Genomic DNA, 56,418 nt, shown 5'->3' on the forward strand with positions numbered 1-56,418 from the left:
CGACCCGAGAGCACATCGAGAGCATGAACGTCCTTCAATAATAAGCACGGACCTCGGCAGCCCGCAGGAAACGGGCGAAGCCGGACATTTGCCGGTCAACAAAAAAACCTGACGCGCCTTTACGCAGGCCGCTCAGGTTTTTTATCTTTTATATGATTGCAAGAATCAGCTTACATGCTCTTTCGAATCGTTTGTCTCGAACCAGTAATCCAATACTTTGCTGGACATGACCCTTTTCTTGATATACTCCACTTGCTGGTTGGAAAACTGCTGCTGCCACTCTACCCCGAGCTCTTCGCAAAGCTTGACGATCGTCAGCAATTCGGACCAAGCCACGTACCGTTTATACCAAAAAAATTGAGGATGTTCAATCATATAGGGATACAGGTCGTCAAACTCTGTATGTTTACAATCGAGGGCACGTTCGAAGTGAAGCTTGGCTTCGTTCAACTTGGTAACAAAAAAATCCGCCGGAATCTCATTCCCCATAGCAATGCCTCCTCTCTTTCGCTTGAGTCCATTATAAAGGAAAACGACTTGGGAGGGAAGAATAAATGATTTTGAAAATAATTCTTGAAAAGGTTCTATTCGAATTCGATCCTGCCTTGGTGAAGCGACGCGATCTTAGCCAGCGATTCCACGCGCACTCCCATCTCGCGGATCGTTCTTCCTCCGGCCTGAAACGATTTCTCCACGGCGATGCCGACGCCTACGAGCTCGGCTCCCGAACGGCGGATAATCCGGATCAATCCTCTGGCAGCGTCGCCGTTGGCGATGAAATCGTCGATCAGGACGACGCGGTCATTCGCGTCCAGACACTCCCTTGACACCATGATGTCGGTCACAAAGCCTTTGGTAAACGACGGAACCCGCTCGCTGTACATCTCAGTGCTATCCGTATTCAGCGATTTCTTCCGGCGCGCAAAAACCATCGGCACGTTCAGCTCCTGTGCGGTTGCAAACGCGATCGGAATGCCCGATGATTCGATCGTCAGCACCTTGGTCACATTCTCCTCGCGGAACAATCTGGCGAATTCCTTCCCCATCGCCGTCGTCAGCGCCGGGTCCACCGCATGATTCAATATCGCATCGAGCTTGATAATATCGTCGGAGAGAACGACTCCCACTTCTCTAATGCGCTGTTTTAACAAATCCATAAACATGCCTCCATCCGAAAACCTTTTCCGTTAACTTATCATAACGTGAATCTGGGTTTCAAGTCCTAACTTTATAATCTTTTCTAAACTTTCTGCAACTTTTATGCCGAAAATTACGTCTATATTATATAAGAATACATGAAACAATGACAGCGGACGAGAAAAGAGCTTCTTGAAAATAAGAATTGCTCGTTTTCATAAAAAACGCCTGTTATTTGTTGAAAAATGATCTTTGTGGATTCAAAGCGCACGGAGTATGATTAATAAAGTTATAGGAACTATACCCAAGGAAAGGAAGACTGGGATGTTGAACTCATCTACATACATTGCACGATGGCTTGTTCCGTTCATCCTCATTATGCTGATAACCGGTTGTAAAAATACATCTGGCGCAATGCAAAATCCGTCCCCTGCACCGGAGACGCCGACTCCCCCGACGCTTGCCGTTACGGGGCAAACCGTTACCGAGGTTCCCGGAGACCAGGCAACGCCGACTCCCGCTGCGCATAACCCTAACGATAAGGTTTCTTTGGCCAGCGCCGAGTCGGGCGGCAAGGAAGAAGAGCAGGAGCCTGCCAAGCCCCCTGCCTCCAAGCCGAAAATCGACATTCAGGACCCTTACAATCAGGCCAAGCCTACGCTGCTCGGCCTTACCTTGAAGAGCTCTCCTGAAACCGTCACGGACAAATACGGCGATCCGAAGCAGCAGTTTCAAATGGAAGACGATACCGATCCGATCACCGTGTATGATTACACCGATTTTTTGGTCGGCTTCAACAAAAACAACGAGCTGCAGTTCATCGATATCCGCAGCAGCGAAATTAACCCGGGCTTGAACGGGCTGAAGCTGGGAGAAACGACGAGCGACGTATTCAAGGCGCTGGGCAAGCCCGATTCGAACACAAGCTACGTCATGACCTACAAATCGAAAGGCGCCATACTGAAGCTCGATATCGACCCCAAATCCGACAAGATCAATTCCATCAAGCTGTTCGCCGAGTAATGTACAGCCGCTAACATATCCGACGCATACAAATAGCCTAAGCCAGAGGATGACGAATCCCGGCTTAGGCTTTTCCTTATTTCTTTGTCCGTCAACCTGTACGTTTCTGATGCGGCGCGCCGCGCTTGCGATAGCGCCAGTAAATGAACAGCCCTACGGCAACCGCAACGACCAACACCGCTGCGCTGATTCCCATATAACGATGCACCAGATGCATGATCAGCGGAGCGTTCACCCCGATAAAATGCCCCAGCGTCAGAAACGACGCGCACCAGATGAAAGCCCCCGTGCCGGCATACAGCAGATACCTCCACAGCGATACGGCGCTGACCCCCGCCAAATAACAAGTAAAATGCCTGACGCCGGGCACATAGTATCCGAATGCGACAGTCCATAACCCGTATTTCTTAAACCATCCTTCAGCCAGATCAAGCCGTTGCGGGGTCAGCTTGACCCATTTGCCGTAACGGTAAAGAAACGGCTTGCCGACCGTTTTCCCCAAATAATAACTGACGAGCATCCCTGTCATCGTTCCCGCGTAGCTGACGAATAACGATTTGCAAAATGACAAAGGCCCACCGTGCGAAGTAAGCGAGCCCACCGTCGTCATCAAAATCTCGTCGGGAACGGGCAGGCCGACAATCCCTACAGCCAACAAGCCGAACAGGGCGATATATCCGTAATGTTCAATCAGCAGCAAAATATCATCCAGCACACAGACACGCTCCTGCAAAAAATGATGTGGATTTTTTATTTATTAAGGAAAAAGTCTCTCCTATTTTAACAGAAACATAAGCTTTTCCCAAGTTCATGTCATGTGTTTCGCCGGATGTTCATACCTTGTACTATATGGAACAAGCCGTACGAAAGGTGGACCGGAAGATGTTGAGAAAGTTCGGCAGCATTATGCAAGTGAGCTTCACCTATGTCGGCACCGTTGTCGGCGCCGGGTTCGCCACCGGTCAAGAAATATTGCAATTTTTTACGCGATACGGCTGGATGGCCACCGTCACGATCGGCATTGCCAGCCTCCTTTTTGTGTGGCTAGGGATTAAGTTAATGTTTCTTGCGCATGAAGTCAAGGCACAATCTTATGAAGATTTGAACAAGGTGCTGTTCGGCGCCAAAATAGGCGAATGGATCAGCTTGTTTACTCTGGTTACCTTATTCGGAGTAACTACGGTGATGCTCGCTGGCGCGGGGTCCGTGTTCGAGGAACAGTTTCGTCTCCCCTTTCAAGCCGGCCTGCTCATTACGCTTCTGCTCTCCTACTTCGTGCTGAATAAAGGAATGGGAGCCATCGTCGCAGTCAACTCGATCGTCGTTCCGCTCATGCTCTGCTTCAGCTCCGTCGTCGTCTGGTATTCCTGGGACTTGCCCGGATCGGGCAATTGGCTCCAGCTCGGTTCCGACTACCCTCTGGAGAAAATATGGTTCGCTCCGTTCCTCTATGCCGCCTTTAATTTGACGATGGCACAGGGGGTGCTTGTCCCGCTCGGCGCGCAAGTGAAAGACCGCTCCGTGCTGTTCTGGGGCGGTATATGGGGAGGGGTCGCGATAGGCGTCATGCTGCTGGCCGGACATTTCGCCCTATCGGCGCAAATGCCGGGCATCTCGCAATTCGATATTCCGATGGGGCATTTGATCCGGAAAGTCGGACCGATGATTCAGTTCATGTTCGTCATGGTTATTTACGGCGAAATCTTCACGACGTTCATCGCCGACGTATACGGCCTTACGCTTCAGCTGGAGCAGCGCACCCGCTTTTCGCGCAAGCGGATACTATGGGCCGTTCTTACGCTCAGCTATCTTGTCAGTCTCGCCGGCTTCAAAACGCTGCTCTCCACGCTGTACCCGCTATTCGGTCTGATCAGCATCGCCTGGATGACGATGATGATCTGGCGCAAGACCCGCCCGGCCGGTACGAATTAACGACAAGACGACGCCGAGGCGCAAAATCATGAACAGCATCCCGAGCAGAGTGAACACAAATCCGCACAGCAAATAGCCGTAATGATAGAGCGGATAGCTTGCGGCGTCGCGGATGACGGCCACCGCATCGGTGAACAAAAACAAGCTGCCGATCGCAAACACCGCGATGAGCGCGTAATCGAAATAAGTCCATTGAAGCAGCATCGAGGATAAGCCCGCCAGCGGGCTTTCCTGCGTTTCTTCCCCGCTCCGGTTTCTCTGCTTCCGCTGCATGAAAAGCCATATCAGCATGACGGCCGAGGCGGTTACCAAGAGACCGACCGCGCCGCCGAGAATGGCCAACATTAATTTCAAATCGAGTCACCCCATTATCTCTTTATACACAACGATCAGTAAGGCTGAATGGACAGTTCATATACGAGCCATACCGATAAGGCGAAGGCAAGCAGCGGGAATACGGCGAGCAGCACTGTCAGCGCGGGGGCCGGGAGCGCTCCGGCTCTGCGCCATACGTACGCCCGGTTCCATCGAAGAAGGCCGGGCTCCGCGCTCTCCTCTTCCTCCGCAGCATGCGTGTGCGCCTGCTCCGGCTCCGAAGACTGGCTCTGGTTCAGCTTGATCTTCCCCCGCTTCCAGCCGACATGATACGTAATTTCCCGCTGCGTTCGCTGCTCTTGTTCCATGATTTGCTCCCCCGTTCGTTATACTATATACTATAGTATTTATATACTCTAGAAAAAGCAATGGGTTTCACAAAAAGGAGGTTGCGGAATGAACAAAGTTGCAGCGGTTACCGGCGGCGCGCAGGGCATCGGCAAAGCCGTCTCCCTCGCCTTTGCCAAGGCGGGCTACGAAGTGTCGATAGCGGACATCGACAAGGAAGCCGGCCTCGAGCTCGTCAAGGAAATTCGCGAAGCCGGCGGCAAGTCGCTGTTCATGTGCGTCAATGTCGCCAAGGAGCAGGAGGTCGCCCGCTGGATGCAGGTCACGCTCTCGGAGCTCGGGCGAATCGACGTGCTCGTGAACAACGCGGGGATCGGCCGCAGCGGTTCGATGCTGGAGCTTCCCGTGGAGCTGTTCGACGAAGTGATCGGCGTGAACCTCCGCGGCGCCTTCCTCTGCTCGCAGCAGGCTGCCGCTGCAATGAAACGCCAGGGCGGCGGCTGCATCGTGAATATGGCCTCGACGCGGGCGCTGATGTCGGAGGCGGATACGGAAGCCTATTCAGCCTCCAAGGGCGGTCTGCTGGCGCTGACCCATGCGATGGCCGTCAGCCTGGGCCGCTACGGCATCCGCGTCAACGCCGTCAGTCCGGGCTGGATCGAAACGGCCGATTGGCAGAAGCTGTCCCGCCGCAAGCAGCCCGTACACAGCGAACGCGACCGGCTGCAGCATCCGGTCGGGAGAGTCGGCACGCCGGAGGATATCGCCGCGGCGTGCTTGTATTTGACCGGCGAGCATGCCGGCTTCATTACCGGGCAAAATCTCGTCATCGACGGCGGTATGACCGTCAAGATGATCTACGAGGAATAATACTTCAGCAAGGAGCTTGTTCATCCATGTGGTTTGTGTTTGCAGCCGCTTCGGCCGTTTGCTTCGGCCTAAGAGGCATATTGTATCAATGGACGTCGCAGCGGCCGATCGACCGTAATCTGCTGCTGCTCGGCGTCTACTTATCCGGCACGATCATAGCGTTTGCCGTGAACGCGTTCGTCCGGCAGCCGTGGAGTTCTGGCTGCTGGGTCGGCGTATGGATGGGACTGTTCTCGTTCATCTCCAACGCGTCGATGTACCGGGGCTTTGCCGTCGGCAGAGCGTCGGTCATCGCCATGTTTACCGGCCTCCCCCCTGTCGTCGTCGTGACTCTGGCTTATTTGCTCTGGGGAGAGCGACTGAATATGTGGCAAACCTGCTCGTTTGCCGTCATCGTGCTCGGCATTTTGATGATCCGCTACTCGAACGACATCTCGCTGCGCAACCTGCAAGGAGCGGGCTGGGGAGCACTGACGATGATCGCTTTCGGCATCACCGATTTGTCTTCGAAGAAGGCGACCATGCTGGGAGCGGAGACGCTCCCTACGCTGATGCTGATGTACGTGACCGGAACGGTGCTGTTCGGCGCCGCTTGGTATGCGGGCAGGCGCAAGCTTGCCGCCGCCCGGGCGATTGCCGCGGCCTCCTCCGAGGTTCGGCAGTCCGTCGCCGAAGCGGCAGCCGGCAAGGCGTCTCCGGCCGCATGGACGGCTCCCCGGACGCTGCTGTGGGGCATGGTCGTCGGCCTGACCAATATCTCCGGCATGATGCTCGTCATGCCTGCGTTCAAGCTCGGCGTCACCGGCCTCGTATCCGTCGTCATCGCCATGAACGTCGTCTTCGTCCTGCTGTATGCCCGTTTCGTCCTGAAGGAACGATTCACCAAGCTGGAAGCCGGCGGCCTTACCTGCGCACTGATCGGCATTATTATACTGCGCTTAGCGGCCTAATGCGCACGAAAAAAAACTTCAACTTCCCGGCAGCGGAGTTGAAGTTTTTTGCGTGTTACGGGCCGGCGAAGACGGGCGGCGGGACGGAGGCGGAGCGGATTCGCCGCAATCGGATAACGTCGGCTTCCCGCTCTCCCGCCTCTTGCCTGACTATTCCGTCCGCCGATAGGGCCGGTAGACGTTCTTCAGCTGCTGCACGACCCGCGTCATCGAATACGATTTTCGCGCTTTATCCCAGGCAACGCGCCCCAGGTTATACCGGTAAATGCGATCGCTGCTCACCTTCTCCAAGGCGCTTGTCAACGAAGCCACATCCCCTACGGGCACTAGAAGCCCGTTATGCCCATGCTCGATTTGCTCGGGAATGCCGCCCACATTCGTGCCGATCAGCGCCAAGCCGCACAGCGCGGCTTCGGCGAATACCGAACCGAATGCCTCGGCCCGGGACGGCAGCACAAACACGTCGAAGAACGGCATGAAATCCTCCGGATGCAGCATATACCCGTAAAAAATGATTTCCTCGTAAATATTCAATTCGATCGCCATTTGCTCCAGCTCCGGGCGAATCGGGCCGTCGCCGATCAGATGCAGAACGAAAGGAATGCCCTTCTTCTTCAGCTCGGCGCAGGCGAGCAGCAGCGTATCGAGCCCTTTGGCCGGCACGAGACGGCATACCGTAATCAGCTGCGGTATTTTGTTCTCGTGAGCCACCGGCCGAAACCGCTTCTCATCGAAGCCGTTCGGAATCACCCCGATCCTCTCCGGTTCTTGCACATATTCCGCCAAGTATTGCTTGAAGGAATTGGAGACGGTTAAAAGCTGATCCATCCGTGCTTCAAGCTCTCTATAGATCGAGGTCAAAAATTTGTGCTCGGGGCCGCTCTCCTTGATTTTGCCGTTCAATATAAGCTCGCGCTCATAACTGGAGTGAACGGTCATCAGCACCGGCTTATCCGGGTACAGCTGCTTCATCACAAGTGCGGCAATCGGATGGTGGGCATGGATCAGATCGAACGATTTGTTCATCCTCAGCTTCGTCCACCAAACATAATCTTTATACGTTTGAATGTATTTATCCACGACAGGATGTCCCGCATAGCGTTCCCAATCAAAAGTTGTGAATTGTACCGGCTCCGTTCCTTTGCCTCTTACACGCTTCGGCAGGGAGAACAGCTCCATTTCCCAGCCCCGTTTGTTGAAGCGCTCCAGCATAAAGGGAATCATCGAAGATACGCCGCCCGGCTGCTCGGGAGGAAAAAACAATGCTTGTAAAATGTTCATGATAGCCTCCGTGATGGACCCGTTAATTTTTCCAACCATTCACAGGAAATGTCCAGTCGATAGGTCGTTTTTTCAAACGATCCTATCTACATCGTATCAGCATTGAAAAGCCACTACAAGGGTATCCGCCAAAAGAAGCGCATGAAAAAAACGGTTGAAAATAAAGTGAAACGCAACGATAGCGGACCTTTTAGCGTATACATAAGGGATTTTATTACATTTTACGGAGGAAATGCTTCTTAATGAAAAAGATAATTTTAGGATTGATACTGGGGAATAAGGTGAAATATGTACCGGCCTCATCTTCGGTCGATTTGCTTGACGAGTATGTCAACTCCTTAAAATAAAACAACCCGTTATCGAAGAGATGCTCCAGGGCATCTCTTTACTGCGTTGACTCCGAATTGCGCGAAACCATGTACGGAAGCTCTCAACATTTATACTCTTGCAGCCGATAAATGAAGAAGTCCGCTGCAAATGAAGTCAAAGCGCATGTATTTTTATATAAAATCGAATGTATGTTTGGTATAATGAATGGTAATCTTCCTTATTGAATGCGAGGGTCCCTGCCGACTATGAATGCCTTTTCCCTGTCCGACTTATGGAACGGTCCCTTGGGAGCCGTCCTCTCTTATACGATTATTTTATCGATATTGCTGGTGAACCTGCTCGTCTCCATCCGCCTGCTCCTGACCCGCCGAAAAATCGGATACTTCTCCCTGATGCTGTCGCTGCTCATTCTAATGACGCAGTACGTGCAGCTGACCGTTTTTGAGTTTACGCAAGATCAAAGCGATGTGTCGAACTTCGTGGCGATGCTGCTCAAGCTGCTGTCGTTTCTGCTGATCAACACCGGCATGTATCAGCTCTACAACCCGACAAAGTGGAAGGATTCCGTCGTGTTCCTGCTCTGCCTTGGCGTCACGATTGCGGTCTCGGCTACATATTGGTTTATACCGGACTGGCTGCAGGGCGGCGGCGAACAAATTCCGATGCTGAAGCCGCTCGGTATGGATCTGTATTTATTTTTGCTCATTTTCGTCAGCTTCCTTCTCGTCAATCCGCGAATCGGGCAGAACGGCAAATATCAGGTCATGCTGACCTTATACTTTTGCTCGCATATGATTCATATGGCGAATATGTATTTGTTCGGCAATAGCCAGACCGTGCTTACCAAATTCGAGCAGCTGATTCCGATGGCGTTTCATCTTGTCTTGTTCCTGTTCATCTTCGAGAGGATCATCGAAATTATGCAGGCGATTTATCATTCTTCCATTACGGACGGCTTAACGAAGCTGTATAACCGCAAATACTTCTATAACCGTGTGGCGCAGCATATCGCGCAAAAAATTAACGTTTCCGTCATTTTCAGCGACATCGACAATTTCAAAAAGCTAAATGACACGAAGGGACATCATATGGGCGATCTGGTGCTGAAACAGGTGGCGCAAATCGTGAAGGAAGAGGCGGAGGAAGTCGGCATATGCGGCAGATACGGAGGCGAGGAGATGGTCGTTCTCGTGACGGACAGCGAAGTGAATGCGAATGAGCTAGCCGAGCGCATACGGACGCGGGTGGAGGCCGAAACCATCGTAACCGTAAGCATGGGCTTCAGCCGCTACAGCAAAAACATCTCGGCGGACGAGCTGATCAAGCAAGCGGACGAAGCGATGTACAAAGCCAAAACGAGCGGCAAAAACAAGGTGGTCGCCTTTTGACGGTTGCCGTAATTAGAAGAGAGTCCCCTTCACCCTGCCGCACGATAAATAGTCTGATGAATACAGGCCCGGACAAGTATGATCGGTTCGGGCTCTATCTATCTTCTATTCTATAACGAATAAAGTGTCCAAGGGCTGTTCGAGCAGATCGCTCAGCCGTTTGGCGGTTGCCGGCCCGACCGATTTAACCGATCGTTCAAGCAAACTGATATACGAAGGACTCAGGCCCGACTGCTTGGCCAGCTCTCTTTGCGACATCCCCTTAATAATTCTCGCCCTCACGAAAGCGTTCGAATTGGTCTTTATCTTCATCCATGAGCTCCCCCTTTCTCCATTGATTTCATTATACTCACTTAATTTTACTTTTGCAATAATAAATGTTTACTTTTGTATCTATATGTAAAACGTTGAAATTACAGATGTTTACTGTTATTATAATAAAGCTAATCATTTGTTTACTTTTGGTAAAATGCGGGTGTTGCGGATGAACTTTTACGAGCAGTTGCGCGATATGCGCAAATTGAAAGGCTTTACCATCAGGGAATTGGCCGATCGTTCAGGCGTTTCCGCAGCGTATATTTCTCAGCTGGAGAACGGCAATCGCGGCGTCCCTTCGCCGGACGTGCTGATGAAACTGTCTGAAGGGCTGAACACTCCCTATTCGGAATTGATGGAAATTGCGGGCTATCTCGAAGCCAACGTCCCGCGAAGCGATAACGTTTCCAAACCGTTGGTCAATCTACGCCGCTTATTGCGCGAGAACGAGCTGATCTTCGACGGCATTCATTTGAGCGAACAGGACAAGGAATGGATTGAACGGATGCTTACCGCGCTGTTCTGGCGGGATAAGAAGCGGCTTGAAGAAGCAGCGGGCGAATCCGGCGATAACGGCGAACCGGGGCCGGAATGACGGCATCCCCCGGGCTGCAAGGAGCCATTCCGCGGCAAGTTCTTCCGAGCGATAACGAACCGAACGGCACAAAAAAATCCCGCTTTTCCCGGTACTCCATCAAGGAGCGGCCCGGAATGCGGGATTTTCTTTTAACTTTCCAGATGAACCTGGTTTAAACCTGCTTGTATGCAATAGGGTCCGTCTCTCCGGCTTCCGCAAAGCCTTTGAGGCGCAGCCTGCAGCTGTCGCAAACCCCGCATGCTTCCGCCTCGCCGTTATAGCAGGACGTCGTCAAATGATAAGGCACGTTCAGGCGCATGCCCTGACGAATAATCTCCGCTTTGCTCCACTGACCGAGCGGCGTTGCGATGCGCAGCGGCTTTCCTTCGACGCCGACACGGGTGGCGAGCTCCATCACTTCCTGCACCTTCTGAATAAACTCCGGACGGCAGTCGGGATAGCCGCTGTAATCCAGCGCGTTCACGCCGATGTACACGGCCTCCGCCCCCGTTACTTCCGCATAAGAAGTGGCGATGGACAGAAACAGCAGGTTGCGTCCCGGCACGTACGTCACCGGAATTTCGGAGTCCGCCTCCTCCTGAGGCTTGGTCATATCCGGCACCGCTATCGTCTCGTCGGTGAGCGCGCTGCCCCCGAAATCCTTCAGGAAACCGAGCGAGATCACTTTGTGGCGATCCGCCACGCCGTAATATGCGGCGACCTGGCGGGCATTCTCCAGCTCTACCTTATGCCGTTGGCCGTAGTCGAACGTGATCGGGAACAGCTCGTAGCCCTGCTCCTTCGCGAGCCCCATACATGTCGTACTGTCCAATCCCCCGCTTAAAATGATGACCGCTCGTTTCGTTTGCTCTGTTGTCATTTCCGTTTCACACCTTTATTTTAACTTTCATTCATCTCTTGAAATTCGAACTATACCCCGCGCATCGCCGGGTCCCATATGATTTTGTGCAGCTGCATATTCAGCTTCACCTGTGACAATCCGTGATCCAGCATCAACTGCACCAGCTTGGCCGGCGGCATCGTCTCCCAGACCGGACTGAACAGCGGCAGCGCACGGGTCGGATAACGTTCCAGCACCCGCACGGACTCGGCGAAGTCGCGGTCGCTGCCGATGACGAATTTCAGCTCGTCCTGTTCGCGCAGCAGCGCGAAATTGGAAGTGATCATCGCCTCCGATTCCCCGGAATCCGGGAGCTTGTAATCCATGATGTAGCGTACTTTGGGCGAATCGATCCGCTCCATGAACATTGCCAGATCGACGGCTCCGTTCGTCTCGACATGCAGGTCGGTCAAGGTTTCGATCTCTAGCAGCGCCTCGATCAGCGCAGCTGATTTCTCTCCGTACAGCAACGGTTCTCCCCCGGTCAGACATAGATGGGTAGAGCGGTAAGTCCGCACCTGCCGCATGATATCGCCGATTGTCATCACGCTGCCCGCTTCCTCCGGAGGATAGCTGTATTTCGTATCGCACCAACTGCAGCGCAGGTTGCAGCCGAACAGCCGCACGAAGATCGTCGGAAATCCGGCGCGGGTTCCTTCTCCCTCGACCGTTTCGAAAATTTCGACCATCGGTATTTTGATTTCACTCACCTTGCCGCATCTCCCATCATCTCCGAAGTGACGGCCGCATAGCTCGTCGGCGTCTCCCACAGTCTCACTTCCGCCAGTCTGACCGCCGGATACAGTCCTTCGGATCGAAGCCCGTCCGCCAACTGCTCGTACATCCAGACGACCATATTCTCCGCCGTCGTATTCATCGGAGGCAGCGCTTCATTCAAATACCGGTGGTCCAGCCGGTCGATAATCCGTTCCTTGGCAATCCGCTTCATGTCGCCAAAATCTATCGTGATGCCGCGATGATCCGTTTTGCCGCGCATGATCACCTGCAGCTTGTACGTATGCCCGTGAAGACTTTTGCATTTGCCTTCGTAGCAATGCAAATGATGGGCGCTGTCAAACGTAAACTCCTTGGAAACAAGGACTTCCCTGTCGTGATATTTCAGCTGATGCTCCTGAATATCCTCTCCAAACACTTGAACTTTCGCAGGAATTTCATATTCCATTCATGATTCCACCTTCCTGAACAATCCCCTAAAGGAAATAAATCCCCCAAAAGCGACGCCGGTTCTATGAAGCCTATTCCTTATACTTTCGGGTTGCCCCCGGTTATTCCCAGGAAATTGATTACATCCTTCTCCAAAAACCACCGACAATTATATCACGGCGGGTTCACTTCTCACAATACGGAGAAACTTGTATAATAAATGAATGACGACAAAGGAACCGAGAAGGAGCAATGAAAGCAAGATGATTCAACTTCCCGACGCCTATATACGGCAAATGAAAGAACAGCTCGGCGGGGAAGCCGAAGCTTTCCTCGACAGTTACGGCGAGCGACGAACCCAAGGATTGCGAATCCGCCCGGATAAAATAACCCCGGATAGCTTAAGCGAGCTGACGAAGCGATTCGGCCTGACGCCGGTGCCCTGGTGCGAAACCGGCTACTATTACGATGAAGCGTCCAAGCCCGGCAAGCATCCGTACCATGCGGCCGGATTGTATTATATTCAGGAGCCTTCGGCAATGTCCGCCGCAGCGCTGCTTGCGCCCCGGCCCGGCGATGTCGTGCTCGATCTGGCCGCCGCTCCCGGCGGCAAATCGACGCAGATCGCCGGCATGCTGCAAGGGCAAGGTCTGCTCATATCCAATGAAATTCACCCCGCCCGCGCCAAAATATTATCTGAAAATATCGAACGCATGGGCATCACCAACGCCGTCGTCACGCAGATGGCGCCCGATCCGCTGGCCGAGCGGTTCCCGCAATTTTTTGACAAAATAATGGTCGACGCTCCTTGCTCCGGCGAAGGAATGTTCCGCAAGGACCCCGACGCCGTCAGCGAGTGGTCTCCGGAGCATGTGCGCATGTGCGCCTCCCGGCAATGGGATATTTTGCAGGCCGCCGTTACGATGCTGAAGCCGGGCGGCCTGCTGGCCTATTCGACGTGCACGTTCAATAAGGCGGAGAACGAGGACAACGTCGCCGAGCTGCTGCGGCGCTACCCCGCGTTCGAGCTGCTGCGAACCGAACGCATCTGGCCGCACCGCAGCGCGGGCGAAGGGCATTTCGTCGCCTTGCTGCGCAAAGGCGGCGATGCGGCCTTGGGGGCGGCTTCCCTCGCCGCCGCCAAGGCAACCCCTGCCCGCGGCGCCAAGACCGCCGGCAAACGAGCCTCGCATCGCCCCGAGGAGGAGGCGATGCGGCTGTTTGCGGCGTTCGCCGCGGAGGCGCTTCCCGGCTTCGAGCTCCCTCCGGGAGAAGCCGTCCTGTTCGGCGGGCAGCTGTATTGGCTGCCGCATGCCGCTGGCTGTCCGTTCAATCCCGGCTATTTGAACGGACTGAAAGTGCACCGGCCCGGCCTGCATCTGGCCGAGGTGAAGAAAGGGCGCATCGAGCCTTCGCATGCGCTGGCGTTGGCTCTGCCGCGGGGAGCCGCGCGGCAGACGCTGGACTTCGCCGCCGACAGCCCCGAAGTCGATCGTTTCCTGCGCGGGGAAACGATCGATGCGGACCCTACGGCCAGCGGCTGGGCGCTGGTGGCGGCGGACGGGTTCGCCCTCGGCTGGGCCAAGCAGAGCGGGGGCCAAGCGAAGAACCATCTGCCGAAGGGGCTGAGGAGGCTCGGCAGCGGCGCTTAAACGGCGTCAGCGCGGACAGCGCCGCCATGAAAGCTTTCCGCCTTCGGACTGAATCGAGCCGAAGGCGGAAAGTCTGCAGATCGGCCGCTTGAAGCCAAACGCCAAAAAAACACTCCGTCCTCTTAAGCTGCAAGCCTGCTGCCGAATGCGGCTGTCTTGGCTTCGTTTTCAAGAGGAAGGAGTGTTTTTCATGTTTTTATTAATGAACTTGTTCGTTTTCGAACAGCATTTCTTCAAACGGCTGATTTTGGAACAGCATCGTCACATTGAAGGTTTCAAAATCTTTTTCCTTATCGAGCTCCTGCATCAGCAAAGCGACGATATATTCCCTATCGTTGGCATCGCCCGGTTCGCGAAAATCGATAAATCCGGTCACCTGCCGCTGGCTTATATCGATCGTCGCCGTCCCAATCGGCAACCCGCCGTGAGATTGCTGGTAAATTTCGTAGGTCAGCATGTCACCGTCATCTCGCGCCAAAACGATGGAATAATCGTCTTGGTCCATTTCGGCAAATTCCCAATCCGGCTCATCCGCAGCGTCAAGCAAATCCTCATGCGTCAGCTCGATCGTTTCGATAATATCATGATCCCATTCCATATGGAGGACGAAGGAATCCACCTCGTCTTCGTCAAAATCGCTGACCAGCAAATCCGCGACCGCTTCGATCTCATCCTCTTCCGGCTCAAGCATCCAACGAACGCTTCCGCTTACTTCCCGGCCGCTGATGTGCGCATCGCATTCGGCAACCAGCTCCTGCTCCTCGTCGTAAATATGGTACTTCACCTTATTGCGCGATTCGCTGACGACGGTCAGCTCGTAATAAGCGTCCGCTTCGTCCTCGGAGATCAGCTCCTCTTGCACGGAGCCATCCCAGGATGCTGCGCCGTCTTCCGCTTCCAATGTGTATTCATCCAGATCCGCAGGATTTTCATCCTCCAGCCGGTCGTAATCGTTCCATGAATCGTAATCCAAATCCTCCTCTACATTGTCCGCGGAGGATTCCAAACGGTCCGTAGCGATGACGCGGTCGTATTCGCTATAAGTAACCAGCACGTCGCAGGATATAATCCCCATCGCATCGATCAAAGCTTGCACATGCTGCTGCAGACAGGAGATCACCTCAGCTTTCGCATGCGGAGGAAGCATCGCTTGTTCCAATTGGATCGCTCCGCATAGGCGGTCGGACTCGCGGTACACCAGAGTCATGCTGCCCACAAACTGCCCATTCCATAGAATATCGTTCACTTCGCCGCCAGCCGTTCTCAAATCGGGTCTTAGCATAACATCCATTTGTGCTCGCCTCCAATGAAACTATTCATAGTACAGCGCTTCGGGTCATTCTTTGTTAGCGTGTCCCAAGGAAGCCCAAAATATATCCAGCGGTGAAAAACGCGGTACTTCTCCAGATTGCTCTCGCCTCAATAGACAGGAGTCCAAGCAAATGAAGTCATTTGCCATATAATAAAGTAAACCGATAACAAGAACAGCGCACAGACAAAGACACAGCCGCACTCCAACAACAACCGCTGCAAACGTCTTGCTCTATCGGTAAATTAACAAATGGGAGGAATCAGCATGTCCGGAGTTGGAGGATTCTACACAAGCACTGGTGTGATTTTAGTATTGTTCATCCTGTTGGTCATTGTAACCCGCGCTGGCTGGTTGTAATTCCCCTAGCCACTCAACATGCCGGGGTTTAGCCTCGAGCAACCAAAGAAAACGCATTATGCGCATACGCGAATGAAGCTAATTCAGGGAATCGCTGCCTTCCTCTGCACCCGCGCCCTGATTATCTATACTTTGGATGACGAACCACCCCCGGAAGCGGACAACGTTACGGGGAAACCCCGGTGCCCGCAGGAAACGGCCACGCACATTTCCTATGCCAGCACAAAAATACCGGTGCATTTTCATAAAATGCGCCGGTATTTTTCTTGCATCAACGAAAACAAACGTTACTGTCGTACCGCCCCGTAGGTCAGCAGAGCTTGATAAACGCCGTCCTCGTTATTCGAAGCGGTCATGGCGTCCGCCGCCTGCTTCACAGCTTCGGGAGAGTTCTCCATAGCAATGCCTAGTCCCGCGAACTCGAGCATCTCGATGTCGTTAAAGTAGTTACCCATCGCCATGATCCGCTCTCTCGGTATATCCCAATCCTCCGCCAGCTTTCGGAGAGCCTTTCCTTTGGACGCTTTGCCGCTCATAAAATCGATGAAATAGGCGCCGCTCCGAATATAGCGAAGCCCGGCAGGGACGAAGCCTCCCGGCAATTCCGCTTCCATGCGGTCCATCGCCTCGGACGAGCCGAATACGGTGAACTTCACGACTCTGTCTTCGAGCGACAAGACGTCCTCAATCACATGCGGACGGACGAGGAACTGCTCGTACATCTCCTGCGCCTCCGCTCCCAGCTTCTCCACATACATGTCCAGAGCCGTATTGACGTCAAAATGAACGCCGCTGTCGCGGCAGTAGCGGACGAGTTCGGTTATCTCCGCAATGGAAAAACCTTCTTCATGCAGCACCTCGCGTCCGGGCGCACGCACCGTAGCCGCGCCGTTATGCGTGATCAGCACGCCGCTCATCCCAAGCCGTTCCAGAACGGGAATGGCGCTTCCCGGTCCTCTTCCCGTACATAGCACGATGCGCGTTCCTTCCGCCTGGACTTTCTGCAGCGCGCTGCAGGTAGGCCCGGAAATTTCATGATCATCGTTCAGCAGCGTTCCGTCTATATCAAGCGCAATCAGTGAATAATTCATTGGCATCCGCTCCTCTGTCATTTTTTGCAAGCCTTTGTTCAGGCATTCTCGCCGATGCCGGCCCGCTGCAGCTGGAGCAGTTCTTCCTGCGTCAATTCCCGGTATTCCCCGGGCAATAAATACTCGTCCAGCAGCAGGGGTCCCATCGAAATCCGTTTGAGAAAAACGACCCGTTTGCCGACGGCCTGGAACATTCTTTTCACCTGATGGAACTTCCCTTCCATAATCGTCAACTCGATCTTGGATACGATTCCCGCGGCCGGATCGCCCTGACGTAAGATGGTCAACCGACCGGGCATCGTGACGTATCCGTCATCCAAAGTCACCCCTTCACGGAACGACTCGCCGTCCTCTTCCGTGACGGCCCCTTCCACCTCGGCGAAATACGTTTTTGGAACATGCTTGCGCGGCGACAGCAGCTGATGGGCAAGCTTGCCGTCGTTGGTGAGCAGAAGCAGCCCTTCCGTATCTTTATCCAGCCTTCCTACGGGAAACGGGGCAAAATGGCTGTACTGCTCGTCCAGCAAATCCAGCACCGTGCGTTCTCTCGCATCTTCGGTCGCAGATATGACCCCCTGCGGCTTGTTTAGCATTAAATAAATAAATTCGCGATACTGCACCGTTTCGCCGTTCACCGTAACCTGATCCCGCTCCGGATTTACTTGGACGCCGCTGTCTTTCACCGGCTTGCCGTTGAGCCGGACGGCTCCGTGTTTGACTAGCGCCTTGATCTCGCTTCTCGAACCGTAGCCCGTATGGGCCAACAGCTTATCAAGCCTCATTGACTGCTTCAATCTTAAGTCCACCTCCAGCCTGGGGGATAATCGTTTTTCAGCATGCCGTCCAGCCACTTGCCCCAGCCGATCGGATAACCGTCCACACCGACGAGACAATAGCCTTTTTTCTTCTCCATTCCGTTTGCCAGCTGCACCCTCTCTTCCGGCATCTCCAGCGTCTCCCCTTTCAAATAGCGTACGACGGCCGGATCATCGGAGGACAGCGAGATGAACCGGCTGGTCTCCTGCAGTCGCAGCCCCATCGCCAGCGCATGAGCCGGCTCAAACCGCTGCTTCTTCAGGCTCCCCATATACCAGCCCGGGCGAATGACGCGGATTCCGCTTAAGTCGGGCAGCCCTTGCGGGGTTACATAGATGTGCTCTCCGTGCAGGGAAATAGAGTCCACCGGTACGCCCGGGGCCATTTGCCGCATAAACTCGTAAAACGGCTGCAAATCCAGTACCGGCTGCCTGCGCGTCAGCCCTCGCTCCCAGCCGTAACGCTCCTTGCTCCTCGATTTCGCCTTATCCTTGCCTCCGCTCGCTGCGGTCATTAGCGACGGGAAGACGCTTTGCTTCGAGGGCGCCGCCCGGCCGATGCGATGCTCCAATACGGCGACGAAATGCCCTTCGCCGCTAAGCTGATGCGGCCACAGCCGCGCCGCTCCCTGCAGCTGCTGAGCGGCCGCCGCAGCTTGCATAGAACTGACCTCCGTGATGTCGACCCAGCTTGGATTGCCCGGCTGAAACCCATGCCGCATCAGAACCGGAACTACCTGAAACTCAGGATGCGCCCCTAGAAACTCGGCGATCATCAGCTCGTTCTCCTCCGGGGAAAACGTGCAGGTCGAATAGACCAATCGTCCGCCTGGGCGCAGCATCGCCGCCCCCTGCTTCAGCAAATCCCGCTGCATTCCCGCATAGCGGTCCACCCAGGCGGGCTGCCACGATTTGGCCATCTCCTCTTCCTTGCGGAACATGCCCTCGCCGGAGCATGGCGCGTCGATCAATATTTTATCGAAAAAGCCTTGAAACGCCTCTTCCAGTCGCTCCGGCCTTTCGTTCAAAATAACCGCATTTCGGGCGCCGCTGAGCTCGATATTTTTGACCAGCGCCTTAACTCTGTCGGGATGAATGTCGTTAGTGACCAGCACGCCTTCCCCGGCCAGTTTGGCGGCAATCTGCGTCGATTTGCCTCCGGGCGCCGCACATAAATCGAGCACCCGCTCGCCGGGACGAACGTCCAACAGCTCTACGGGTGCCATCGCGCTTGGCTCCTGAATATAGTACAATCCGGCGTGGTAATAAGGATGCTTGCCGGGTCTGTCTTCCTCGCGATAATAATATCCTGTCGAAGCCCAGGGGATCGGGTCCAGCTTAAGCGACGTCATCCCCTGAAATTCCGGTACGCTGCATTTCAATGTATTGACCCGAAGTCCGTACCACCGCGTATCCTCGTACGAAGCGAGAAATGCGGGAAACTCCGTTCCCAATAACCGTTCCATCTTTGTTACGAATGCCTCAGGCAAGCTGCTGCCCATACTCGATGTCCAACTTTCCGCAAATATGCTCAATTTCTAGTTAACTTGAAAAAAGAAAATTTTATCCCCGTCCGTCTGCGATTGATGACGCGCCATCCAATGACCGTCCAACCAGCTGAAGTCCTGATTGTCCCAATTATATTTCTTATAGCTGAACGCTGCAACAAGGAGATCCGGCCGCGTGAACGAGCTGACAAACACCCTCTTGCTCGGCTCGTCGACGAAGGTCACTACGTCCTCCTCCTGCCGCAGATCGACCTGTTTCGTTTTCCAGCGGCTCATATAATAGCTGTTATCGGCAACATTAACGAACACCTGCTCCTCGTTGACCGGAGAGAGCGGTTCGATACATATTTTTCCAAAAACGATATCGTTCTTGTCCCAGCCGTCCGGAACGTCAACCTTGTTTAGTACGGTCATGTTTCCGGTGGTCATGTCGCCGATCAGCCAGCTCACCGTCTTTTTATACGGCTGGCCTTTGCTGCCGGTCGCCATGATATATTTGTGGAGCAGCACGCTCTTCTTGCTTTCGCTGTACCCTCCGAATTCCAGCCTCTCCTTCGAATCTTGTGGAAGAGCGAACCGTTTCAGCAAGTTCCCTTGAAGATCGACCAACTGTACGCCGCTTGAGAGCAGCAGCGTCCGGTTGTCTCCCTGCATTATTTGCTCGGGAGCGCGATCGTAGGTAAAATTATAATACATCACTTTCCCTTTTGCATCTGTTCCCGGATCGACATAGCCTTTCTCCTGAACAAACGGCTGTTTCACCGTCCCCGCGTTCATATCGATCCAATATATATCGCTTTGATAGCGGTTCGCCCCGAATAGAGCGATGCCGCTGGTTCCGATCGTCTCGAAATGTTCTCCCGCGCGAAGCTCGTTTGAACCTCCGATAAGACGCTGCATTTTTCCCGTAATAAGGTTATAATTGGCAATCCCGTTCAAACTGTCGCGGACGAACAAATGCTGCTTATCCGGAGTCAGCTCGGCGCTGTAAATGACAGGCGGAACGGCCGGCCCGTTGCCGGGAAGCGGTTCGTACCGGAACAGCTCCATGACCGGCGTAATCGTCTTTTGGCTCAGATCAAATTTGTTCACTTGATAAATCCATTCCTGATCCGCGTTCAGCACCGTCGTATACAGAAACTCGTCATCGGATACGAAGCCGCACAGCAGCGTCGATTGTTCGAACGGCTCGGGCGAAGGCCCGTACGTATAGCCGACCGTCTGGGTGGCGTATTGCCCGCTCGAAGGCTCCGCCACAGCTATATCCATTTGCGTCCAGGCTTGCTCTTCCTGGGTCAGCTCCCGCTCGATAAAATAGATCATGCGCCGCTCGTCCGCCGCTTTATATTGCTTCGTCACTTGCGCTTTTTTGACCGTGAGGGCGAACCCTCGGTTCAGCTTGACTTTACCGAGCTGCAGGGGACCGAAATCATGTCCGGGCAAATCCGGATTTTTCTCCTTATAAGCTTCCAATACTTGATAGGCAGGCGGGGATGGAAATAATTTGACGCGGTCTTCGTTCGTTTCCGCCGCGCTTACTTGGGTGGCCCGATTGACGCCCGGCTTACTGACCGAATAAACGGCGGCGAACAATACGATCAGCAGCAGCCCCCCTAAAACAAGCCATACATAAGGATGCACCGTTCTCAATCCGAATTTCTTCAAATTCCATTCCCCTTTAGTCCGCTATATAATGTGAACGCACTGCAAAAAGCCTACTGTTTTATTCCACGCTTTTGTCGAAAATCCTTCCATTATGATGTATGATTATTACAGACATTGAACTGGAAAGAGGGTATTTATGAAAAAGCTGGCTATTTATTTTTCCATCATTATCGTCCTGTTCGGCGCGCTTTACGTGATCAACCAGCAATCGGCAAAAGCCAAGAACGGGAAATATGCGAATAACGTATACGGCATTGCGCCGGACAAGCTGAATCCCGAAACAGTCAAGCAGCTGGACGATCCAAATTACCAAAATATTATATTGCCTGCCGATCTGGATAAGAAGCTGAACAATAAAGAAAATTTCTTCCTGTATTATTTCGCTTCGACATGCCCTCACTGCAAACGGACAACCCCCGTTCTCGCCCCGATGGCCAAAGAAATGGGCGTCGACATCAAGCAGTTTAACCTGGAAGAGTTCAAGGACGGCTGGGACAAATACGGCATCCAATTTACTCCCACGCTCATTTATTACAAGGGCGGCAAGGAAGTGGAGCGGATGGAAGGCGGTTTGGCCGGAGCCGGAGAACAGGGCTATTCCCAGGACGATTATAAACAGTTTCTTTTGAAGTATAAGAGCCAATAGAACGGTCCCGCAGCGGCCTTTCAAAGAAGAGCTGCCCCCATGTCCGTTACAATTAGAAACGGTTCGATGCTCGGTTCCGGGGGCTGCACCTACTGTACTGCAGCTCCCTTCCAGACCGTTCGAGCGCTTGCCCGTTCCCGAGAAAGATACATGGGGAGCGGCGCGCGAAAGCGCTATTTTCGCGATAAAAATCCAGCCTGCAGCCAAACCATTGTCTAAACGGATACGTTGGAGCGTCCTCCGGCGATGATTGAAGTTCCCACTCGCTATTCCAACTCGCCGCCGACTTCCCGGCCGCTTTTTCACCACGCTTTTAATAAGCTCAAACATTCCCGCACGGTAAAAAAGGACCTCACTGCCTGTAAACCTCCCCCATCGTTAGCGGTGTCTAACAATAGGAGTGCAGTTCACGGCAGCGGTCCTTTTTTTATAGTACACGTCAGTCTAAGGTTTTGCCCTACCCGGCTAGTGTTCTTCTCCCGGTACGGGAGGGTTCTCCCGCAGCGCCTCGACCATCGTCTCCAGCTCCGGGTCGGTTATGCGTATGTCCAGATCGTAGAAGTCGAACGGTTGTTCCTCGATCCGCTCCAGCTTCGCCAAATACAGTCGGCTGTCCCGGACCAGCCGGACGAGATCGATCCCCGCCTCGGCCTTCTGCCGGGGCTCCAGCTTCTCCAGCGCGGCGGTAAACAGCTTGACCGCTCCGCTTACATTGCCGTTGCGGTGATGATACAACCCGACCGCCACCTGCAGCAGCCCTTGGTACAAAGGAGCCCGGCCTTCTTCCAGCCATAGCTCCTCCATCACTTCGTGGCATTCGAAGTAATCCCGCGCGACGTTAAAGTAATATACGAATTCCACATAGAGCCGATCATAGGAGCTGTTCCCGATCATCTGTCGTCCCCCTCCCGGCCAATCCGGCTCAAGATTCATCCTGCTGCCCTTTTTTCGCCCGGGCGATGGCTTCGTCGATGTCGCTGAGCAGCTCCTTGAAGAACCACATGTCATCCGTCTCCCAATGCTCGTTGAAGCGGAGCTGGAACTGCGCGGCTTCGCGGACGCGCCTGTAAAAATACAGCTCCTGAATGCCGTTCAGCACTCGGGACACCATATTCGACTTATCCTCGAACAGCTGCTGCGATTCGACGATCTCCTCACGGATGCTGCTCATTTCCTGATCGAGCAAATATGCGGCTTCCGCCGCCTTGCTAAGCCGTTTAATGACATCCTCCGGCAAGCTTTCCCGGTATTTATAATTGAGCGAATGCTCGATCGTAGCCCAAAAATTCATCGCAAGCGTACGGATTTGCACCTCGGCCAGCACTCGCTTCATCCCGAGCGCGGTTTGCACCGGATATTCTACAATCATATGGTAGCTCCGGTAGCCGCTTGGCTTTTTGTTTTTAATATAATCTTTCTCGTACAGCAGCGTCATATCTTCGCGCTGGCGGATCAGTTCGGCCAGCCGTTCGATATCTTCGACGAATTGGCACATAATGCGGATTCCCGCAATATCCTCGATACCGGTCTCGAGCTGCTCCATCGGCACGTTTAATCGTTTGGCCTTTTCCAGAATGCTCGAAATTTTTTTCACGCGTCCCGTTACAAATTCAATCGGAGAATATTCTTCGCGGCTTTTCAATTCGCCGCGCAGCGTCTTGAACTTTACTTTTAATTCCTCTACCGTCTGCTCGTAAGGCAATAAAAATTTTTTCCAGTCGAGACCATCCATCCGTGTTCCTCCATTCCTTTACCTTCTGTGGGCTGAACCGACCGCTTCCGCAATATGCTTGAAGCCGTCCTTCCTGAGGAGTGCCCGCAAACCTTCATTCAGCTTCCGGATTAATCCGGGGCCTTCATATATCAATGCCGTATATACTTCAACCAGACTCGCTCCGGCGCAAATTTTGGCATATGCGTCTTCCGCCGTAAATATGCCTCCCGAACCGATGATAGGAAGCTTCCCTTCCATAGCCGCATAAACGGTATGAATCAGCTTGGTGGAACGTTCCGTCAACGGCTTGCCGCTTAAGCCTCCCGCTTCTCCTTTATGAGGATGCGTTAAGCCCGCGCGCGATATGGTCGTATTCGATGCGATAATACCGGACACGCCGCTGTCTGCGATCGTACGCACGATATAGGTGATCTCGTCGCCCTCCAGATCGGGAGCGATCTTGACAAGAATCGGCTTCTGCGCTCCCCCGTGCTTACGATGCTGCAGCTCCATCTCGTCCTTAACGGCCGCAAGCAGTCTGGACAAATCGTCTCCATGCTGAAGATTACGCAGATCCGGCGTATTCGGAGAGCTGATATTTACCACGAAAAAATCTCCGTAAGCGTACAGCCCGCGGATGCATGCCCGATAATCTTCCTCCGCCTGTTCGTTCGGCGTCGTCTTGTTCTTGCCGATATTGATCGCAAGCGGTATCGAACGACGGCCCGTCTGACGCAGATGCTCGGCCATCGTTTCGATCCCGACGTTATTGAAGCCCATACGGTTGATCAGAGCCGTATCCTCCGGCAGCCTGAACAGTCTTGGCAGCTCATTGCCGGCCTGCGGCTTGGGCGTGACGGTGCCGACCTCCATGAAGCCGAAGCCGATGCTGGAGAAGCCCTGCACCGCCTTCGCATTTTTGTCGAGCCCTGCCGCAAGGCCCACCGGATTGCCGAAACGGATTCCCCACAGGTTCGTCTCCAGCTCCGGATATCGAGGGACTCCATACATTCCTCGCAGCAGCGCCCTGCCTCCCGGCAAACGGCTGGCCGTATGAAGCCCGTCTATCGTCAAATGATGGGCTTTTTCGGGGTCCATCCGAAATAACACCGGTTTTGCTATCTTCTTATAAAGCATGCTTGCTCTCCCCTAACCGTTCTTTAAGTTGCTCTCCTTGAACAGTTTATCGTTTTATCGAGGAAAAATAAAGAGGACAAGCCATGCAAAATGATGTTCTTCACCGGGTCCATTATGATAAAATATGCTTAAATCTATGAAAAGGCAGGGCGGATCTCTATGCACCGAAAAAAACCAACTTATTTGCAGCAGCGCAAACCGCAAGAAACCGTCAACAAAAAAGCGATTATCTGGGTCGGCTCCATATTCGTCGCGCTGATTGTGGTTATGGCCGTGTTGCTCGTCTTTAACAAGTGACGCAGCTGATTTATTGAAAAAGGAGCGCTTCTCTTCATCGCAAGTAAACTGGACCCTTAGTCAAGGACACTTTTAAAAAAAGAGTTAGGCCGCACTTAAGAGATGATTTCTGTATTGTACAGGAGTCATCTTTTTTAACCCCCACTGGTATCTGTAATGGTTATAGTAATGAATATAGCGCTTAATTTCTTGCTCTAGTTCAGAAAAGGATTTGCAATCGCGACTCTTCACATGGTCTTTCATATGGCCGAAGAAAGACTCCTGAGGGGCATTGTCCCAGCAGTTCCCCCGTCTAGACATAGATTGTCCTAACCCGTTATCTTTCAAAAGCTTCTGATAGACAGGACTCGTGTAGTGGCAGCCTTGATCCGAATGAATGAAAGCGTCCTGATGTAACTTCAACCGTCTTTGCCTCATCAGTGATTTGATCGTGTCTGTTGCAAGAGGGAGGTGGAGGGTCGTGGACAAGTTATGAGTGAGAAGCTCGCCTGTAGAAGCATCTAGAATGGTTGACAAATAAGCCGTCTGGGAATGGCCATATGGCAAGTACGTAATATCTGTTAGCAGAGCGAGACCTGGCGTACCTTTCTTAAAGTCTCTCTGTAACGTATTCTCAAGCGTGCGGTGTTCTTGCGTGGCTTTTGCCATCTTTCGGTAAGGATTAGCCTTTCGATGTGGACATACGAGGTTAAACTTGCGCATTAATCTTCGAATTCGTTTCAGGTTATACACGATATGGAATTCATTTTCTAACGTCATCTTAATGGAGCGAGAACCCTTCTTGAAGCCTCTTCGATGAAATGCCTTCTTAATCAAAGCACCGGCCTGCTCATCCGCTTTGATGCGTGCGAGCCGTTTGTCCGAGCTTTGAAGGTAGTTGTAGTACCCGGAACGAGACACACCAAGTAATTGACAGAAGTAACGCGTCATCCGTTCTAGGCCTTGCTTTACTGCATTTTGAATAAGCTCGAAACAGTCACTCTTGGGTAGGTTTTGTCCGTTTGCTAACAGCCTCCTTTCGTTCTTGTCTAACTTTTTTACGTATGCCAATTGAGCCTCCAAAAGTTTAATCTTCGCTTCCTGCTTCGCGATCATCTCTTCCTGGGATAAGGGGCGTTGTGAGGGGCGTAATGCTGCTTCTTTACGTGAGTCCGCTAGCCCCGTGATTCCGTCCTTCTCGTAAGCTTTCTTCCAACGATCCGCGCACTGCTCCACTCGCTTTATCCCGAGCATCTCCACATCAAACCCACTCGCCTCGAAAATCTCTCTAGGTGTTCGACCCGACATATATTGATCGATGAATAGACGTTTGAATTCATCGGCATAAGTAATCGATTTTTCGCTCACCCGCAAAACGTGCGGATTTAGCGCTAGTCGTTCACGTTCATATTTATTAAAATGCTTTTTGCTCATTTTGTTCGCCTCCACTGTTGTCTCCAGTATACAAAAAGGTACCCACACACTAAACACTTTTTTTGAAGTGTCCAGTGTATGGGTACCAGTTTAAAGAGATACGCTCCTTTTTGCCGTTGCAGCCCTTCACGGGCTTGAAGCCGTGTCGGCTCAATCAAGCCACTTGTACACCTTCCCCGGATTAGTCTCCTCGCTGGATACCGGCAGGCCGAACGGCGGCTGCCCCCGTTTGATCTCGGTCGGCAGCAGCCCTTTACCGATCGTCACCGGCGTTCCTAGCGGCGCCATCGCGAACAGCTCCTCAATGTCCTCCTGCAGCATGCGTACACAGCCGAGCGATTGATCCTTGCCGATGCTAGACGGCTTGTTCGTCCCGTGAATCGCATACTGCGTATCCGATAAGGTCATACCGCGGCTGCCGAATTCGCCGTTCGATTTGCCGTTCGGATTACGTACCTTCTCCGATATTTCGAAGGTGCCTTCCGGCGTCCTGCCGGCTCCGAGACCGACAGGATAGATTCGTACGATAAATCGCCCGCTGACAAGCGCCAGCCGGTGATTCGACTTGTCCACTACGATGGAGAGCGGCTCGCTAAGCGGCTTGACGAGCCCGCCTGTGCCTACTCCTTCGTCTCCGGCGGAGGAAGCGTCCGAAGCGGAAGCTTCCGCATCTGCCAGTACGGGAGCAGATGCCGCGGCCGCTGGCGCCGCTTGCCCTTTGCGTTCCTGGTACAGCTGCTCCATGAACGGGGTTGCGCCGGACAGCACGTTGTCCGGATAAGGCCTGCTTAAGTCGGCCAAGCTGTCCGCAGCCTCGCCATACTTAAGCTCGTATGCCTGAAGAGCGGAATTCAGCACAAGCTCCTGCTCCCTCTGCTGCGACCACGCCCGGTAGACGGCCTGCGGCTTGGCGGGGTCCGTCGGCTGACAGCCGCAGCTTTCGGCATCGTGATATTCGATTTGCTGCTGGGAAGCGTCCTGCCGGGCGGCGACGGACAACAGGATGTCCGGAGGCGTAAGCCAGGAAATCCAATCGCCGCCTGCCGCCGGCTTGCCGTAAGCCAATATGGCGTAACGGTTCAATCTCTCCTGCAGCAGCATTTGCTGCAGCGCCGCTCCCACCCTTTCCTTGGATTTATCGCCGGTCACATAATATACTTTCGTTTGTTGCACTTGATCTGCGGTCATATCCGGAGGAAGCGTGTAGGCTTGCTGACTCTGCCGGGTCTCGGACCCCCATTGCGGTGCGAATACGACGCCCAGCAGCAGTAGCAGAGTCAGACCGGCCAGCCTCAATCGGCCGAGCAGCTTGTTTCTTTTGCCGCGCCGCTCCCACAAAGTTAAGGACTGCTCCGATTCGGGAGAAACCGCAATCGTCCGGTTCTCGAAGGCCTCGTATATTTCGCCGGCCTGCGTATAGCAGTACAGCGCCTTGCCCCGCTTGCCCTGCGCATCGTACTCTCGGCCGAGCAAATACCAGGCCATTTTGTTCTGCGGATGCTCCCTGACGTACTTCTTCAAATATAACGGATCATCCAACGGATGGTGCTGAAAAAATTGGCGAAGCTGTTCATCGTGATCCTTCGGTTTCACCTCCGGCCCTCCCTCCCGCTTTCCAGCTTTCTCCCAGTAATATCGGCAGCGGCGGCGCCGTTTTAAAGGGCTTTCGGAAAAACATCGGGCGAACGCTTCCTCCGATTCATGCAAAAGCCCGGCATAACGCTTATGGCTAAACGTCGCCGGGCTTCCCTCGCTCATCTATATCATTCGTTTTTAGCTGTACTCGCAACACATTTACGGATGAACGTCTTCGAATTCCGGAAGCTCTCTGCCGCTGAAGCCGTCCAAATAATGCCGCCGCCGCATGACCGCTTCGAAAGCGTCCGCCATTTCCGGGTCGAAATGCGTTCCTTTGCAGCGGATAACTTCGGCGACTCCGTCGCGGTAACTTCGCCCTTTGGCGTAAGGTCTGTCCGTCGTCATCGCGTCGAAAGCGTCAGCAACGGCGACAATTCTAGCAAAAAAAGGAATTTCCGTTCCGCGAAGCCCCTCCGGATAGCCCGAGCCGTCCATTTTCTCATGGTGGTATTTGGCGACTTCGGTTGCCTGCAGCATTCTCTCGTACGGTTCCATCCGGGACAAGATCCGCGCCCCGATCGTCGTGTGGGAGCTCATGATCAGAAACTCTTCATCGTCCAAACTGTCCGCCTTCAGGAGCACCTTATCCGGCACTCCGATCTTGCCGATATCATGCATTAAGGCCGATTGGTGAAACTGAAAGCAGTCTTCCCCGGAGACGCCCAGCTCTTTGGCGATCCATAGCGAATAAAGAGCCACCCTGGAGGAATGTCCGGCCGTATAAGGGTCGCGCGAATCCAGCGCCAAAATAAGCGAGTGAATAACGCTCATCGACACTCGATGGTCCTTCGCGGCCAAGCCTTTATGTAACTCCTCGGCTGATTCCAGCATGAGAGAAAGCTCCTTATTGCGTTTCTCCAATTCCGTGATCTTGCTGTGCAGCTGCTGTAAGTCGGACACCGTTTCTCCTCCCGGTTCATGACAATCATACCTTTATCATAATCTAAAAGACCTATGATGTGAAGGGAACTCTCGAGCCCCTCCGCCATCATAGGTCTTTTCTCATACGCTTATTGCACCGACTGCTTTTTCCGGACAATGACCGTCCGCGTCGCTTGATCCCATTGCACGTCCAAGCCGATCTCTTCGGCAAAAAAACGCACGGGAACATAGGTCAGATCATGCTCGATGTAAGGAGCGGCATCCGTTTCATGAACGGCTGCAGGCTTGCCTGCTTCCGTCGTCGTCATGCCGGTCTTGCCGATATACAATTCGACGGTCGTCCCGTCCTTGCTAAGCTGCACGCTGCGATCCTCGTCCCGGTAAGTGACGTTGTAGCCGAGCGCCTCCGTAATGGCTCGCACCGGAACCATCGTACGGTCATTGACGATTTCGGGCGGCGCCTCGAACGCTATGATCCGAGAGCCCAGCACGACCTTGATCCCGTCATCCTGAGGCAGGTCGGAAGGCAGCTGATACAAGCTCAGCTTCCGAATCTTGTTGTTATACGAATCGGCGATGAAGATGTCGCCGCTTGCCGTCACCGCAACGTCCGTCGGCCGGTAGAACCGGGCATAACGGTCGATCCCGTCGTTCTCCCCGGTCGGCTTGCCGGCGTCTCCCGCCAGCGTGACGACTTGGCCGCCATGCAAATAACGGATCGAATGGTTCATGCTGTCGGCGATAAGAACGCCGCCTTCTTCCGTCAAGGCAAGCCCTGCAGGATAATTGAACATCGCTTTCTGAGCGTCTCCGTCGGCAAAGTCGCCTGGAACGTACAATTCGGTATTGCCGTACAGCGATCCGCCGGTCGCCGCCGATCCGGTTCCGCCGCCAGCTACCGTCGTCACTTTACCGGAGGAAAAATCCATATAGCGAATACGTTGGTTGCCCGAATCGCTGATGTACAAATTGCCTTTGCCGTCGATAGCCAAACCGGAAGGCTCGTTGAACTTGGACTTGGCGATCTCTCCGTCCGCATAATCGCCTCCCCATACGACTTGCCCCGGAGTTACTTCCACCGGCCGCTTGGAATCGGCGGTCAAGGTAGTGACTTGACCGTCCTTGGCAATACGGCGGATCGCATGATTCAGCGAATCGGCGACATAGACCGTCCCGTCAGGAGCTACGGCGACATCCTTCGGATGGTTGAAGGTCGCTTCCGTCCCTTTGCCGTCCTTGTCGCCGGTTAAGCCGTTGCCGGCCAGCGTCGTTACGCTGCCGGCCGGATCGATCTTGCGGATCGCGTTGTTGCCCGAATCGGCGACATATATATTGCCGGCCGCATCGGCGGCAAGCCCCGCAGGCTGCTGAAAGGCCGAGCGAAGCGCCGTTCCGTCCAGCCTTACGCCCATAGGCAAGCCCTTGTCGTCCCGGCCGATCAGCATGCCGGCGTAAGTCTTGACGCCTGAGCCTGCAATGCTTCGCAGCATATGATTTCTCGCATCGGTAACGAGCAGGCTGCCGTCCCCAAGCGGCAGCAGCGAGTCGGGATTGCGGAATGTGGACTCAAGCCGCTGCCCGTCATAGCTTCCGAAGTCGCCGCTGCCCGAATAAGTCGTCACATCCGTCATGATCTGTCCGTCGCTGCTCAGCAGAGCATCCGCAAAATTCGCCGCCCCCGCGCTCGTCCCGCCGCCCAGCAAGCATGCCGTCATAGCTGCGAAAACGAACAGCTTTCCTGTTTTCTTCATAAGCTTTCCAGTTCCCCTCTACCCTTATTCAATATATTCCTGCTTTTCTTACTTCACGGGAAGTGCGTCCGGCTGACTGGCCAGATTGACCTCGGCGATCACTTTGCCTGTCCGGTCGACCACTTTATAATAGATCAGCTTGACGTTCAGCGAGTTCACATCGCTTCCGGACAAGGCAAGCGGGATGGAGACAAGCGCCTGCTCGCCCGGTACCTCAATAGCTCCGGAGTCCGCTCCGAATGCGGAGGCCGCATAGATGAGCTCCGATTCGGCAGCGCCGGCGGACTGCATAAGCCGCTCGACGCTCTGCGACCGGGAACCGAATACAGTGTCACTGCTGCGAACGACCGTCCCGTCCCCCTTATAGCTAAGCCGGTTATCATAAACGAGATGCGCTTCTACCGCGTAGAAAGCGTTCGGTTTCACGAAATGCTTCATCGCCAAATTCGCCGTAACCGCGTTATTCTGTCTTGTGACCGATTGAAGGAAGATAGCCATGGACTGATCCACCGTTATTTTCGGCACGGCTACCGGAGCGCTGAGCAAGCCGCCGCGGTCCGTCACAATCGTCAAATCATCCAATACGATAACCCCGCCCATGAAGCCGGTCAGCGGAATCGATACTTCTTGATCGCCTTGACCGGCCGCCTCGGCAATCGTTACCCCCTGCCTCATGACTTTGACCTTCGTATCTATCGGCGCCTTCACGACGATGATCGGCGTATTCGTTGCCAGATCGGTTTGCGGGCTGATCAGAATCGGAGCATCGGAAATCGTAATGGCCGGCAAATACACCGGGCTGCTCGTCATGCCGCTTCTTACCGCGACGACTGTCAAATTGTAAGTGCCTTCGGGCAGCGTCTTCAGCGTCAAGGCGACGTCCCGATCTCCCGCCCCGGGCGCGGATGCAAGCAGCTCGCTGCCGTTATAAATCCGCAGTTCGGTATCTTCGGGCGCTCTTGCTTGAACGACTGCCGGATTAAACCCGGTCGCCGCCTGCTGAGGGCTCGTCACCGTCGGACTCGGAGGCTGCTTCAGCGAGGAATGCGATCCTCCGCCTCCTCCGCTTCCTCCGGACGCGGTTGTGCCGCCGCCCTGAGGCGCGCTGTTGGCGGCTGCGCTGTCCAGAAACCGCTGCAGCTGCTCGCCGCTAAGCTGGGACATATATTGAGCCATCGCGCTTTGATTTGCGGCTTCAAGCGCTTTTTGATTCGCCTCGTCGATCTTTTGTTTTTCAGCCATCAGTTTATCCAGCATCTCGCCCAGGCTTTGCTGCATTTGGGCCAGCTGCTGCATCTCAAGAGCCGCCTTGTTGAATTCGGAAGCTTGCTGCTGCTGCTTCAACTGCGCTACTTCAGGGTCCAACCCTGCGCTTCTATCGATTGGCGGAACGTTATTAAGATCGATTTTTCGCTGCTCATTTTGAATCTTTTGGTTAGCCTCATCGATCGCCTTCTCGGACAATTTCCTGTTGTCGACGGCGGCCTTGGCCAAATTTGGAACAAGCGCGTCGAAGTTTTGGGTCACTTTATTCAAATCGTCGTTATTGTTAATCTTCAAAATGCCGCTTGGGTCGAACTGCATCGATCCCTGCTTAAGCTTTTGCTTGATCTGATCATTTTCCTGCTGCAGTCCTTGAATGTTGTTCAGCAGCGCCTGAATAACCTCGGGAGGAGCCGAACTAACGATTTCTTCCGGATTGACGTAGTCTACATTGACGCGCAGGTCGGATACGCCGGTTCGCGAATCCAGATTAATTTGCTGGGAGGGATACACGGTGACATGCTGTCTCTCCTGATTCGGTTTGTCCGCATTTCCCGCATCATAGCTGGTTACGGTCGTAGCGCTGACGACGCCGGCAGCTACGAGCATCGTCGTTTGGCCGGTAACCGGATTTACACTCGTATACAAGTACGTGCCCCGGACTCCCATGACGGCGGTCGGGGTTTCAATCTCGAAATCGTCCTCCGAGCCGACCAGACTCTTGACCTTCGTCCAGGCCGATCCCGCCCAAAGCTTAAACTTGGACGTCTTGCCCCCTCCCTGGTTGGTCAAATCCGATATGGACACTTCCGCGTTTTCGCCGACGGTAATTTCATCGTCGTGATCCGCCGTTCTCAAGACAAGGGAAGCCCCGCTTCCCGTAGAGACAAGATCTCCCTCATTCAGGCTCATATCCTCATAAACCGTATACGATTTGGAGCCTCCCGCCTTGCGCACGGTGACATCGCCGCTGACTTCCGCCACAATCGCTACGCGGCTCGACTTGGCCTGTGCCTGCGGAGCCATAGCGGATGCCAGCAAAGAAAATATGAAACAAAAGACGAGAATTATAGAAAAAAACGATTTGCAGTTTCGCAGCCCAATCCGGTTCGCAGCTCCCACAACCTAACTCCTCCTAAAGACATCATTCTATGAATCTTGCGACTCTATGACTCTATATATTTCATTGTAAAATGACAACCAGCAATTGACAATGCATAAATTGGCGCATTATGACGCCGCCTCCGGTTTTTTCGGCACCGCAGGAGCGGCTTTCCAGCCGGTCACTTCGTACAGCTTGAGCGGTTTGCTTTTTCCCTTCATCAGCTTCTCTCCGACGTATTGATATTCGAAATAAAGCTTGGTTAATTCATAGGTCGCTTCCGATACGAGAATTTGGTTCGGTCCCGTATTGGATTCGATTCTCGCCGCCGTGTTGACGTTATCCCCGATCGCCGTATAGTCGACGCGCAAATAGGAACCGATATTGCCGACGACGACGTCGCCGGTATTGATGCCGATGCCTACGCTGATGGTCACCCCGTATTTGTCCCAAACGTCGGCCCGCACCTGCTCCATGCCTTTTTGAATCTCGTAAGCGGTCTTAACGGCGTAATACGGATGCTCCGGAACGTCGAGCGGCGCATTGTACAAAATCATCGCGGCATCCCCGATAAATTTGTCGATCGTTCCGTGATTCTCAAGCGCCCGTTCCGTAATCAAGTTGAACATCATATTGAGAAAATCGACCACTTCCTCGGGCTTCAGCTTCTCCGACAGCGGGGTGAAGCCGCGCACGTCGAGAAATAAGATCGACAGCTCCTTGCTGATGCCCCCGAGGCGAATATCGGAATCGTTCCTTGCGATCTCCTTGACCAGATCGGGTGATATGTACCGGCCGAACTGCTTCGTAATGTAATTTTTTTGCTTCGTCTCAAAATACGTTTTCATAGAGATATTGACCAAATACGAAATAAGCCCGCTCGCAACGGCTCCAATCGTATCTATGTACAGATCGGTGTAGGCGAAGGAAACGTATTGGACCGCGAGCAGCAGCACGGAGCATCCGAACACGGCGATAACGCCCAGAATCGGCTTCAGCTTCCATGTCAGCAGCCCGAACAGCAAAATCATGAACAAAACCGAAGCGACCGTCCATGCGCCGCCGGCAGGCTGTATCCATTGCTGCTTCAGCAGCTGATTCAATATGTTCGCATGCGCATACACCAGATGCATATGCTGCTCAACCGGCGTGATCCCTTCATCCGAACCTGGGGCGGTATAACCGACAAGCACCATCCTATCCTTGAAAGCGTCGTCCGGAATGGCGCCGCTCAGCACCTTGGCGAACGGAACCGTCTCGAAGTCTTTCTCCGTCGCATCCCATTTGATATACATCTCGGACTTGGGCCGGTTTTGCAGTGCGGGCTTATCCAAATACTTGCCGACGTCCACTCCGCCCAGCTGCGCCATAGCGAGCGCCAGCGATGGGAACACCCCTTCCGGCGTTTCGATCTGCAGCCAATTCGTGCGAATCACCCCGTCGGAGCTGTCGATCGCCGCATTGATATGCGCCTTGTTCGCGTACTGCCGAAACATCGGAATAGGCTGCTCAATCGTTCTGGCAGAGATCAGCTCTCCCTCCTTGACCTTCGTTTTCCGCTCGAAATCCCCTTCTACGCCGGCATGAGACGGAAGGACAATATTATTGTAATGAGATAACGCCTCGGAAAACTGCTTGTCGCTTTCGGGATTGCCGCTCTCGGTATAAAATTCGATATCGAAGCCGATTACCTTGGCTCCGGCCTTTTCCAGTTTCTGAATGAGCTCTGCGTATACTTTTCGATCCCACGGATAAGGTCCGACCGATTTAATAGATTCCGTGTCGATACCTACCACGACGATATCCTCATGCGGCTGCCCGGTCATGGACTGCTTCAGATTAAAGTCCAACGCCTGATTCGATAGCACCTTCCAAAGACCTATCAATAAAAAAATAAAACAGACAAGTACAATAATTGCGTTGCCGGTCGCAATGACAGCGGGTTTGCTGACACTCTTCTTCATCCATGACCCTCCAGACCTAGTTTCGTCCTAATAGTAACACAAATTTTCCATAATAACATAAGTATTGTACGGCTGAAACAAAAAAAGCTTCACCGCTAGGTCTACATACCTAGTGATGAAGCTTTTTTCGTAAAACCGCGCCAATCGGGCGTTATTAGTTGAACGGGCTGTCGGCCACTTTGATAGAATCCGTAGGGCAGCCGTCTTGAGCGTCTTGCAGATCGTCGTACAGATCTTCCGGAATTTCCGTTACGCCTTGGTTGCCGTCGCCTTCGTAAATAACTTCGGCAAGACCTTCGTCGTCGTAATCGTAAATATCAGGAGCCGTCGCGCCACAGGCTCCGCACGCGATACAGGTATCTTTCTCAACCCAAGTGTATTTTGCCATTGTTAATATCCTCCCTAGTTAAAACCTCATAATGTATCCTCAACCTAAAATATAATATAAAACTCCTGAAAGTTCAAATAAAAACTGTCCCGGACGGAAGTCTAGCTCCCTGATTTGACGCGCTCTTGTATAAACTTTCCTATCATTGCAATATCATCCGGATGGAAAAAAGGAACTCCTTCGATACGATATTTCTCCAGCTCCGCAGGAGCGACAACCGCGATAGGCGGTTTGGCGAGCAGTTGCAAAATGCGGGCCTGTTCTTCATTGCGGAAAATCGCCAATTGATCGTGTCCGGCCCGCTTGAAGCCCTCGATCAATATGATCTCCAGCGGCCCGGCCTGATTCGACCGCAGCTCGCCGACGAGCTGTTCCAGCAGCCTTGGTTCCCGCCGGTAAACGATGTACGAATCGGGGGAAACGACTGCGGCTGCCGCGGCTCCCGCCGCAATAAATCCGGCCGAATCCGTCCCTTCCGCTTCTTTATAATGCCCATGAGCATCATGTTTAATAACCCCTGTACGGACTCCCCGTTCCTGGAAATAAGCGATGAGCCGGGAAACAAGCGTCGTTTTGCCGCTGTCCGAGAATCCGGCGAAGCCGATGCATTCCTTCATTTACTCTTCCTCCAATGGCTGCTCCTTCAAATGATCCATCTGCAGCGAGGTTCCTCTCGTCTTGTGATTGCGGATTAAAGCAGAGGGGTCATTGCCGAGCATGCCTGCCGTAAGAACCGCATGTTCCCCGAATTTATCGCGCAGCGCATCCATCGCCCGGTTCAGCTTCTCCTTGGCAGGCTGCTTCTGGTAATCGAATAAATCGAGCTGAATCGGCGCGTCTTTTTTATCGAGCAAACTCTGCAAGGTGATTCCGAGCAAGCGGACGGGCTTGCCTGCGGGCCAATGATCTTCGAACAGCTTGCAGGCCATATGATAAATATCTTCCCGGTTTTCGGTCGGCGCATTCAGCTTCGAAGCCCGAGTAATCGTCTTCATGTCCGGATCGCGAATCGTAATCTGCACCGTCTGCGTCATCAAATGCTGCCTGCGCAGCCGCCGTCCGACCTGATCGGCCAAATTGAGAAAGACGCGATGAATATCCGCCGTCTCCGTATAATTCGTAGGCAAAGTCGTCGTATGCCCGATCGATTTGCTCTGGTCCTGCTCGGGCTCTACGGGTGACGAATCGTCTCCGTTGGCCGCGCGTTTCAGATGCGCCCCCATGATGCCGAAATGCTCTTCCAGCAGCTTGTCGCTCGCATGGGCGAGCTGGCCCAGCGTATGAATGTTAAGCCGCTTCAACTTATCGGACGTCTTGCCGCCGATTCCGTACAAATAAGCGCACGGCCGGTCCCACAGCAGCCGGGGAACGTCCCTTTTGCGCAGCACGGATATGCCGCGCGGCTTCTTCATGTCCGAGGCCATCTTGGCCAGCAGCTTGTTCGGAGCCACCCCTATCGAGCAGGGAAGCAGGAGCTCGTCGGCGATCCGCCGCTGGATCAGCTCGGCAATCTCAAGAGGAGTTCCGAACTGCTTGGAGCCGGTAATATCGACGTAGCATTCGTCAATCGACATCGCCTGAACGAGCGGCGAGTAATCGTAGGCAATTTTCATGAAGCGTCTGGAAAATTGCCGGTATAAATCGAAATCGGGACGGATAATGATCAGCTCGGGACATAGCTTCTGCGCCTGGCCGACGAGCATCCCCGTCTTGACGCCTCTGCCTCTTGCCGCATAGGAGCATGTCACGATAATGCCCTTGCGCAGCTCTACGCTGCCCGCCACCGCCGTCGGCTTGCCTTTATACAATTCAGGTTCTACGGCTTCGTGGACCGAGCAGTAAAACGCATTCATATCAATATGAAGAATAACTCTTCCGTTAACAGGATATGCTTCTTTATTTTCCATGTTCATACTCGGAGCGAAATGGACCCGAATATCGCCCTGCACGCCGCATGGTGGTGCACCCCCAGAATCATGTTACGTTCAGCATAAATGTTTGCGAAAGCAAGGTCAAGCACGGCGAACCGTCTATTTTTTGAAAACCGTATCCTTCTTTGGAAGGATTGTGATATAATTATTAATTATATTTTGCGCAAGCCCAGTATGACTCAGGAGGACAATCCATGGCTACTACCGTAAAAATTTTTGATACTACCCTAAGAGACGGCACGCAAGGAGAGGGAATCAGCTTATCCGTCGAGGACAAGATGAAGATCGCCCGCAAACTGGACTCTCTTGGCGTTCACTATATTGAAGGCGGATGGCCTGGCAGCAACAACAAGGATATCGAGTTTTTCAACCGGGTCGAGGAGCTTGAGCTGAAGAACGCCAAAGTGACCGCTTTCGGGAGCACCCGCAGGAAGGATACGCTGCCGGAGAACGATCTGAACCTGAACCGGATTCTCGAGGTCGGGGTTCCCGTAGCCACCATCTTCGGCAAATCGTGGGACTTCCACGTGCACCAGGCGATTCAAACGACGCTGGAAGAAAACCTGGCGATGATCTACGACTCCGTCAAATATTTGAAAAGCAACGGACTCGAAGTCATTTACGATGCCGAGCATTTCTTCGACGGCTACAAGAACAATGCGGAGTACGCTCTACAAACGATTAAAAAGGCGGAGGAAGCCGGAGCGGACTGGATCGTTCTGTGCGATACGAACGGCGGCTCCATGCCTCATGAAATTTCTCAAATCGTTACGGTCGTCAAGCAAACGATCTCCACTCCGATCGGCATCCATGCCCATAACGATTGCGAGCTGGGGGTGGCCAACAGCCTTTCCGCCGTTATGGCGGGCGCCACGCAGGTGCAAGGCACCATCAACGGCTTCGGGGAACGCTGCGGCAACGCCAATCTCGTATCGGTCATTCCGAACCTGCAGCTAAAGCTGGGATATGAATGCATCGGCGCGGAGCAGCTGGCGACCTTATCCACAGTGGCCCGCTACGTTAGCGAGATCGCCAATATGCATTTGCCGGTTAATCAGCCTTATGTCGGCTCCGCCGCTTTCGCGCATAAGGGCGGCATTCACGTATCGGCCATTTTGCGCAATTCCAGCACGTACGAGCATATCACTCCGGAGCTCGTCGGCAACAAGCAGCGCGTGCTCGTATCCGAACTGGCCGGTCAAAGCAACCTTGTGTTCAAAGCGCAGGAGCTCGGACTCGATTTCGACAACGACAATCAGCAAACGAAAAAGCTGATCGAGCAGATCAAAGATATGGAACATCAGGGCTATCAGTTCGAAGGCGCCGACGCCACGCTGGAGCTGCTGATCCGCGATGCCTACGGCAAGCTGGAAGAAGCGTTCACGCTGGAATCGCTCAAAATTATGGTCGTGAAAACGGCCGATCAGCCGGTTGTTACCGAAGCGATCGTGAAGCTGAAGGTGAACGGAGAGACCGTGTATAACGCGGCTGAAGGCAACGGACCGGTAAATGCGCTGGACAATGCGCTTCGCAAATGCTTGATGCAGTATTATCCGTCGCTGCAGAACGTTCATCTCAGCGATTACAAGGTGCGAGTACTGGACGAAAAAGATACGACAGCCGCCAAAGTGCGCGTGCTGGTCGAGTCGACGGACTTCTCTTCCTCCTGGAGCACGGTTGGAGTATCGGGCAATGTGATCGAAGCAAGCTGGGACGCCTTGGTCGACAGCTTCCGTTATGCCCTGCTCGGACAATCCTGTACCGTCGTGCCGGATGAGCACAGAGAACGTGTCGGTTTAGTCAATCATTAATCATACAATGCGAACGCCCCCTTGTCAGGAATCGATATTCCGGGCAAGGGGGCGTTTGTCATTATCCTTGAATTAAAGCTTGGATTCGCTTCTCCAGCATATCCGGGGGCAGAACGTGAATCACCTCGCGCAGATTCCCCTGCCTGTCGACCAAGAAGCTGGTCGGCACGACCAAGATCCGGTACATCTCCGCCGTAGTTCCTTCGCTGTCCAGCAAAATCGGAAAAGCCAGCTCATGCTGCTTGACGAACCGCTTGACATCGTCCAGCTGATCCTCTCTCGTGACGTTGACGGAATACAGATCGAACTGTCCGCCGTACTTATCGTACACCCGCTTCAAGTCGGGAGCTTCCTCAAGGCAGGGCCCGCACCATGACGCCCAGAAATTGATCAATAGCGGCTTCTCGCGCGGGCCTCCCACCCGATATTGTTGGCCGTCCAGCCCCTTCAAGGTAAAGGCCGGCACCGGCTTTTGATAGACCATTTCCTGCGGTCTGCCGCCTGCCGCGGCGCTCGCTTCGGCACTGCGGCTCACTTCCGTCGCTTGATAAACGGCGAGTACCGTCAAGCAAAGCGCGATCAGCATGACGGGCATATTGCGTTTCTTCATGGCTGTCTCCTTTTTCAAGCTGAATACAGCATCGTTTGCCGTTCTCTGATTCATTGTAACCAAAAAACGGCTTCTTTAGTTGTCCGATCCAAGGAAGATCATTGAAGAATGACGCCTGTGCGCCGTGGGCAAATTAGTCTTACCATAGCAGCTGAAGAGGAGACTGTCTGCAGATGCAAAAAACAAAATCGCGTAAATTGAACATTACCTTCGAAAGCGAAATTCAATACGAAGAGCCCGAACAACAGACCCAATCAAAAGCTTCCGGCAAGGAGTCCGGCGGAGCCAAAGGGAGCATATGGGAGTTTATCGCCATCGCTTCCGTTCCGCTCGTTCTTGTACTCGGCAATTCCATGCTCGTGCCTATTTTGCCTCAAATGCAGGAGCAGCTCGGGATCAGCAAATTTCAAAGCAGCCTCGTTATAACGCTGTTTTCCGTAACGGCGGGCTTGATCATCCCGATCTCCGGCTACTTGTCCGACCGCTTCTCCCGCAAAGGGATTATGATTCCTTCCTTAATTATTTATGGAGCGGCAGGCGTTCTGGCCGGGTTCGGCGCCGTTTGGAAATCGTATCCGATCATCATAGCGGCTCGTGCCATTCAAGGCTTTGGGGCTGCGGGAACGGCCGCGATCGCCATGGCTTTGGCCGGAGATTTGTATAAAGGAGCTACCGAAAGCAAAGTGCTCGGATTAACGGAAGCGTCCAACGGAACAGGCAAGGTCGTAAGTCCGATCATCGGCTCCTTGCTTGCCCTTGTCGTATGGTATGCGGCGTTTTTCGCTTTCCCGGTATTTTGCCTGCTGTCGCTGCTGGCCGTCATATTTTTCCTTAAGGAACCGAAGAAGGAGCAGCCCGCGCCGAAGCTGGGGCCGTACTTGCACAAAATCGGCAGCATTCTGAAGCAAAAAGGACGCTGGCTCATCACCGCCTTTTTCACCGGTTCGCTCGCTTTGTTCATCTTATTCGGCGTGCTGTTTTATTTGTCCGATATTTTGGAGGAAGCCCCTTATCATGTCGTCGGCGTAACAAAAGGGTTGGTGCTTGCCATTCCGCTGCTCGGGATGGTCGTTACCTCGTATACGACGGGAGCCAACATTAAAAAAAACGGTACGCTGATGCGCTGGCTGATGAATATCGGAATGGCTTTAATGGCCGTCTCTCTGGGAGCTTGCATTTTTATTTTGCAAAAAAATTTGTACGTGCTCATCGGCTTGCTGACGCTAAGCAGCATCGGCACAGGACTGCTTCTCCCCTGCCTCAATACGATGATTACAGGCTCGGTGGAAAAGCAAGAACGCGGCATGATTACGTCGATCTACAACAGCCTGCGATTCCTCGGCGTAGCCTTCGGCCCGCCTCTGTTCAGCTGGATGATGGATATGTCCCATCAAATCGTTTTTATTTCGGTGACTGCCTTGTCCGTCGTCACTTTGGGACTTGTGTTCTTCCTTATCAAACCGGAAGGCAAGATCAGTTGAGGCGCATACCTGCGAAGCGCTATAATGATCGTAAACTATGACGCGATAAGGAAAAAATCTCTATGGACATGGACCGACCGATCATTCTGCCCGAACCGGTGTATCGCAGCCTGATTCGATACTGTTCGGAGCAAAGCCCCCGCGAAGCCTGCGGCCTGCTGCTCGGCTCCGAGGCGCAAGGGGCGCTGCATATGGAACGCTTCGTTCCCGTCCCCAATATAGCCGAGCGTCCGAAGCATCATTTTATAATGGACCCGGCCGCGCTGATCCCGTTTCTGTATCCATCCCCGGGGGAGCCCGCTCCGGCAGGTATCGTGCACTCCCACCCGCGGGCTGCGGCCGTTCCTTCTCCGGAAGACTTGGCCACGCCTTGGAGCGATATTCCCAGCCACTGGATCGTATCGTTGGCCGACCCTTGTACTCCGGTCGTCAGGGCTTACCGCTACGAAGCCGGAGGGCGCAAATATACCGAGCTGACATGGCGGCTGCTGCGCGGCGGCTCGGGGCAAGCCGGCGACGCAGAGTCGTCGGTGCAATAGATGGACGCGAACAGCCCCGTCCTCCTTCTGCACCTGAAAAAACCTTCAGTCCCCTTGGAGACTGAAGGTTTATTGATGATGGCTGAGCTGGGCGTACAGATCGCCGAGCGTATGAATGCCGCGTTCCCGGAACTCCCGCATCAAATGCTGCCACAGCTTGGCGGTCATTACGGCGTCTTCGAGCGCATGATGGCGTCCGGCAATTTCGATTCCGTACCAATTAAGCAGCGTGTCCAGATCGTACTGCTTCAGCCTTGGGTGCAGCCATTTGGCGATCATCATCGTGTCCAGCATCCGGTGCGATAAATTGACCTTGGACGTTCTCCACAAAGCGGAGTTTAAAAAATGTTTGTCATGACCCGTACCGTGGGCAACGAGCACCTTTTGCCGCGCAAATTCAAGGAAGCCTCTCAGCCCGGCCATTAAATCGTCCGCCTTCCCCGCCATATCGTCGGTAATTCCCGTTAACTTCACTACCTGGTCGGGAATCGGGCGCTTCGGATTGACCAAACTGTAAAAAGTTTGATCTTTCCTGATGATGTCCCCATCAACGGCAACGGCTCCGAACGAAATGATCTCATCTCCGTTATACGGCGAAAAACCGGTAGTTTCCAAGTCGAAAACGACCAGCTCCACCGTCTCCAAAGAAATTTCGTATAGCGCATTTTTCCGCTGCTCCTTCATGATGGATCGAATGAAAGCCATCTGCTGCGCGCTTTGCACATCGAACATCGACGTGATAGCCGGGGTGATCCCGCCCATCTTATAGAGATGCCACATTCTGCCCGCAGGTCTCATGTCCTTCATCGCCGCACCACCTAACCTTGTTCAATCTCTTTATGGATGCTTTTCCTCACATATTTCTGCAAATCGCCGCCGATGCGCAGGCAGAGCTTCAGCTCCGCAGTCCGTTCCTTCGTCAGCCGGTCGGCCGGCAGCTTTCCTCTCGTCGTATAATGTCCGTCCTCAAGCTGAAACGGCGTCAGCGAGCGAAGCTTGACGGCAATCGCCAGAGCCTCGAGCCAATCCTGAGCGATCTCTTCCTCGACAAAGCCGCCTTCCAGCAAGCCGGCAATCCGGCCTTCGGTCGATTCGGCGCGAACGCCCTTCTCGATAGCCAGCAGCCGGATTCCGTTAACGATCGGGATATAAGCCCCGTACTTAATATCCACTCCTCCGGCATCTTCGCCGTATCTTTCTCTAATTAATTGACCGAACACGCCCAGCGATATTTTATGATGCAGCGTATTGTGCAGCATATGCTCCAATATAGCGGGATGCCGCTCCGTATACGCATACATCTGATCCATAAGCCGGGAGGCGAGCGAGCGCTCTCCGTATACGGCGCGCATATCGGCCAAAATGAGCAAATACCTGATATGCTCCCAATTCGGGTCGACAAGCCATTCGTGGAGCGTCGATTGATAATGACTCCACGGCTTGCGCCACTTGTCGTTCGTACAGATGACGCCTCCGACGCATAGCGGGTACCCGAGCAGCTGCAAATATCCGCCGATCCGATCCGCCAATATACGGAAGTACGCTTCCGCCGTCGCGGCCGCCCGTTCATCTTCCGCATCTTCGTAGATCAAACCGTTGTCTTGATCGCTCCAGAGAGTCTGCTCTCCCCTGCCTCCGCTGCCGAACAAAACAAACGCATAAGCCCCCGGAGCTTTCCCGGCTCCTTCCATAAGCAGCGCTTCTTCGGCAAGCCGTACGCTCCGGGCGATAAGCCAATCATGCGCCTGATTCAGCTCCCGGTTCCAATCAAGAGAATGGAGCAAAAGAAGATTTTGACCCAACTCCTTATGCAACCGGTCGCGAATTTGACGAAGCCGCTCCATATCCGCAGCCGTCTGAATTTCGGCACGGATTTTTTCCATCCGGAGGCGTTCCATAAAGCATCTCCTTTCCGTTCAAGCATCTTCCGCTCGCCGTCAAAGCCAGGCCCGCTTGAGCGCGAGCCTGGCCAAAGCTTGTTGCGGACCGCCGGCAGGCGGCCCTTCTCCTTATACTTTATACCGTTTGTGCGCCCCCGGAACTTGTTCCCGAGCTTTGAGCCGCTTTTTTCATTTGCTCCGGATAGCCGTACGTACCGTGTTCGGACAGGTCCAAGCCGATAATTTCTTCTTCTTCCGTAACGCGCAGGCCGATCATCGCTTTGATCAAGCTCAGGATGATGAAGGACAACACAAGAACGAAGACGAATGCGCCGAATACGCCGAGCGCTTGCACGCCCAATTGCTCCAAACCGCCGCCGTACAGCAAGCCCGCTTTGCCCACGCCCGTTTTCTCGGCCAGCTCGGGCGTTGCGAAAATACCCGTCGACAACGTGCCCCAAATCCCTGCAATGCCGTGAACGGAAAAAGCATAGACCGGATCGTCGATCCCCGCTTTTTCAAACCATTGCGCCGTGAAGAAAGTAATAATGCCTGCCAAAGCGCCGATAATGATCGCGTCGCGGGGAGTTACGAAGGCGCAAGCCGCCGTAATCGCAACGAGTGCCGCCAGTACGCCGTTCAGCATGCTTGGAATGTCCGCTTTGCCGAAGTACATCCAAGAGACGACTAGCGCCGCTACCGCGCCTGCCGCAGCCGCAAGATTCGTCGTCAACGCTACGTAACCGAAGAACCCTTCGCCTGTCGCGCTCAATGTCGAGCCTGCGTTAAAGCCGAACCAGCCGATCCAGAGAATAATCACGCCGAGAACCGATAATACTTGGTTATGCCCCGGAATCAAATTCGGCGTTTTATCTTTATTGTATTTACCGATACGTGGCTTGAGCAAGATCGTAGCTACCAATGCCGCAGTCGCTCCTTGCAAGTGAACCACGGTCGAGCCCGCGAAATCCTGCATTCCCAATTGGCCGAGCCAGCCGCCGCCCCATACCCAGTGAGCGACGATAGGATAAATAAGCACCGTGAACAAAATTCCGAAGATAAAGTACACCGGAAGCTTGCCGCGCTCTGCGAACCCGCCCCATGCGATAGCCAAGGATACGCCGCAGAAAGCGAGCTGGAACAAGAATAAAATGCTGATCGGAATCGGCGACTCGGCGAACAAGCTGATGGAAGCCGTCGCTTGCTCTTGAGAACCGTCCAGGAAAAATCCGCCCGAGCCTATGAAGCTGTTGCCGTCGCCGAACGCAAAACCGAACCCGATGGCCCAAAAGGCAATAGCGCAAATACCGAAGGTCAAAATGGTCTTGCCGGCAACGTGCCCCGCATTCTTCATACGAGTGGAGCCCGCCTCCAGAAGCGCAAAGCCAGCTTGCATGAATATGACGAGGATCGCCGCCAACATAACCCATACCGAGTCGATTGCATTTGCCAGCTCTGCCGGAGTCTTGTCATCGGCTGCGAAGGCCATCGTAGGAACGAGCAGTGACAAAAGAGCTGTAGTTACAAGCAGTTTCTTAAACATAGTGACCACTTCCTCTTCAATGTTAATTTATATAACATGTTTTGAAAATCTTAATGTCATTATATACAGCATTTTTCAATTTGACAATAGAATATTTTTAAGAAATCCCATAAATTCCGAAAAATAATCTAACATTTTATGTTCATAATTCGGTTTTTAAATGGAAATTCAGAAAAACAAAGCCATTTTTGTTATATTTCCTTACAATAAAGACAAGCCGTTCGGCTAAATCTCGCGTATTCCTCCCGAAAATTATATGTCAGGTTTCCTCCCTTATTCGAATTTACCGCCCCTCTTTCCTTCTATTTACGGAGCTTATTTTTTGCATCGTCAACAGTTTGTCGAACTTATCCCTTTCGTTTCCCATTGACAAAGCATAACGTTTGACTGTACGGTTTGATTTCAGTTATCATAAATACTAAAGAGTATGTTAGAGACATACATACTAATAGATGATTCATTCAGGGAGGGGATACCATGGGGATATGAAGCTTTATAAAATAGGAGAGATGGCTCGCTTGACGAACGTCAGCCCCAGAACGATCGACTATTATACGAAGATGGGACTCATCGAGCCAGAGAAGCGTTCCGATACCAATTATCGATTATACAGCGATGAAACCTTAACCCGGCTCAAACGTATTGAAAGTATGAAAAGGGAGAAATATACCCTCGAGGAAATCAAGGCGAACTTAACGTTGTGGACAAAGGTAAGTCAGGATGAGATCGTGACAGATAAGCTCACAGCACTTCAATTGCATCTGCAGCAGTTGCAGAAAGAAGTCCAAGAAATTCGTCCGATCCTCGACAAGCTGAAACCGTCTCAACTGAAAAACTTCAATAAAGTGCTTACTCCGCACACCGCCGCTTGTATTGAAGCCTTGCTGCTGCTGTTGGGTAAGAGCCCCTTTTCCTAATATATAAGGAGGTCTGCTGCCATGTTTTTTCACCCGATGGATTTTTTAATCATCATTGCTTTTGCGCTTTCTTTATGGGCTCAATTCCGTGTGAAAGGTACCTTCAACAAATGGGCGGAAGTACCTACCTATTCCGGAATGACGGGGTATGAAGCGGCCCGCCGCATGCTGGACGCCAACGGCTTGCATGACGTGCCTATCGAGCCGGTCCCCGGCAGCCTGACGGACCATTACGACCCGATCCACCGGGTAGTGCGCTTATCCGAGCCGGTATATTACGAGAATTCGATCGCCGCGGTCTCCGTGGCGTGCCACGAAGTAGGCCATGCCATCCAGCATAAGGTGCATTACCCGATGCTGACGCTGCGCCACAATATGTTTCCGGTCGTCAATTTCGCTTCGGGCGTTGCGCCGCTGCTCATTTTGGCCGGTTTGTTTTTCCAGCAGTTCAGCTTCTTGCTCGGTCTCGGGATCATCTTCTTCTCCGCGGCCGTCGCGTTCCAATTGGTTACTTTGCCGGTCGAATTTAACGCGAGCAACCGCGCCCGCGATGTGATGGTCGCCGAAGGCTTCATTACGAACGACGAAGAGCGCGGAGTCGCCAAAGTGCTGAATGCCGCAGCGTTGACTTATGTTGCCGCAGCGTTAATCTCCGTTCTCGAGCTGCTCAAATATATTATGATTTTCAACAACCGCAACAACGACTAATTCGGACAAGAAAGAAGGTCCTGCGGTTCATAGAAAAAGCAAAACGCCGCTTGCGCAAAGCGGCGTTTGTTGTCATTGTTTAGGAAATGATGCGCAGCAACTTCCTGTGGATATCCGGGGGCTCCCCCGCAAGTAATGTCTAACCATAGAACGATCCCAGCGGAATGGTTAGACGCCGATCCAGCTGAAGCTGGATGCGGACGGAATAAGCTTCAGAGCATCACGTCACTTTTGGGGGATTTGTTCTTCCCGATTGACAGGCAGGAGCTGTTAAGCTATTGGTTATAGCAGAAAAATTCCAGTAAAAATTGCTGGAACACTTCGGCGACCAGCGGAAGCTTCTCGCCGGAGCGATGAATCAGCCCGACGCTGCGCGTCACTTGCGGGTCCGTGACCCTTACTTTGGCCGGCTGCAGCTGGCTGATCTCCGTAAGCGCCATTTCCGGCAGCAGGCTGACTCCCATGCCGGCGGCTACCAGGCCGCGTATCGTATCCGTCTCCTCGCCCTCGAAGCCGATTCGCGGCACGAAGCCGGCCTTCGCACAGGCCTCCAGCACGATGTTGCGCAGCGAGTATTCTTCGCTGAACATCACGAACGATTCGTCCCTCAGCTGCTCCAGCCGGATGCTTTGATACTCGGCAAGCACATGCCCTTGGGGCAAAATGGCAAACATCTCCTCCCGAAGCAGCAGCTCGCCGCTGACGTGCTCGTGTTGATCGGGAAAAGGCGATATAAACGCCAAATCGATCTCGCCGTTTTTGACGTCTCTGATCAAGCTGTTATAAGTGCCTTGGCGCAGCCGGAATTTGACGTTAGGATGTTTCTCGCGAAAATGCGCCACCACCGTAGGCAGCAAATAAATGCCCAGGCTGTGCGGGAAGCCGATGCGAATTTCACCCGCTTCCGGATCGAGAAATTCGCGCACTTCAATAACCGCCCTCTCCAGCTCCGTTAACACCGCTTCCGCACGGTGCAGGAACAGCTTGCCGACCGGAGTCAACTGCAAATTGCGCCCCTTTTGCACAAACAAGGATACGCCGAGCTCCTCCTCCAATTGATGTATTTGACGACTTACTGCCGATTGAGCGACATGAAGCTCCTCGGCCGCTTGAGTCACATGTTGTTTGCGAGCTACCTTCACAAAATATTGCAGCTGTCTAAGTTCCACAGCGGTTCTCCTTCCGATTGGACAAGTTCCTTTTAAAAAGCTTATAATAATTGTTGGTGAAATACCAATCATTCTCATTGAAATTTAAGGAGGCCCATTTACAATGGCACAAGAACGTACGGGAGTAGCAACTTTTAAGAACAATCCGATCACTCTGGTGGGACCGGAAGTCAAAGTTGGAGATAAAGCCCCTGACTTTACTGTGAACAAAAACTTGCTTGAGCAAGCGTCACTGGCCGACTATGCCGGCAAAATTAAATTGATCAGCGTGGTACCTTCCCTCGATACCGGCGTATGCGACGCTCAAACTCGCCGTTTCAACGAAGAAGCAGCCAAATTGGGCGACAACGTAGTTGTTCTGACCATCAGCGTTGACCTTCCGTTCGCTCAATCCCGCTGGTGCGGAGCGGCAGGCATCGACAAAGTCGTTACGCTGTCCGACTACAAAAGCAAATCGTTCGGCCAAGCTTACGGCGTGCTGATCCAAGAACTTCAATTGCTGATGAGATCCATCTTCGTTATCGATGCTAACGATACTGTACAATATGTGCAATATCTCGGCGAAATGACTGAACATCCGAACTACGAAGCAGCTGTGGAAGCCGTTAAAAAATTAGTTTAATTTTCCCAATTACATTCATAAACATTCCCCTGCCATGTCAGCGCCGAAGCGGCATCGGCGGGGGAATTTGTTTTTGGTGCCGGGAATGACGCTTTAGCCGTTTTCTGAAAATCTCCGAAGGGGCTTACCACCTGCCGTAACGAACTGATCATGGAAAATTCCCGATCGGCCCCGTTGCTTAAAAAAACACACACGCAGCGAAAAACAGCGGGAGAAGCCAAGCTTCTCCCGCTGTTTTTGGCCGTTACCCGTTGTAACGAGGGGTTTGGCAACCTCCGCCAAAGCAGTCGCTTTTCTTGCCATGATAAACGTCTAACGATGATCCGTTATTCGCTTAAGATAGATCTTTATAAGCACTCAATCGTTTATCCAGCTGCTTGTATATTTCAAGGATCGTGCGGTAATTGGAACCGAGATCGCCCAAAGAGCCTCTGGATGCGGAATAAACGTCGATAGCTGTTTTTAGCGGGTTAATCGAAAACAAAGTTAGCGTGATATCTTGAGTGCGGCCTGTAATTGTTTTTTTCTCGACCACGATTTCTCCCACATTTCTTACTTCATGAAGCAGCTTGTACCCATTCATTTTCTTGAACATGTTGGTTACTTCTTCCCAAACCTGATCCATCGACATTTTATAATATCGGGTTTTCAACGCCGGATCTTTTGCTTTCTCACCAGTGGTTTCATGGCTGCGAACAAGGCCGATTAAGGTGCGCTTTAACAAAGCTTTCCCTCCTCAATGAAGTACAATACAAAATCCGGTTTACACTATCTTTAATCATAACATTGTTTGCCTAATTGAGAAAGTGTTATTTCACATTTTTGACATCTTTATGATATGTATATGAAGAAATGTTACAGCCGCATTACAGATATTTCCTGGGCCAATCGTTTTACATCTTCCACTCGGACAAAGCCGGCTTCAAAGGTCAGCGCATCGGCCGCACCGGCGGCTGCCGCCTGGATAAGAGCGCGCTCCATAGAAGCTCCGGAAGCCAATTGTACGGCCAAAGCGCCGACGAACGAATCTCCGCATCCGACCGTATTAACCGCCCTTATACGGGGCGCTGGCACCTTGTAAAGCGTCCCGTTATGGGCGGCGATACAGCCTTGCGCTCCCAATGAAACGACGGCGCAGGCAATCCCTTGAGCGAGCAGCCGGCCGAACAGAGGGTAGAGCTCCTCCTCCCGTTCCAGAGGCTTCCCGAGAAGCCGGGCGACTTCGTGTTCGTTGGGCTTGATCAAAAACGGCTTCGCGGCGATCCCTTGAACAAGGCCATCTCCGCTCGTATCCAATATCGTCAAGCAGCCTGCGGCTTGAGCTGCGGCAATGAGCTCGCGGTACACGGAAGAAGGGATTCCTTCCGGTATGCTCCCGGAAAACACGGCGACCTTGGATCGGCGGGCTCCCAGTTCTACCTTCCTCTTTAATTCGGATAATTCCCGCGCGGTGACCGGAGGGCCCGGCTCCAACAGCTCCGTCGCCCGCCCCGAAGCCTCGTCAATGATCGTCAGGCACAGACGGGATTCGCCTCCCGCGACACGGACGAAGTCATGCCCTACGTCCAATCCGGACAGCATGTCCGTAATCGCTTCGCCGTTTTTCCCGCCTACAAATCCTGTAGCCAGACTCGGCATACCGAATTGCCGGACAACCCGGGCCACGTTGATCCCTTTGCCTCCCGGATGAACCAGCGGCCTGCCCGCGCGGGTCGCCTCGCCAATGGGAAACTTGGGGACGATATACGTTTTATCGATGGCTGCATTGAGCGTCACCGTCATAATCATGGTCGCTTCCTCCTTGCCGTCCTGCCAATATACACCGAAATGCCCTTTGCGCTGCGGCCATAAGGCTCCGTCTTCTACTGCAGACGCATTTTATCGCGGATAACCGCGGAGACCGCTCCAAGAGCGCAGCAGTCTTCCCCCAGGCGGGAATAGGTCACCTGAACGTTAAACGAGCTTATATAGGAAAATCGCGACGCAAGCGATTCATGGATACTCTCGTTGATCCACGGCGCGTATTGCCCCATGGCATTGCCGATGACGATCATTTGCGGATTCAGCGTATGCATCATGTTGCCGATCCCGACCCCCAGGCGCAGCCCCGCCTTGCCGACGGCGGCTGTAGCCTCGGCTTCGCCGGCCTGCAGCAGCTTCAGCAGCACAGCGGTGAAATCGGGCGTATACTCCAAGCCGAGCGCACCGGCAATCGCCTTCTCGGACGCGTACATTTCCCAACAACCGAGATTGCCGCAAGAACAAGGGCGGCCGTTCAGCTCCATCGTCGTATGGCCGACCTCGCCTGCATACCCGTTATAGCCGCGAAACAACTCTCCGTGCAGCACGAGCCCGGCTCCGATGCCCGCCCCCACGCTTAAGTACAGCATGTCCGAGCAATCGGCCGCCGCGCCGTATTCCAGCTCGCCCAGAGCGGCCAGATTCGCTTCATTGTCTATGATGACGGGAAGCCCGAGCTCTCCTTCCAGCGCCTCTTTCCAATCCAGTTTCTTCCACCCGGTCTGCGGCACGAATAAAATGCGGCTCGAAGGGTATTCCACAAAGCCATGAATGCCGATGCCTACGCCGACCAGCCCAAGCGGGCTTGCAGGAAGCGCCTGCCGTTCCCGCTTTAATAGCCGTATCAGCTGCAGCAGCACGCGCTCTGCGTCCGCCGCTTGCTCGTACGGGTATAACGCCTTGCGGACAATACGGCCTCCCCTATCGGTAACGATAAACAGCATATTCGTCGACCGCAGGTCGACCCCTATAATATGGCCGGCCTCGTGATTCATCTCCAGCATCATCGGCTTGCGGCCGCCGCTGGAAGCTCCGATGCCGGTTTCCATAATCCAATGCTCGGCAATTAATTCTTCTACCAGCGCAGACACCGTGGCACGGGTTAGCTTGGTTCGCTTGGCGAGCTCCGCCCTGGAAATCGGGGCATGAAGCTTAACTAAACCGAGCAGCGTCGATTTGTTAATAGACTTCAATAAGGAGCTGTCGCCGGACATCGTCCCTCGTTTCACTGTATCCACCATCCGTTTTCTCTACTATGAGGCACATTTATTTTATATAACATCAAGTCAAAAGTCAGCAGGATTTTTGAAACTGCTTCCGAATATATTATATCATGCATTTGTTCATCAAATAAACAAAGTTATCCATTATCGTTTGAGGTGAAAAATAATGAATTATTTTCTGGGGATTGATTTGGGAACTTCCGCCGTCAAATGTATTCTCGTCAGCGGCCAAGGACAAGTGAAAGCCAGCCACAGCACGGAATATCCGCTGCTGCAGCCGCAGCCGGGATGGGCCGAGCAGCATCCGGAGGACTGGTGGACGGGGACCGCGGAATGCATCCGCCGCCTGCTGGAGAAAAGCGGCGTTCAGGGAAGCGAAGTTGCCGGTATCGGCTTGTCCGGGCAAATGCACGGCTCCGTCTTCCTCGATCGGCAGAGGCGGGTCGTTCGGCCCGCCCTGCTGTGGTGCGACCAGCGCACGGCCGCCGAATGCGAATGGATCGAGGAGACCGTCGGTGCCGAAGAGCTCGGCCGGCTAACGGGCAACAAGGCGCTGACCGGTTTCACCGCGCCTAAGGTGATTTGGCTGCGCAACCACGAGCCGGAGCATTACGCGCGGACCGCTCATCTGATGCTGCCGAAGGATTATGTCCGCCTGCAGCTTACGGGCGAGTTCGGCATGGATATGGCCGATGCGAGCGGCACGCTGCTGCTGGATGTGGCGAACCGCCGCTGGTCGCCCGAGGTCGCAGAGCGGCTCGGCATTCCGATGGAATGGCTGCCGCCGCTCTACGAGAGCAACGCCGTGGCCGGGCATCTGCTCCCGGCGGCGGCGGAGCTGACCGGACTGGCGCCGGGCACGCCAGTCGTTGCCGGAGGCGGCGACCAAGCCTGCGGCGCGGTCGGCGTCGGGGTCGTGCAGCAGGGCATCGCCTCCGTGGCCCTGGGCACTTCCGGTGTCGTCTTCGTTCACGACGACACGTATCAAGCGGACGCGGAGTGCAGACTGCACTCCTTCTGCCACGGGGTGCCCGGCAAGTGGCACCGGATGGGCGTCATGCTGGCGGCCGGAGGCTCGTTCCAGTGGTGGAGAAACCACTTCGCTCACGAAGAGCTGGAGCTCGCCCGCAAGGAAGGCCGCGACGCGTACGAGTACCTCACCGAGCTGGCGCAAACCGCTCCTCTAGGCAGCGAAGGGCTGCTGTTCATGCCGTATTTGACCGGCGAACGCACCCCTCATCCCGATCCGAAGGCGCGCGGCGGTTTCATCGGCCTGAACCTGCGCCATACAAAGGCGCATTTGACGCGGGCCGTGCTCGAAGGGATCACCTTCGGACTGCGCGACTCGCTGGAGCTGGTCAAAGCCTCCGGCATCGAGATCAACGAGCTTCGCGTCAATGGAGGCGGAGCGCGCAGCCTATTCTGGCGGCAAATGATCGCCGACATTTTCGGTTATCCCGTCGTAACCGTCAATTCGACGGACGGCCCTGCCTACGGCGCCGCCGTTATGGCCGCCTCCGGCGTGCTGGATGAGGACATCAGCGGGCTCTGCAATCGCTGGATTCAGGTAGTCGACCGGGTGGAGCCGAATCCGGAAAGCCGGCGCGAGTACGAGCGCTACTACAGCATATACCGCTCTTTGTACCCTACCTTGAAGTCGACGCTGCACCAATTAACCGACCTCGCTTCCTCCTAACCTAATGCCCGTACGAAGAGCCCCTGAGAAGCGAAATCCGCTTCTTTCAGGGGCTTCTTTGTCTAGAGAACAAATCCCCCAAAAGCCATCCATGCCGCTACGCGGCACCACAGACAATGGAAATGGGGTACCAAGAGTAATTTCCAGGGTAGTGACGTGATGCTCAGAAGCTTATTCCGTCCGCATTCAGCCTAAGCTGGATCGGCGTCTAACCCTTCCTCTGGGATCGTTCTATGGGTAGACATTCCTTTCGGGGAGCACCCGGATATCCACAGGATATGGCTGCGCATCATTTCCTAATCAACAAAAAAAAGCCTGTCAGGAAGAATATTCCCAAACAGGCTCTACTGTGCAGTTAACTTCGTTAAATACAAAAAACCCGCAAATGCCGTCCGATTTAGTGTTTCAAACCCGCTCTCGCAGGTGGGTGTCCGCAGAATCGTTTTTGAAGTCCCTTTTCGAGGGCAGGTCAGCCGCGATTCAATGTAGGTCTCCCAAGAAACAGTCATTGGTTCAAAACAACTTAAAACCGAAACGTACATCGCAGGATTTTGTTGTACACTCATTATATGATCTTCTGCACAGAAAGTAAACCTCGCTTTTGCAGAACATCTTCCCACCGAATTCAATTATTGCTTGCTTGGGTTAGTATTCCCTTCTTCGTCCCGTTGATTCATCCGGTCACGTTCGGAAATGTCTTCCCCGGGGGCTCGTCCTTCTTGCAAAGAACGGACATCGTCCTGAGCGGTTTCCTCCGCTTCCGTTTGCTGCTCCTCCGACGCTTCCGCTTCCTTCTCGGCCAGCTCCTGCTGCTTCGCCTGCAAACGGCCGAAAATCGTATTGAAATGCCAGAACGAAATGACCGCGATAATGCTTCCCATAAAGAAAGGAATCAGAAAAGTAAACTTCGTTAGGCTGAAGTAAATGACAACCCCGTTCAGCACAATCATCGAAACGGAACGCACAGGATGTCCGATCGAAATAAGCACGGCATTTTTAATAATTTGCAGCAGCTTCATGTGTAAGTGGGATAATATGGAAAAGAAATGAAAGAGTGAAACGCTGAGCAGCACTGTAAGCGTCAACACCAAATATCTGAGAACGCCTAAGCCGCCCGTTTTTCCGTTATAGTAATAAAAATTCGCCGCGATAATGATACCGAATACCAAGTAAATCAAACCGCCCAGCATAGCTTGCTTGAAATTGTCCTTATATCCGCGGAAAAACGTTTTGAACAACGACACATCCTCTTCGCCCGTAAGCCATTTGCGCGCCACGGAGAACATAGCCGCCGTCGACGGGAACAAGGTGAACGGCGAGACGATACCGCACAGCCACAGCATCGAATAAAACTGGTTCAGCGTATCGTCCACTTGCAGTGACATCAAGCCGAACAGAGCAAGAATGAAAAACGGCAATGCGCATATCACCCATAACACATTTATGACGGATAATCGCATAATCCATTCCGAGATGCGGTAAAAGCCCCCCATGATCCCTCTAAATTCCAATAAAAACCCTCCTTAAACTTCTGCATGCTTGCAAAATTATGCTCTTCCTTCTATTATAGCCTATTTTTAACCAACTAGGTAGGTGTCTATGCGCAATTAGCCTCTAGACATATGTTATAGTATCACCCGGAAACGTTACAAGTAAAGGAGGTAAGCAGCCATGTCTTGCGGAGCTAACTTCTGGACTTCCACCGGAACGATTCTCGTCCTGTTCATCCTGCTCGTCATTGTACTTCAAGGCTGTCTCTATTAATATAGGCCGCGGCCGGCCGTCACATTATTTTCCTGTTCATTAAAAAAAGGTGGAGTTCTCCTCGCGGAAAGCTCCACCTTATTTGCATTAGTTTTTGACCAGTTCCTCGTTGCTGCGGGAGGAAGTCGAACGATTGAAGCCGCGGTCGCGGTTGTAATCGCGTCCGCCTTCACGTCCGCGGTTATAATCTCTTCCGCCGTCGCGACGCGGAGGTCTCGATCCGGAACGATCGCGGTCGTACGATCTTCCGCCTTCGCTGCGGCGCGCGCCGCCTGCCGTACCGTAAGGGCCCGAAGGTCTGCGGCCGGAGCTGCGTACGTCCGGTCTTCTTTTCTTGGCACGCAACGGCTCTTCCGGAGTCAGTTCGATCTCGACTTCCTTCTTGTCGCCTGTCAGCAGCTTCAGTGCGGAAGCAAGCAGGTGCACGGAATCGTGCTGCTCCAGCAATTGAATCGCCAAGCCTTTATATTCGTTGTGCTCGTCTTTTTGCAACACTTCGAGAATGCGCTCAGCCGTCATCTTTTGCTTGCCTTCGATCGCTTCCGCCAGGCTCGGCATCGGCTTTCTTGTAATTTTATGACGGGTGATTTTCTCAATGAAGTACAGATGATCGATTTCTCTAGGCGTTACGAACGTGTAAGCCGCTCCTTCTTTACCTGCGCGGCCCGTCCGGCCGATCCGGTGAACATAGCTCTCAGGATCTTGAGGCAAGTCGAAGTTGATAACGTGAGTTACGCCGGATACGTCCAGACCGCGAGCCGCTACGTCGGTAGCTACCAGCACGTCGATGCTGCCGTCGCGGAATTTGCGCATCACGTTGTCGCGTTGGTTCTGCGACAGGTCGCCGTGCAGTCCTTCCGCCGTGTATCCGCGTTTTTGCAGGGCCTCCGCCAATTCGTCAACCCGGCGTTTCGTCCGTCCGAAGATGATCGCCAGCTCCGGAGCTTCCATATCGATCAAGCGGCACAGCGCTTCGAATTTTTGTCTTTCGTGAAGCTCGATGTACGATTGGTCGATAAGCGGAGCGCTGATTTGCTTAGGAATAACCGATACATGCTCCGGATTGCGCAGGAATTGCTGCGCGAGCCGCTGAATGTTAACCGGCATCGTTGCCGAGAACAGCATCGTTTGACGCTCATCCGGTACAAGCTTAAGGATCGATTGGATATCTTCCATAAAGCCCATATCCAGCATTTCGTCCGCTTCGTCCAAAATAACCGTCTGCACGTCGTCGAGCTTGATCGTTTTGCGGTTGATATGGTCAAGCAGACGTCCCGGCGTACCGATGATGATTTGCGGTCTTTTTTTCAACGCGCGAATTTGTTTCACGATATCTTGACCGCCATAAATCGGCAGGGAGCGGATTCCTTTGAATCTGCCGAGCTTCTCGATTTCTTCGGCCACCTGAATGGCCAATTCGCGGGTAGGACACATGATCAAAGCGACGATCTTCTCTTCCTTCACGTCGATTTTGTTCACCAGCGGAATGCCGAATGCCGCCGTTTTTCCCGTACCGGTTTGGGCTTGCCCGATCAAGTCGCGATTTTCCATGGCAATAGGCATTGCTTTTTCTTGAATCGGTGTCGATTCTTCAAAGC

Annotated in this window: 56 protein-coding genes and 1 other RNA gene (2 of these 57 running past the window's edge); 19 read left to right on the top strand and 38 right to left on the bottom strand. The window is 53.4% G+C overall.

The annotated features are described in order from the left end of the window. Positions 1-41 carry the 3' end of a hypothetical protein gene (locus SK3146_RS09565; protein WP_249864856.1) on the top strand. 271 nt of this gene lie to the left of the window's left edge, so the window shows 41 of its 312 coding nt (coding positions 272-312); its start codon lies beyond the left edge, outside the window; it ends in the stop codon at positions 39-41. A gap of 124 nt (positions 42-165) precedes the next feature. Here the strand turns inward: SK3146_RS09565 and SK3146_RS09570 are convergent, their stop codons facing one another. Further along, positions 166-489, bottom strand: a complete 324-nt coding sequence (locus SK3146_RS09570; protein WP_249864857.1) for a hypothetical protein — start codon at positions 487-489, stop codon at positions 166-168. 95 nt (positions 490-584) lie between these two features. After that, entirely contained in the window at positions 585-1,157 is a 573-nt protein-coding gene (locus tag SK3146_RS09575) for a xanthine phosphoribosyltransferase (RefSeq protein WP_249864858.1), read from the bottom strand. Positions 1,158-1,551: 394 nt separating this feature from the next. Here SK3146_RS09575 and SK3146_RS09580 point away from each other — a divergent pair, with 394 nt between their 5' ends. Beyond that, positions 1,552-2,160: a DUF4309 domain-containing protein gene (locus SK3146_RS09580; protein WP_249864859.1), complete on the top strand. Its 609-nt coding sequence runs from the start codon at positions 1,552-1,554 to the stop codon at positions 2,158-2,160. 91 nt (positions 2,161-2,251) lie between these two features. On the opposite strand, the gene SK3146_RS09585 is transcribed toward SK3146_RS09580, so the two are convergent. Continuing rightward, positions 2,252-2,872, bottom strand: a complete 621-nt coding sequence (locus SK3146_RS09585) for a DedA family protein (RefSeq protein ID WP_249866249.1) — start codon at positions 2,870-2,872, stop codon at positions 2,252-2,254. A gap of 170 nt (positions 2,873-3,042) precedes the next feature. On the opposite strand from SK3146_RS09585, the gene SK3146_RS09590 reads away from it, so the two are divergent. After that, positions 3,043-4,092 (top strand): YkvI family membrane protein, encoded by a 1,050-nt coding sequence (locus SK3146_RS09590; protein ID WP_375295457.1) that lies wholly within the window; start codon positions 3,043-3,045, stop codon positions 4,090-4,092. Here the strand turns inward: SK3146_RS09590 and SK3146_RS09595 are convergent. Both SK3146_RS09595 and SK3146_RS09600 read right to left on the bottom strand, forming a co-directional pair. Next, positions 4,018-4,446 (bottom strand): hypothetical protein, encoded by a 429-nt coding sequence (locus SK3146_RS09595; RefSeq protein WP_249864860.1) that lies wholly within the window; start codon positions 4,444-4,446, stop codon positions 4,018-4,020. The two genes, SK3146_RS09590 and SK3146_RS09595, sit on opposite strands and share 75 nt — an antisense overlap. Before the next feature lie 35 nt (positions 4,447-4,481). Next, complete coding sequence (locus SK3146_RS09600; protein ID WP_249864861.1) at positions 4,482-4,775, bottom strand: hypothetical protein; 294 nt, start codon at positions 4,773-4,775, stop codon at positions 4,482-4,484. 88 nt (positions 4,776-4,863) lie between these two features. On the opposite strand from SK3146_RS09600, the gene SK3146_RS09605 reads away from it, so the two are divergent. Next, positions 4,864-5,625, top strand: a complete 762-nt coding sequence (locus SK3146_RS09605) for a glucose 1-dehydrogenase (RefSeq protein ID WP_249864862.1) — start codon at positions 4,864-4,866, stop codon at positions 5,623-5,625. A gap of 26 nt (positions 5,626-5,651) precedes the next feature. Next, the gene (locus SK3146_RS09610; RefSeq protein ID WP_249864863.1) at positions 5,652-6,575 is read left to right on the top strand and encodes an EamA family transporter; all 924 of its coding nucleotides are present in this window, start codon (positions 5,652-5,654) and stop codon (positions 6,573-6,575) included. A 150-nt stretch (positions 6,576-6,725) separates the two neighbouring features. On the opposite strand, the gene SK3146_RS09615 is transcribed toward SK3146_RS09610, so the two are convergent. Then, entirely contained in the window at positions 6,726-7,856 is a 1,131-nt protein-coding gene (locus tag SK3146_RS09615) for a glycosyltransferase family 4 protein (protein WP_249864864.1), read from the bottom strand. Between the two features lie 575 nt (positions 7,857-8,431). Here SK3146_RS09615 and SK3146_RS09620 point away from each other — a divergent pair. Further along, a complete protein-coding gene (locus tag SK3146_RS09620; RefSeq protein ID WP_249864865.1) occupies positions 8,432-9,574 on the top strand; it encodes a GGDEF domain-containing protein in 1,143 nt (380 codons plus the stop codon). 105 nt (positions 9,575-9,679) lie between these two features. Here the strand turns inward: SK3146_RS09620 and SK3146_RS09625 are convergent, their stop codons facing one another. Continuing rightward, a complete protein-coding gene (locus tag SK3146_RS09625; RefSeq protein ID WP_249864866.1) occupies positions 9,680-9,886 on the bottom strand; it encodes a helix-turn-helix domain-containing protein in 207 nt (68 codons plus the stop codon). Positions 9,887-10,085: 199 nt separating this feature from the next. Here SK3146_RS09625 and SK3146_RS09630 point away from each other — a divergent pair, with 199 nt between their 5' ends. Then, positions 10,086-10,484 carry a helix-turn-helix domain-containing protein gene (locus SK3146_RS09630; RefSeq protein WP_249864867.1) on the top strand — a complete coding sequence of 133 codons (399 nt, stop codon included), beginning with the start codon at positions 10,086-10,088 and terminating at the stop codon, positions 10,482-10,484. Positions 10,485-10,638: 154 nt separating this feature from the next. On the opposite strand, the gene queC is transcribed toward SK3146_RS09630, so the two are convergent. The 3 genes from queC to queD are packed head-to-tail and all read right to left on the bottom strand — an operon-like array spanning position 10,639 to position 12,550. Then, positions 10,639-11,346 carry a 7-cyano-7-deazaguanine synthase QueC gene (gene queC, locus SK3146_RS09635; RefSeq protein ID WP_249864868.1) on the bottom strand — a complete coding sequence of 236 codons (708 nt, stop codon included), beginning with the start codon at positions 11,344-11,346 and terminating at the stop codon, positions 10,639-10,641. Between the two features lie 50 nt (positions 11,347-11,396). After that, the gene (locus tag SK3146_RS09640; RefSeq protein WP_249866251.1) at positions 11,397-12,056 is read right to left on the bottom strand and encodes a 7-carboxy-7-deazaguanine synthase QueE; all 660 of its coding nucleotides are present in this window, start codon (positions 12,054-12,056) and stop codon (positions 11,397-11,399) included. 17 nt (positions 12,057-12,073) lie between these two features. Then, the gene (gene queD / locus SK3146_RS09645) at positions 12,074-12,550 is read right to left on the bottom strand and encodes a 6-carboxytetrahydropterin synthase QueD (protein ID WP_249864869.1); all 477 of its coding nucleotides are present in this window, start codon (positions 12,548-12,550) and stop codon (positions 12,074-12,076) included. Between the two features lie 244 nt (positions 12,551-12,794). On the opposite strand from queD, the gene SK3146_RS09650 reads away from it, so the two are divergent. Further along, entirely contained in the window at positions 12,795-14,183 is a 1,389-nt protein-coding gene (locus SK3146_RS09650) for an RsmF rRNA methyltransferase first C-terminal domain-containing protein (protein WP_249864870.1), read from the top strand. Positions 14,184-14,382: 199 nt separating this feature from the next. On the opposite strand, the gene SK3146_RS09655 is transcribed toward SK3146_RS09650, so the two are convergent. Continuing rightward, positions 14,383-15,474 carry a hypothetical protein gene (locus SK3146_RS09655; RefSeq protein ID WP_249864871.1) on the bottom strand — a complete coding sequence of 364 codons (1,092 nt, stop codon included), beginning with the start codon at positions 15,472-15,474 and terminating at the stop codon, positions 14,383-14,385. A gap of 285 nt (positions 15,475-15,759) precedes the next feature. On the opposite strand from SK3146_RS09655, the gene SK3146_RS35270 reads away from it, so the two are divergent. Then, the gene (locus SK3146_RS35270) at positions 15,760-15,852 is read left to right on the top strand and encodes a YjcZ family sporulation protein (RefSeq protein WP_249864872.1); all 93 of its coding nucleotides are present in this window, start codon (positions 15,760-15,762) and stop codon (positions 15,850-15,852) included. 287 nt (positions 15,853-16,139) lie between these two features. Here the strand turns inward: SK3146_RS35270 and SK3146_RS09665 are convergent, their stop codons facing one another. The 4 genes from SK3146_RS09665 to SK3146_RS09680 are packed head-to-tail and all read right to left on the bottom strand — an operon-like array spanning position 16,140 to position 20,931. Continuing rightward, a complete protein-coding gene (locus SK3146_RS09665) occupies positions 16,140-16,943 on the bottom strand; it encodes a Cof-type HAD-IIB family hydrolase (protein ID WP_249864873.1) in 804 nt (267 codons plus the stop codon). A 38-nt stretch (positions 16,944-16,981) separates the two neighbouring features. Continuing rightward, on the bottom strand, positions 16,982-17,737 hold the full coding sequence (locus tag SK3146_RS09670; protein ID WP_249864874.1) for a pseudouridine synthase: 756 nt from the start codon (positions 17,735-17,737) through the stop codon (positions 16,982-16,984). Positions 17,738-17,739: 2 nt separating this feature from the next. Next, positions 17,740-19,260, bottom strand: coding sequence for an RsmB/NOP family class I SAM-dependent RNA methyltransferase (locus SK3146_RS09675; protein WP_249864875.1), 1,521 nt, complete (start codon positions 19,258-19,260; stop codon positions 17,740-17,742). Positions 19,261-19,296: 36 nt separating this feature from the next. Beyond that, positions 19,297-20,931, bottom strand: a complete 1,635-nt coding sequence (locus tag SK3146_RS09680; protein WP_249864876.1) for a hypothetical protein — start codon at positions 20,929-20,931, stop codon at positions 19,297-19,299. A 136-nt stretch (positions 20,932-21,067) separates the two neighbouring features. Between SK3146_RS09680 and SK3146_RS09685 the strand changes: the two genes are divergently transcribed. Beyond that, a complete protein-coding gene (locus SK3146_RS09685) occupies positions 21,068-21,577 on the top strand; it encodes a thioredoxin family protein (protein WP_249864877.1) in 510 nt (169 codons plus the stop codon). Between the two features lie 465 nt (positions 21,578-22,042). Here SK3146_RS09685 and SK3146_RS09690 read toward each other — a convergent pair whose 3' ends face one another. Genes SK3146_RS09690 through SK3146_RS09700 form a run of 3 tightly spaced genes read right to left on the bottom strand, consistent with a single transcriptional unit; the run spans position 22,043 to position 24,428 of the window. After that, positions 22,043-22,471, bottom strand: coding sequence for a DUF309 domain-containing protein (locus SK3146_RS09690; protein WP_249864878.1), 429 nt, complete (start codon positions 22,469-22,471; stop codon positions 22,043-22,045). Between the two features lie 28 nt (positions 22,472-22,499). Further along, the gene (locus SK3146_RS09695; protein WP_249864879.1) at positions 22,500-23,309 is read right to left on the bottom strand and encodes a GTP diphosphokinase; all 810 of its coding nucleotides are present in this window, start codon (positions 23,307-23,309) and stop codon (positions 22,500-22,502) included. A gap of 18 nt (positions 23,310-23,327) precedes the next feature. Continuing rightward, the gene (locus SK3146_RS09700; protein ID WP_249864880.1) at positions 23,328-24,428 is read right to left on the bottom strand and encodes a quinone-dependent dihydroorotate dehydrogenase; all 1,101 of its coding nucleotides are present in this window, start codon (positions 24,426-24,428) and stop codon (positions 23,328-23,330) included. 159 nt (positions 24,429-24,587) lie between these two features. Between SK3146_RS09700 and SK3146_RS09705 the strand changes: the two genes are divergently transcribed. Then, a complete protein-coding gene (locus SK3146_RS09705; protein WP_249864881.1) occupies positions 24,588-24,725 on the top strand; it encodes a hypothetical protein in 138 nt (45 codons plus the stop codon). Positions 24,726-24,809: 84 nt separating this feature from the next. Here the strand turns inward: SK3146_RS09705 and SK3146_RS09710 are convergent, their stop codons facing one another. From SK3146_RS09710 to SK3146_RS09750, 9 genes are all read right to left on the bottom strand, one after another. Continuing rightward, positions 24,810-26,138: an IS3 family transposase gene (locus tag SK3146_RS09710; protein WP_249863244.1), complete on the bottom strand. Its 1,329-nt coding sequence runs from the start codon at positions 26,136-26,138 to the stop codon at positions 24,810-24,812. A 150-nt stretch (positions 26,139-26,288) separates the two neighbouring features. Then, positions 26,289-27,731 carry a L,D-transpeptidase family protein gene (locus tag SK3146_RS09715; RefSeq protein WP_249864882.1) on the bottom strand — a complete coding sequence of 481 codons (1,443 nt, stop codon included), beginning with the start codon at positions 27,729-27,731 and terminating at the stop codon, positions 26,289-26,291. Between the two features lie 201 nt (positions 27,732-27,932). Beyond that, positions 27,933-28,676 (bottom strand): HD-GYP domain-containing protein, encoded by a 744-nt coding sequence (locus SK3146_RS09720; RefSeq protein WP_249864883.1) that lies wholly within the window; start codon positions 28,674-28,676, stop codon positions 27,933-27,935. A 110-nt stretch (positions 28,677-28,786) separates the two neighbouring features. Next, positions 28,787-30,409 carry a stalk domain-containing protein gene (locus SK3146_RS09725; RefSeq protein ID WP_249864884.1) on the bottom strand — a complete coding sequence of 541 codons (1,623 nt, stop codon included), beginning with the start codon at positions 30,407-30,409 and terminating at the stop codon, positions 28,787-28,789. Between the two features lie 48 nt (positions 30,410-30,457). After that, positions 30,458-32,698: a FecR domain-containing protein gene (locus SK3146_RS09730; protein WP_249864885.1), complete on the bottom strand. Its 2,241-nt coding sequence runs from the start codon at positions 32,696-32,698 to the stop codon at positions 30,458-30,460. Between the two features lie 204 nt (positions 32,699-32,902). After that, the gene (locus SK3146_RS09735; RefSeq protein WP_249864886.1) at positions 32,903-34,738 is read right to left on the bottom strand and encodes a CHASE2 domain-containing protein; all 1,836 of its coding nucleotides are present in this window, start codon (positions 34,736-34,738) and stop codon (positions 32,903-32,905) included. Positions 34,739-34,892: 154 nt separating this feature from the next. Further along, on the bottom strand, positions 34,893-35,126 hold the full coding sequence (locus SK3146_RS09740; RefSeq protein WP_249864887.1) for a ferredoxin: 234 nt from the start codon (positions 35,124-35,126) through the stop codon (positions 34,893-34,895). 101 nt (positions 35,127-35,227) lie between these two features. Beyond that, positions 35,228-35,743: a molybdopterin-guanine dinucleotide biosynthesis protein B gene (gene mobB, locus SK3146_RS09745; RefSeq protein WP_249864888.1), complete on the bottom strand. Its 516-nt coding sequence runs from the start codon at positions 35,741-35,743 to the stop codon at positions 35,228-35,230. Next, complete coding sequence (locus SK3146_RS09750; protein WP_249864889.1) at positions 35,744-37,039, bottom strand: DNA polymerase IV; 1,296 nt, start codon at positions 37,037-37,039, stop codon at positions 35,744-35,746. 212 nt (positions 37,040-37,251) lie between these two features. Between SK3146_RS09750 and cimA the strand changes: the two genes are divergently transcribed. Then, positions 37,252-38,868: a citramalate synthase gene (gene cimA / locus SK3146_RS09755; RefSeq protein WP_249864890.1), complete on the top strand. Its 1,617-nt coding sequence runs from the start codon at positions 37,252-37,254 to the stop codon at positions 38,866-38,868. A 61-nt stretch (positions 38,869-38,929) separates the two neighbouring features. On the opposite strand, the gene SK3146_RS09760 is transcribed toward cimA, so the two are convergent. Next, positions 38,930-39,478, bottom strand: coding sequence for a TlpA family protein disulfide reductase (locus tag SK3146_RS09760; RefSeq protein ID WP_249864891.1), 549 nt, complete (start codon positions 39,476-39,478; stop codon positions 38,930-38,932). Between the two features lie 173 nt (positions 39,479-39,651). Between SK3146_RS09760 and SK3146_RS09765 the strand changes: the two genes are divergently transcribed. Next, positions 39,652-40,959: an MFS transporter gene (locus tag SK3146_RS09765; RefSeq protein ID WP_249864892.1), complete on the top strand. Its 1,308-nt coding sequence runs from the start codon at positions 39,652-39,654 to the stop codon at positions 40,957-40,959. Positions 40,960-41,021: 62 nt separating this feature from the next. After that, positions 41,022-41,498 carry a M67 family metallopeptidase gene (locus SK3146_RS09770; RefSeq protein WP_249864893.1) on the top strand — a complete coding sequence of 159 codons (477 nt, stop codon included), beginning with the start codon at positions 41,022-41,024 and terminating at the stop codon, positions 41,496-41,498. A 69-nt stretch (positions 41,499-41,567) separates the two neighbouring features. Here the strand turns inward: SK3146_RS09770 and SK3146_RS09775 are convergent, their stop codons facing one another. The 3 genes from SK3146_RS09775 to SK3146_RS09785 all read right to left on the bottom strand — a co-directional run bounded on the left by SK3146_RS09775 (position 41,568) and on the right by SK3146_RS09785 (position 44,921). Beyond that, complete coding sequence (locus SK3146_RS09775; protein WP_249864894.1) at positions 41,568-42,305, bottom strand: exonuclease domain-containing protein; 738 nt, start codon at positions 42,303-42,305, stop codon at positions 41,568-41,570. A gap of 11 nt (positions 42,306-42,316) precedes the next feature. Continuing rightward, on the bottom strand, positions 42,317-43,381 hold the full coding sequence (locus SK3146_RS09780) for a DUF294 nucleotidyltransferase-like domain-containing protein (protein WP_249864895.1): 1,065 nt from the start codon (positions 43,379-43,381) through the stop codon (positions 42,317-42,319). A 133-nt stretch (positions 43,382-43,514) separates the two neighbouring features. Then, complete coding sequence (locus SK3146_RS09785; RefSeq protein WP_249864896.1) at positions 43,515-44,921, bottom strand: ammonium transporter; 1,407 nt, start codon at positions 44,919-44,921, stop codon at positions 43,515-43,517. A gap of 485 nt (positions 44,922-45,406) precedes the next feature. On the opposite strand from SK3146_RS09785, the gene SK3146_RS09790 reads away from it, so the two are divergent. Both SK3146_RS09790 and SK3146_RS09795 read left to right on the top strand, forming a co-directional pair. Further along, on the top strand, positions 45,407-45,838 hold the full coding sequence (locus tag SK3146_RS09790) for a MerR family transcriptional regulator (RefSeq protein ID WP_249864897.1): 432 nt from the start codon (positions 45,407-45,409) through the stop codon (positions 45,836-45,838). 21 nt (positions 45,839-45,859) lie between these two features. Continuing rightward, positions 45,860-46,546 (top strand): zinc metallopeptidase, encoded by a 687-nt coding sequence (locus SK3146_RS09795; protein ID WP_249864898.1) that lies wholly within the window; start codon positions 45,860-45,862, stop codon positions 46,544-46,546. A 275-nt stretch (positions 46,547-46,821) separates the two neighbouring features. Here the strand turns inward: SK3146_RS09795 and SK3146_RS09800 are convergent, their stop codons facing one another. Then, positions 46,822-47,715, bottom strand: coding sequence for a glutamate biosynthesis transcriptional regulator GltC (locus SK3146_RS09800; protein ID WP_249864899.1), 894 nt, complete (start codon positions 47,713-47,715; stop codon positions 46,822-46,824). Between the two features lie 103 nt (positions 47,716-47,818). On the opposite strand from SK3146_RS09800, the gene tpx reads away from it, so the two are divergent. Next, the gene (gene tpx, locus SK3146_RS09805; RefSeq protein WP_249864900.1) at positions 47,819-48,337 is read left to right on the top strand and encodes a thiol peroxidase; all 519 of its coding nucleotides are present in this window, start codon (positions 47,819-47,821) and stop codon (positions 48,335-48,337) included. 334 nt (positions 48,338-48,671) lie between these two features. Here the strand turns inward: tpx and SK3146_RS09810 are convergent, their stop codons facing one another. The 3 genes from SK3146_RS09810 to SK3146_RS09820 all read right to left on the bottom strand — a co-directional run bounded on the left by SK3146_RS09810 (position 48,672) and on the right by SK3146_RS09820 (position 51,330). Beyond that, positions 48,672-49,061 carry a DUF1499 domain-containing protein gene (locus SK3146_RS09810; RefSeq protein ID WP_249864901.1) on the bottom strand — a complete coding sequence of 130 codons (390 nt, stop codon included), beginning with the start codon at positions 49,059-49,061 and terminating at the stop codon, positions 48,672-48,674. A gap of 131 nt (positions 49,062-49,192) precedes the next feature. Then, positions 49,193-50,125, bottom strand: a complete 933-nt coding sequence (locus SK3146_RS09815; protein ID WP_249864902.1) for a 1-phosphofructokinase family hexose kinase — start codon at positions 50,123-50,125, stop codon at positions 49,193-49,195. 74 nt (positions 50,126-50,199) lie between these two features. Continuing rightward, the gene (locus tag SK3146_RS09820; RefSeq protein ID WP_249864903.1) at positions 50,200-51,330 is read right to left on the bottom strand and encodes an ROK family transcriptional regulator; all 1,131 of its coding nucleotides are present in this window, start codon (positions 51,328-51,330) and stop codon (positions 50,200-50,202) included. Positions 51,331-51,526: 196 nt separating this feature from the next. Here SK3146_RS09820 and xylB point away from each other — a divergent pair, with 196 nt between their 5' ends. Further along, the gene (xylB, locus tag SK3146_RS09825; protein ID WP_249864904.1) at positions 51,527-53,056 is read left to right on the top strand and encodes a xylulokinase; all 1,530 of its coding nucleotides are present in this window, start codon (positions 51,527-51,529) and stop codon (positions 53,054-53,056) included. Positions 53,057-53,428: 372 nt separating this feature from the next. Here xylB and ssrS read toward each other — a convergent pair. Both ssrS and SK3146_RS09835 read right to left on the bottom strand, forming a co-directional pair. Further along, a non-coding RNA gene (gene ssrS / locus SK3146_RS09830) (6S RNA) lies at positions 53,429-53,609 on the bottom strand. A gap of 76 nt (positions 53,610-53,685) precedes the next feature. Continuing rightward, a complete protein-coding gene (locus tag SK3146_RS09835; protein ID WP_249864905.1) occupies positions 53,686-54,567 on the bottom strand; it encodes a YesL family protein in 882 nt (293 codons plus the stop codon). 160 nt (positions 54,568-54,727) lie between these two features. Here SK3146_RS09835 and SK3146_RS09840 point away from each other — a divergent pair, with 160 nt between their 5' ends. Further along, positions 54,728-54,820: a YjcZ family sporulation protein gene (locus SK3146_RS09840; protein WP_249864906.1), complete on the top strand. Its 93-nt coding sequence runs from the start codon at positions 54,728-54,730 to the stop codon at positions 54,818-54,820. Positions 54,821-54,907: 87 nt separating this feature from the next. On the opposite strand, the gene SK3146_RS09845 is transcribed toward SK3146_RS09840, so the two are convergent. Beyond that, a protein-coding gene (locus SK3146_RS09845; protein ID WP_249864907.1) for a degradosome RNA helicase CshA crosses the window boundary here: on the bottom strand, positions 54,908-56,418 show its 3' portion. It continues 61 nt past the right edge of the window; 1,511 of the gene's 1,572 nt are visible here — the last part of the coding sequence; the start codon falls outside the window, past its right edge; the stop codon is at positions 54,908-54,910.

This window comes from Paenibacillus konkukensis, assembly GCF_023523925.1.
Lineage (GTDB): Bacteria > Bacillota > Bacilli > Paenibacillales > NBRC-103111 > Paenibacillus_S > Paenibacillus_S doosanensis.

Excerpts from the sequence above, each read along its gene's own strand:
- SK3146_RS09570 (WP_249864857.1), bottom strand. The coding sequence starts at position 489 with ATGGGGAATGAGATTCCGGCGGATTTTTTTGTTACCAAGTTGAACGAA.
- SK3146_RS09575 (WP_249864858.1), bottom strand. The coding sequence starts at position 1,157 with ATGGATTTGTTAAAACAGCGCATTAGAGAAGTGGGAGTCGTTCTCTCC.
- SK3146_RS09580 (WP_249864859.1), top strand. The coding sequence starts at position 1,552 with ATGCAAAATCCGTCCCCTGCACCGGAGACGCCGACTCCCCCGACGCTT.
- SK3146_RS09590 (WP_375295457.1), top strand. The coding sequence starts at position 3,043 with ATGTTGAGAAAGTTCGGCAGCATTATGCAAGTGAGCTTCACCTATGTC.
- SK3146_RS09600 (WP_249864861.1), bottom strand. The coding sequence starts at position 4,775 with ATGGAACAAGAGCAGCGAACGCAGCGGGAAATTACGTATCATGTCGGC.
- SK3146_RS09605 (WP_249864862.1), top strand. The coding sequence starts at position 4,864 with ATGAACAAAGTTGCAGCGGTTACCGGCGGCGCGCAGGGCATCGGCAAA.
- SK3146_RS09610 (WP_249864863.1), top strand. The coding sequence starts at position 5,652 with ATGTGGTTTGTGTTTGCAGCCGCTTCGGCCGTTTGCTTCGGCCTAAGA.
- SK3146_RS09615 (WP_249864864.1), bottom strand. The coding sequence starts at position 7,856 with ATGAACATTTTACAAGCATTGTTTTTTCCTCCCGAGCAGCCGGGCGGC.
- SK3146_RS09620 (WP_249864865.1), top strand. The coding sequence starts at position 8,432 with ATGAATGCCTTTTCCCTGTCCGACTTATGGAACGGTCCCTTGGGAGCC.
- SK3146_RS09625 (WP_249864866.1), bottom strand. The coding sequence starts at position 9,886 with ATGAAGATAAAGACCAATTCGAACGCTTTCGTGAGGGCGAGAATTATT.
- SK3146_RS09630 (WP_249864867.1), top strand. The coding sequence starts at position 10,086 with ATGCGCAAATTGAAAGGCTTTACCATCAGGGAATTGGCCGATCGTTCA.
- queC (WP_249864868.1), bottom strand. The coding sequence starts at position 11,346 with ATGACAACAGAGCAAACGAAACGAGCGGTCATCATTTTAAGCGGGGGA.
- SK3146_RS09640 (WP_249866251.1), bottom strand. The coding sequence starts at position 12,056 with ATGGTCGAAATTTTCGAAACGGTCGAGGGAGAAGGAACCCGCGCCGGA.
- queD (WP_249864869.1), bottom strand. The coding sequence starts at position 12,550 with ATGGAATATGAAATTCCTGCGAAAGTTCAAGTGTTTGGAGAGGATATT.
- SK3146_RS09650 (WP_249864870.1), top strand. The coding sequence starts at position 12,795 with ATGATTCAACTTCCCGACGCCTATATACGGCAAATGAAAGAACAGCTC.
- SK3146_RS09655 (WP_249864871.1), bottom strand. The coding sequence starts at position 15,474 with ATGGATGTTATGCTAAGACCCGATTTGAGAACGGCTGGCGGCGAAGTG.
- SK3146_RS35270 (WP_249864872.1), top strand. The coding sequence starts at position 15,760 with ATGTCCGGAGTTGGAGGATTCTACACAAGCACTGGTGTGATTTTAGTA.
- SK3146_RS09665 (WP_249864873.1), bottom strand. The coding sequence starts at position 16,943 with ATGAATTATTCACTGATTGCGCTTGATATAGACGGAACGCTGCTGAAC.
- SK3146_RS09675 (WP_249864875.1), bottom strand. The coding sequence starts at position 19,260 with ATGGGCAGCAGCTTGCCTGAGGCATTCGTAACAAAGATGGAACGGTTA.
- SK3146_RS09685 (WP_249864877.1), top strand. The coding sequence starts at position 21,068 with ATGAAAAAGCTGGCTATTTATTTTTCCATCATTATCGTCCTGTTCGGC.
- SK3146_RS09690 (WP_249864878.1), bottom strand. The coding sequence starts at position 22,471 with ATGATCGGGAACAGCTCCTATGATCGGCTCTATGTGGAATTCGTATAT.
- SK3146_RS09695 (WP_249864879.1), bottom strand. The coding sequence starts at position 23,309 with ATGGATGGTCTCGACTGGAAAAAATTTTTATTGCCTTACGAGCAGACG.
- SK3146_RS09700 (WP_249864880.1), bottom strand. The coding sequence starts at position 24,428 with ATGCTTTATAAGAAGATAGCAAAACCGGTGTTATTTCGGATGGACCCC.
- SK3146_RS09705 (WP_249864881.1), top strand. The coding sequence starts at position 24,588 with ATGCACCGAAAAAAACCAACTTATTTGCAGCAGCGCAAACCGCAAGAA.
- SK3146_RS09710 (WP_249863244.1), bottom strand. The coding sequence starts at position 26,138 with ATGAGCAAAAAGCATTTTAATAAATATGAACGTGAACGACTAGCGCTA.
- SK3146_RS09725 (WP_249864884.1), bottom strand. The coding sequence starts at position 30,409 with ATGAAGAAAACAGGAAAGCTGTTCGTTTTCGCAGCTATGACGGCATGC.
- SK3146_RS09730 (WP_249864885.1), bottom strand. The coding sequence starts at position 32,698 with ATGGCTCCGCAGGCACAGGCCAAGTCGAGCCGCGTAGCGATTGTGGCG.
- SK3146_RS09735 (WP_249864886.1), bottom strand. The coding sequence starts at position 34,738 with ATGAAGAAGAGTGTCAGCAAACCCGCTGTCATTGCGACCGGCAACGCA.
- SK3146_RS09740 (WP_249864887.1), bottom strand. The coding sequence starts at position 35,126 with ATGGCAAAATACACTTGGGTTGAGAAAGATACCTGTATCGCGTGCGGA.
- mobB (WP_249864888.1), bottom strand. The coding sequence starts at position 35,743 with ATGAAGGAATGCATCGGCTTCGCCGGATTCTCGGACAGCGGCAAAACG.
- SK3146_RS09750 (WP_249864889.1), bottom strand. The coding sequence starts at position 37,039 with ATGAACATGGAAAATAAAGAAGCATATCCTGTTAACGGAAGAGTTATT.
- cimA (WP_249864890.1), top strand. The coding sequence starts at position 37,252 with ATGGCTACTACCGTAAAAATTTTTGATACTACCCTAAGAGACGGCACG.
- SK3146_RS09760 (WP_249864891.1), bottom strand. The coding sequence starts at position 39,478 with ATGAAGAAACGCAATATGCCCGTCATGCTGATCGCGCTTTGCTTGACG.
- SK3146_RS09765 (WP_249864892.1), top strand. The coding sequence starts at position 39,652 with ATGCAAAAAACAAAATCGCGTAAATTGAACATTACCTTCGAAAGCGAA.
- SK3146_RS09770 (WP_249864893.1), top strand. The coding sequence starts at position 41,022 with ATGGACATGGACCGACCGATCATTCTGCCCGAACCGGTGTATCGCAGC.
- SK3146_RS09775 (WP_249864894.1), bottom strand. The coding sequence starts at position 42,305 with ATGAAGGACATGAGACCTGCGGGCAGAATGTGGCATCTCTATAAGATG.
- SK3146_RS09780 (WP_249864895.1), bottom strand. The coding sequence starts at position 43,381 with ATGGAAAAAATCCGTGCCGAAATTCAGACGGCTGCGGATATGGAGCGG.
- SK3146_RS09785 (WP_249864896.1), bottom strand. The coding sequence starts at position 44,921 with ATGTTTAAGAAACTGCTTGTAACTACAGCTCTTTTGTCACTGCTCGTT.
- SK3146_RS09790 (WP_249864897.1), top strand. The coding sequence starts at position 45,407 with ATGAAGCTTTATAAAATAGGAGAGATGGCTCGCTTGACGAACGTCAGC.
- SK3146_RS09795 (WP_249864898.1), top strand. The coding sequence starts at position 45,860 with ATGTTTTTTCACCCGATGGATTTTTTAATCATCATTGCTTTTGCGCTT.
- tpx (WP_249864900.1), top strand. The coding sequence starts at position 47,819 with ATGGCACAAGAACGTACGGGAGTAGCAACTTTTAAGAACAATCCGATC.
- SK3146_RS09815 (WP_249864902.1), bottom strand. The coding sequence starts at position 50,125 with ATGATTATGACGGTGACGCTCAATGCAGCCATCGATAAAACGTATATC.
- xylB (WP_249864904.1), top strand. The coding sequence starts at position 51,527 with ATGAATTATTTTCTGGGGATTGATTTGGGAACTTCCGCCGTCAAATGT.
- SK3146_RS09840 (WP_249864906.1), top strand. The coding sequence starts at position 54,728 with ATGTCTTGCGGAGCTAACTTCTGGACTTCCACCGGAACGATTCTCGTC.